The following is a 55,341-nucleotide window of genomic DNA, read 5'->3' as shown; positions in this document are numbered from 1 at the left end:
CCGCGCCCGTGGCGGCGGCCTCGCCGATGTGCAGGGACAGACCGCCCGCTCCTGCGTACGTACGGCTGCTGAGGTGTACGGCCGGCGGCCCGCCGAGAGCCTCGGCGATCTCGTCGGGGGTGCCGTGGGCGTCGGCCGGACGGATACCGGCGGCGTCGGCCGAGGCCGCCGGCGGACAGGTCCACCCGATGAGGACGGCCCGGCCGCGCAGCTCGACGACGCGGGCCAGGACGTCCGCGACCAGGAGCACACGCAGACCGGTCAGGTCGTCCGGGTCTTCAGGCTCGTCGGCCGACGGCGCGTGGGCGCACATCCGCAGCGGTCCGAACCCGGCCAGATCATCAACGATGCTCAGCACACCACAGAGACTAGGCGTACCGACCTTCGATGGCACCCGGCGGGAGCGGACGGAAGGTCAACAACTCGCCTCCCGGCCTCTCCCGCTCACGCCCTCACACGCTCACCCTCACGCCGGTCCGACACCGCCCGTGCAGGCCGCACCGGGTTCCGGCGTCTGCTCGCCCTGGACGTACTTGCCGAGGAACTGCTCGACCCGGGGGTCTGACGCCCTGTCCACGGTGATCTGGCGGCCCCACGCGGTGAGCGTGAGGGCGTCCTTCTGCTCCTTGACCGGGCTCATCAATGTGTAGGGCGTCGTACTGACCTTCTGGCTCAGCGTCTTTATGTCGCCGGCCGCCGCCTTGTCGTTGTACGTGATCCAGACGGCGCCGTGCTCCAGCGAGTGGACGGCGTTCTCCTCGCCCAGCGGCTTGTCGTACACATCGCCTTGGCAGTTGGCCCAGGCCTGACTGTGATCACCGCCCGCTGCCGGGGTCATCGGGTAGTCGACCTTCTTCGTGACGTGGTTGCGCCCCAGCTTCTTCGCGTCCCACGTCTTCTCGCCCTTGACCGGGGCCTGCGCGACGGCCTCTTCCTTGTCCTTCTTCTCCGACGCGTCGAGCAGGACGTACGAGCCGAATCCGGCGAGCCCGGCCAGTACGGCGACGCCCGCGGTGATGGCGATGACGCGGTTGCGCCGCTCACGCGCCTGCTCGGCGCGGCGCAGCTCCTGGATGCGGGCCTTGCGTGCGGCGGTGGTCGCGGCCTTCTTGCCTGTCTTGGAGGTGCTCTTGGAGGTACCCATGTCCGGGGATGTCCTTGTCCCCGCCGTGCCCGGGGCACGGCGGTGGTCACGGTGATGTCGATGGTGCATGAGGTGGTCGGCGACAGGTCCGGCCTAGGTCCTCTGCACCTGAAGGACGTGGAGATCCGGGGCGTACCGGTGAACGGGCTCCGGCGGTACGGGACGTGCGGTGGCCGGGGTCGCGGGCAGTCCCGCCTCCCCCAGCGCCGTCGGCACCGACGGCTCGGGCTCCGGGAGCGCGATCGCCGCCGCGTGCGTGGCAGACGCGCACCGCTCGCCAGGGGGACAGCTGTGGCCGAGCGAGGCTTCCTCGGCGGATGCCGAGGCACCGGCTCCGGTCATGGGCTCGGCGGAGGAGGAGACGGCGGCACGGGCGCTCGGCTCGTCGTGATGTGCCGCGGAGCCGAAGCACACGCACAGGACGGCCAGCAGGGTGGCCAGGCTGATCCCGAACACGGTGCAGCGCGCGGCGGTACGCCGCTCTCCGTGCACCGTGTCCCGCAGAGCTGACGCCATGGCCGCAGATATTAGCCGCTGCCGCTCCGGCGCCGAGCCCCGGCCTTCCCCCTCACACCGCGTGGTGCGCGAGGACCTTGTGCGGGTCCTGGGCGCCGGGCACGGTCGCCGGGTCGGCGTGCACCAGTGCGGCGGTCAGCTTCGGCACCGCGTGCAGCAGGGCGTGCTCCGCGTCGACCGCGACCTCGTGCGCCTCCCGTACGGACAACTCCCCGTCCACGACGACCGCCACCTCGGCGCGCAGCCGGTGCCCGATCCAGCGAAGGCGCAGCTCGCCGACGCCATGTACGCCGGGAACCGTCAGGAGCGCCTCCTCCGCCGCGTCGACCAGGGCGGGATCGACGGCGTCCATCACCCGGCGGAACACCTCCCGAGCCGCGTCGCGCAGGACCAGCAGGATCGCCGCGGTGATCAGCAGGCCCACGATCGGGTCGGCGAGCCGCCAGCCAAGGGCCGCGCCACCCGCGCTCAACAGGACGGCGAGGGAGGTGAATCCGTCCGTGCGGGCATGCAGACCGTCGGCGACCAGGGCGGCCGAGCCGATCTCGCGGCCGACGCGGATGCGGTAGCGGGCGACCCATTCGTTGCCGATGAAACCGATGACGGCGGCGGCCACCACCACCCAGAGGTGCGCCAGGGTGCGGGGGTTGAGCAGCCGGTCGACCGCCGCCCAGGCGGCGAAGGCCGCCGACGCGGCGATCGTCAGGAGGATGACGATGCCCGCGAGATCCTCGGCGCGGCCGTAGCCGTAGGTGAACCGGCGGGTGGCGGCCCGTCGGCCCAGGACGAAGGCGATGCCGAGGGGGATCGCGGTCAGCGCGTCCGCCGCGTTGTGCACGGTGTCACCGAGAAGCGCGACCGAGCCGGTGAGCACCACGACCACCGCCTGGGCCCCGGCAGTGACCCCCAGGACGGCCAGTGAGATCCACAGCGCGCGCATACCGCGCGCGGACGATTCGAGGGCCGGGTCGACCTTGTCCGAGGCCTCGTGCGAGTGCGGCTTCAGCACGTGCCCGGCCTTGTGCCGCCACCGCGCCGAGCGCCCCTCGCCGCCAGCCCCATGACCGTGCTCGTGCTCGTGCTCGTGCTCATGCTCGTGCGAAGGGTGCGGGTGTCCGTGCTGCTGCTCACTCACGAGTACGGCCTTCCGACGCGGGACGGGAGAGTGGACACCGCGAAGCGCCCGCAGCCATTATGTGCGTATGAGCGCACGCATGCACCTATCACCTGCGCACGATGCGCACCCGCAAGATCCGGGCGCCGAGCACTTCACCCATGCGGCCGAGGTCCTCGGCCTCCTCGCCGACCGCACCCGCCTCGCCCTCCTCCACACCCTCGCCAAGGGCGAAGCGGATGTGACCACACTGACGGCCGCGTGCGGCGCCGCCCGCCCCGCGGTCAGTCAGCACCTGGCCAAACTCCGTCTCGCCGGGCTCGTTTCCGTACGGAAGGAAGGGCGCCGCATGATCTACGGCCCGCCCGACGGACACCTGCGCCGTGTGGTCGACGAGGTCCTGAACCTCGCCGACCACCACCTCAGCGGCGCGGCCACCCACGACTGAGCGGGTCTCAGGCGTAGTTGCGCCTGCCCCGCCGGTAGGCGACCTCCCCCAGCGCGATGTCCACGACGAGGAAGGCCGCCAGCGGGATGCCGAGCAGCGGCACGAAGTAGCCGAGCACGGCGATCGCCGCCATCAGCGGGACCAGGACGTACGCCGGTACGTTCTGCCACGCCCCGCGCGGCAGCGGACGCCCGAAGGAACTGCCGCGCCCACGCTGCCACCACATGCGGTATCCCCACACGATCATCAGGATCAGCCCGAGGGTGAGCACGGCGAGGGCGATCTGGTTGACGAGCCCGAACAGCGAGCCGGTGTGCGCGTCGATGCCCCAGCGGGTCAGCTTGGCGAGCACGGGGTAGTCGGCGAACCGCAGCACTTCGGTGACCTCGCCGGTCGCCGGGTCGATGGCGACGGAGTCCTGCTTCTCGGGCCAGCTGCGCTGAATCTGCCGGACGATGTACGCCGATGACGCGTCGGCCGGTGGCACGATCTCCACCGGGTTGGAGAGCCCCTCGCCACGGGCCGCCTTCAGGACCGCGTCGAGCCCGACACCCTCGCCTCCTGCGGCGCCACCCGAGCCCGACCCGCCGTGCCCCGCGTGCTCTCCGCCGCCCGCGACGGTCGCCGTCAGCTCCGGCGTCGTCTGCCCGATGGCCTCGCGCAGGTCGCCGACGCTCTCTCCCGCGTACGTCGACCAGGTAAGGCCCGTCGCGGACAGGAAGATCAGTCCGGCAGCGGCCCACACGCCCACCGAGCCGTGCAACGAGAGCGTGCGACGGCGGCCGGTCGCCCCACTCAGCTTGAGCCCCCGCTGGGAGCGTCGGCGGCCGAACCACAGCACGAGGCCGCCGCCCGCGATCACCCACAGCCAGCTGGCGGCGAGTTCGCTGTAGAGCCTGCCGGTCTCCCCCAGGTGCAGATCGCGGTGGAGCTCGTCGATCCAGGTGCGCAGCGGCAGTGCGCCGGTGGAGCCGTACTGCTCGAGGGCGCCGCGCACTTCGCCGTTGTACGGGTTCACGAACACGGCGAGGGCGTGGTCGGCGTCCACGCCCGGCACTCCGGACAGGAGTACGCGGGTCGTCGCGCCGTCCTCCGGCGATGGCCGCACCGCGCTGACCGCGCCGTCGGGGTGTGCCTTGCGGGCGGCTGCCACCTGCTGCGAGATCGGCAGCTCGGTCTTGTTCTCGCCGACGGGGACACGCAGTTCGTGGGAGTACACGATCTTCTCGGCCTGGTACGAGCAGGCGTAGAGGAGTCCCGTGGTGGCGGCGACGAGCACGAAGGGCGCGATGAGCACCCCGGCGTAGAAGTGCAGGCGCAGTACGAGCGGACGCAGCGACGCCCATCCGGACCGTCCTGCGGAGGGCGGCGCCCCCTGGGTCTCCTGCCCGTCGTCCGGGGCGAGGAGTGTGGGTTCGGCGGACATCAGCTGCTCTCCTGGATGAAGGTGATGCGGATCGATCGGCCGTGGCGACCGGTGCAGGAGTCGGTTGGAGGGGCGCATAAGTTCCCGGCAGGCACCACTGACCGTGTGACGTGCGCCACATGGAGCGGTGTGGCGGTGCCAGATCCGCAGGGAAGAACCGGCGGACGGCCACGCGCTGCGCGATTGGCGTATCGCGGGCCTTAACCGGTGGCAGGGACAGGACTAGCGTCGGGAGACCGGGCACCTCAGAGCCGGAACCCCCCGGAACCGGGGCCCCTCACCACTCCGTTGGAGACGCGATGCTCCAGACACGCGAGTTGTTCGACAGCCTTGCCTCTCGTGCCGATCACCTCGACAACCAGACCCTCGCCGACGCCGCCGACGCCCTCTCCGCGTGCGAACAGGCCACGACCGCCTGTGCGGTCGGCATGCTCTGCGAGAAGGAGGCCGACGAACTGCGGGCCTCCATCAACCGCGATCTGAACTGTGCCGATGTGGCCTCGGCCACGCGGCGCGTCCTGACGCGCGGCACGGACGCCGATCACGCGCTCCTGGCAGCGCAGTTGCAGGCGTGCGTGATGGCCTGCGAGCACAGCCACGAGCTGTGCGCCCAGCACGGGTCGCACCACGAGCACTGCCGCCTTTGCTCCGAGGCCACCAACCGCGCGGCGTCCGCCTGCCGGGAGGTCCTGACGAGCCTGCGGGCCTAGCGCGCCTGGCGCAGTTCGCGCGGCATGGCCCCGATCCGGCAAACTGCCCGGATGGACTATGAGTTCTGGAACGACATCCACCACCGCGGCGGCATCCCCGCGGTCAAGAGCGCGCTGGAGGAGCTTGCGGAGCGCGGTTCTGCCGAGGACGTGGAGGCCGCGATGGATCTGGCCTGCCAGGTCATCGCCGACGACACCGCCCGCCTCCAGGCCCGAGCGGACCAGGCCGAGGCCAGGCTGCGGATGCTGACCGACGAGGCGCGTGAGGTGGGGCGACAGGTCGACGCGCACGCCGGAACCGAGGAGTCCGCCGCACCACCGGCGCGTGCAGAGCGCGAGTGACCGTCACCGGGCGCCGGGCAGCCGAGCCGCCATGCCGCTTGGCTTCTTCGGGGCTCCACCGCGGGCCTGCCCGGTGCTAGCGTCCCAGCGTCCGGCGCGTACCGCGTACTCGCCCGCACCGTCCACGCGTACGCCCTCACGAGCACGTCCCCTTGCGTAGGGACGCACCATGACCGCTCCCACCCCCGAAGAAGTCGGGGCGATGTACGACCAGTTCGGCGACATGCTCGCCCTGACGCTCGGATCGAGCGCCGTCCACGTCGGGATGTACGCGCCGCACGGCGAGCGCCCGCCCGTCACCACGCTGACCGCGCTCGCCGATCTCGCCCAGGACTGGCAGACCGACTTCCTCGTCGACACCATCGGCCTGACGCCCCACGAGCACCTTCTCGACATCGGGTGCGGCACCGGCGGCCCGGCCGTCCGACTGGCCGAGCGCAGCGGTGCCCGCGTCACCGGAATCAACGTCAGCAAGAGCCAGCTCGCCCGGTGCCAGGAGCGTCTCACCTCTCGGAGCCCGGCAGACCCGGGCCTCGTCGAGCGGGTGGACTTCGCGTACGGCGACGCCATGCGCCTTGACTACGCGGACGCGGCGTTCGACGCCGCGTGGTCCATCGACTGCGTCCCCCACCTCTCCGACCGGCCCGCAGGGCTCCGTGAAGCCCTGCGGGTGCTGCGTCCCGGCGGGCGGTTCCTGTTCACGGAGTTCGCCCTGCGCGGCAGTCCCGGCGCCGAGGAAGTGGCGGCCTACACGCGGATGTGGACCTGTCCCCCGCTCACGCCCTTCGCCACACTCGTCGGCGAACTCCAACAGAGCGGCTTCCGTGTCGAGTCCGTGCGGGACATGACATCGAACGCGGCGCTGTGCGGCGAGCTCATGTGCGTGCTCTATGAGGACAGGCGCGGCGAGATCGAGGAGCGGTTCGGCAAGGAGGCCCTGGCCCACACCGATCCGCTCATGGCCCCCTACCGCTCCTTCTGCCGCGACCACATGGACTACTACCTGCTCGTCGTGCGCGCCCCCGACGCCTGAACTTCTCACGCGTCGCGCTCAGGGCGCGCCCGACCGAACAGCCGCGGGTCAGCTCACGGTCACCGTGACGACCGGCGACACGGTGGCGCCGCTGGCGATGCGCAGCTCGTTCTTGCCCTTGAGGCCGAGCTTGACGCGCAGGTTGTAGGCCCCGGACTTGTTGGTGACCGTACTGGCGGGCAGGGCCTTCCACGCCCCGTGCTGCTTCTGCTGCAGGGTCACTTTGCTCCCGGCCTTCAGGCCGGTCGCCTTGCCGGTGATGCGCAGCTCCTGCCACGCGCGGACGTGGGTGACGGACGCCTTCGCCGTGAGCGTGGGCGCCGCGGCGGGCTCGGCCTCGGCCTGCACCGGCTGCGGTTCCGGGCCCGACCCTTCGGCGAGTGCGGCGGTGGCGGGAATCAACAGCACCGATCCGGCGAGGGCGGAGACGGCGGCGGTGCGCAGAAGGCTGCGGCGGGTGTTACGCATAACGGCAGAGATCCCCTTTGATGTCGGTCAGTACGCGGTCCTCATCGTGCGACGAGCCCACAATGAGGAACATAAACGTATGCACCCGACATTGCGATCACCCGGAGAGCGCGTAACGGAATCCGGTAATTTCGGTCACAGCACCGCAACTGCCCCCACTGCTTCCCCGCGTTGCCCGGCCTGATCAGCGGCGGACTCTCATCCTCACGTCCCATCAGATCCCCAGCACGGCCTTCGCCGTCATGAAGTAGATGACCAAACCGGTCGCGTCGACCAGTGTGGTGACCATCGGAGCCGACACCACCGCCGGGTCGATCCGCAGCCGCTTGGCAAGGAGTGGCATCGTGCCGCCGATGGTCGCCGCCCAGCCGCAGATGACCACCAGCGTGATCCCGACCACCAGGGCGATCTTCGCGCTGACGAACACCGCGCCCACGACCACGCCGAGGATCGCGAGCAGCGAGCCGAGGACCAGGCCGACGCGGCACTCGCGCCATATGACCTTCAGGAGGTCCGAGCCTCGCACTTCGCCGACGGCCAGGGCGCGCACGCAAGAGGTCGCGGCCTGGGCCCCGGCGTTGCCGCCCGCGCCGATGAGCATCGGGATGAACATGGCGAGCTGCGCCGCTTTCTCCAGGGTGCCCTCGAAGGACTGCGTCACGCTGACGGTCAGTGTCGCCGCGACGAGCAGCAGGCTCAGCCACAGCGCCCGGTAGCGCGCGAGCTGCCACACCGTCGCGGCCATGTAGTGCCCGGCCCAGGGCGCGGCGCCCGACTGCCGTGCCACGTCCTCGGTGTCCGCGGCCTCGATGACTTCGAGCGCGTCGTCGATGGTGAGCAGCCCGACGAGCCGGTTCTCGCTGTCCACGACCGTCAGGTTCAGGTCGTTGGTCTCGCGCATCAGCCGGGCCGCCCGCTCGGCCGAGTCGGTGGCGTACACGGACGCGGGCTCGGTGGCGACAAGCGCGGAGACCATCGTCTCCGGCGGGCTGAGCACCAGCTCGCGCAGCTCCGCGATGCCGGTGAGGCGCTGCCCGTCGTCCACGACGGGCAGCGTGTAGACCGTCTCGGCCTGGCTTCCCTTCTCCCGTACGACCTCCAAAGCCTGCTTGACGGTGAGGTCCTGATCGAGCGCCACTACTTCGGGGGTCATGTAGCGGCCGACAGAGCCCTCCGGGTAGCCGAGCAGCGCGGAGGTCATCCCCCGTTCGTGCGCGCTCAGTCCGCCGAGCACCCGTTGGGCGACCTTGGCGGGAGCCTCTCGCAGCATCCTCGCCCGGTCGTCGGGGTCCATGCCCTCGACGAGCTCCAGGAAGGTGCGATCGCGCAGTCCTTCCAGGATCTGCTGCTGGTCGACCGGTTCCAGCTCCTCGAAGACGGTCAGCGCCCTGTCCTTGTCGAGGAGCCTGAAGGCCATCCCCGCGTCGGCCGCGTCCATCCGGCCGAGCTCGTCGGCGATCACGTGGGGAGGATTGGTCTCCAACCACTCGAGGGCGGTGTGCAGTTGATGACTTTTGACTATGTCCTGCAACGACTCGGGCAGTTCCGGACGCAGCTCTTCGGGCAGGTTCGTCTGAGGCATGGGCAGGTCCTCGGCGCAGCGGTGAGACACAACACGGGCACCCAGGGACAGAGCGCGCCGCTGAAGGTTACACGGGCACGGTGAACGCGCCGACGTCACGGCCCTCCAGCGACCCGGGACCGGCCGCCGACCTCCTCGCTGCCCCCCCTACTACCCCCTGGCTGCGCGACGGCGCGCTTCCTCGTCGGCCAGGACGGATTCGATGCCATGCCGCCGTACCCCCAGAACCTGCCGGGAGTTGGCGGCCTCCGCGGCAGGGCTGAATGCCGTAAGGGCGCGCCGGGCCGCCACCGCCGCCGCGGTGTCGGCCGCCACGAGGTCGGCATTGATCGCGACCGCGGCAGTCATTCCGGCGGCTGCGGATACGACGACTCCGGCCACCAGGTCGGTGACGTTGCCCGCTGCCCACACCCCGGGAACACCCGTGAACCCGGTCGCGTCCGACTCCACGTGACTGCCCACGCCCATGGGGTGGTCGACGCTCGCCAGGCCGAGTCCGGCCAGCATCGCGCCGCGCGCCTCGAACCGCGGTGCCACGGCGAGCGCCCGCACCGGAATGCTGCTGCCCGAGGCCAGCCGTACGCCGGAGAGCCGATCCGCCTCCACGTCGAGGTCGGCCACCTCCCCGTCGACCACCGCGACACCACGGGCGCTCAGCTGCTCCCACTGCTCATCGGTCAGCTCGCCCGCGGTGTGCAGGAACAGGGTCACGTCCGGCGACCACTGACGGAAAAGGAGCGCCTGGTGCACGGCCATCGGACCGGTCGCAAGAACACCGATCGGTTCGTCACGCACCTCCCAGCCGTGGCAGTAGGGGCAGTGCAGGACGTCACGGCCCCACCGCTCGCGCAGCCCGGGGACATCGGGAAGCTCGTCGACGAGCCCCGTGGTCACAAGGAGGTGTCGCGCGCCGTGGCTCCGGCCGCTCTCGGTGCGTACGACGAGGCGCTCACCGAACCGCCGGACATCCGTGACCCGGTCCGACATGATCCGTCCGCCGTACCCGGTGACCTCCTCGCGGCCGATCCGCAGCAGTTCGCCCGGTGCCAGACCCTCTCGGGACAGGTATCCGTGCACTCCGTCGGCGGGAGCGTTGCGCGGTTCGCCGGAGTCGATCACCAGCACGGAACGCCTGGCCCGGGACAGGGTCAGCGCGGCCGACAGACCGGCCGCCCCTCCCCCGACCACCAGCACGTCCACGTCCACATCTGCGATGTCTTGCTCGTTCGTCTCAGTCATGACGACACCGTGCGCCGGACCTCAACAGATCGGCAAGCTTCTTTGCCGTTTCAGCAAGAGCTTCCTCGACTCGGTCCCGCCGTGCAGGTCAGCCGTCCACCAGGTGCAACGTGTCGATCCGGTCCCAGCCACCGGCTGTGACCCGTTCACGCAGTGCGAGTTCGGCACCGGCACGCAACAGCAGGCGCTGGTGCGGCGCCAGGCGCACGGCGAGGAGCACGAGGGCCTCCAGGACGCTGTTGGCCAGGAAACGGACGCCGATGAGGTCGACGACGATCTCTCTGCTCCGTTGCGCCTCTTCGGTCAGAGCGTCGATCAGGGGCCCGCGGTGTGCGCTGAAAGCCTCGCCGTGCAGACGCACTCCGGGGCGATCGGCCAGGGGCATCATGAGCAGCAGGTCGTCGGTGAAGTAACCGCGCATCATCAGTCCCGATGCTTGGGGCGCACCGGCAGAGGGCTGCGGGGGCCGTGGCGGTTCTCTGCGCGGTGCTTCGTCGCGAGTACAGGATCCCGCTGGATGCAGCCGCTGGCGTTGAGGCCCCGACCCAGGCCCGAGTGATCGCCGGGAGGTCGATTGCCGCGCTGACAGCAACCCATCGTCCACGGACTGATCCGAACCTACTCCCGCACGCCCCCACCCGACAGGTCAATACCGGACGGCCGTTCGCGCCCTGGGCCGAATGTTCCTGCAAGACCTTCCAGGGCAGGCTCCCCGCGGCTCACCACTCACCGCTCACATCGCAGATCCCCCAGGTCGACCGCGTCGGCCATCACCCGCATGCCCTTGTCGTTGGGGTGGAGGTGGTCTCCGCCGTCGAAGACCGGCAGCAGCCGCTCCCTGTCGTACGGGCTGCGGAGCACCTTGTCGAAGTCGGTGACGGCGTCCAGCTCGCCGCTGTTCCTGATGAAGTCGTTGACCTCCTGGCGTACCGCCTCACCGGCGGCGTCGAACTCCGACCAGCCCTTGAAGGGCAGCACCGTCCCGCCCACGACGCACCTGCCCGCCGCGTGCGCCCGGTCGATGATCTGGCGGTATCCGGCGATGAGCTGGTCCGCGGTGACGCCGGTGTGTGCCTTGATGTCGTTGATGCCCTCGAACAAGAACACCGTGCGCACGCCCGGGTGGGAGAGCACGTCTCGTTCAAGACGGGCCAGGGCGCTCTGCCCCGCGCCGTCGGCAAGCACCTTGTTGCCGGAGATGCCTTCGTTGGCGACGCCCTTGATGTCACTGTCCGACACGTTCTGCAGCCGCCGGGACAAGTAGTCCGGCCAGCGGCGGTTCGTGTCGGCGGTGGACTGCCAGCCATCGGTGATGGAGTCGCCGAGCGCGACCACGGCGCCCGTGTCCGCCCCGCTCTCCACGCTCACCGCGTCGAGGTAGAACCATGAGCCGATCCGCTCACCCCAGTTGGCCTCGCCCTCCTCACGGGCGTGGTCACCAGTGGCCGCGTACGACGTCTGCATGGCCATGCCGTGCCCCGTCGCCTGGCCCACGGCCTCGGCCACGTACAGGCTGACGACCAGATCACTCTGTGCCGCGAGCCGTCCGGACAGCGGGTCGCTGGTCACACTGTCACCCGGCGCCACCGTGACGGACCGCGCACCCCCGAAGGTGACCCGTCGGTTGCTCCCCGGGACGAGCCTCGCGCCCTCCTCGCGCGCTCCGGCATGGACGCTTCCGAAGGTCACCGGCCGGTCGCCGAACGCGTTGGACAGCCGGACGCGGGGACGAGCGCCGCCGACACTGGTACGGACGACGAGGCGATAGCTGCGGTCGGCCGCTGCCTGACCAAGGCGGTCGGCGCTCGCACCCCAGGTGATGACCTGATGCCGGGACGACGCACCCGGCGCCGACTCCCCCGCCGCCGACGCCACTCCCGTCGGTAAGCAGAACGCGAGGACGAACCCGCAGACGATGCCGACCACCCCGCGACGCCGCGCGGACCGCAGCCACAGCCGGGGCCTCAACTACCCGCTCCCCGCAGCGTGATGGAGCCACCAGGCTTGAGGGCGATCTTCCGGGTCACTCCCCCGTACGACACCGTGGTGCCGCGCCCGCCGACACTGCGCAGCCGCGCCTCCGTGACCTTTCCTGACCGCCAGCGCAGATCGACGACGAAGCCGCCGCGTACGCCGACGCCCGTGATCGAGCCGGAGCGCGCCCAGGCCTCCGGCAGGGCGGGGAGCAACTCGACATGTCCCGGGCGTGAGTAGACCAGCATCTCGAGCATCGCGGCCGCCGTGCCGAAGTTGGAGTCGATCTGGAAGATACCGCGCCCCTTCTCGACCTCGTAGATGTCGAAGAGGTTCGGCGCGGTGCCGTTGCTCCCGCCGATGGACGGCCGCAGGTTGTTCACGACCAGCTGATACGCCTTGTCCGCGTCCTTCAGCCGCGCCCAGCACAGACTCCGCCAGGCATTCGCCCAGCCGAAGCTCTCCATGCCGCGCGCGGTGAGCAGCGCCGCCGCCCCGTCGACCAGGGCTTTCGGCGTCGAGGCGTCGGGCCGGATCCTGTCGCCGGGGAAGAGCTGGACCAGCGGGGAAAGGTGCCGGTGCGTGGTCTCGCCGAGGTTCTCGGGCGACATCCACTCCTCCAACCAGCCTGTTTTCGAGCTCACTTGAGGGAGGTGGAGGCGGTCCTGGAGTGCGCCGACCCTCTTGCTGTGAGCGGTGTCCTTGCCGAGGACGGAGCAGGCGGTGCGGTAGTTGCCGAAGAGCGCCCAGACAAGTTCCTGTGCGTACGTGATGCCCTTGGCGTCGAGCGGACCGTGCTCGGGAGACCAGTCGCTGTCGGCGATCAGGACCTCCCGGCTCTTCCCGGTCGCCTCGTCGGTGACGGTCGTCGTGAGCAGTCGCGCCTCCCAGAACTCGCAGGCTCCCTTGAGCAGCGGGTGGATCCTGGCGAGGTAGGACGGGTCCTGGGTGAATTCGTAGTGCTCGAAGAGAGAGTTGGAAAGCCAGGCGTTGCCCGCCGGGTGCCACCACCAGCCGTTCCCGCCATGGATGTTGGTGGAGATGGCCACGGTCCAGCCCGCGATCTTCCCGCTGGAGTTGCGGTAGCGGTTGCGCGGGTCGTTGAACAGGGTCCGGGTGAGCTCGGTCCAGGAAGGCAGCTGCGCCAGGCAGTAGTCGGCGTACGCGTCGAAACAGGCGGAGAGTGCCGCCCGGTCGGCCATCCAGTAGTTCATCTGGATGTTGATGTCCGTGTGGTAATCGCCCATCCAGTCCGGGTCGTTGCCGTCGAGCCACAGGCCCTGGAGGTTGAGCGGCAGACTGTCGCGGGATCCGGCGATCATGAGGTAGCGACTGAACTGGAGGTAGGACGCCTCGAGTTCGGGGTCTGCCTCGCCGTCTCGGGCGCGCGCCTGTACGCGTTCCCAGGTGTCGAGGCCGCGTTGCGTCCGGGACGATGTGCCGAGCGAGACGCTCATCCGCTCGAACAAGCTCCGGTGGTCGGCGACATGCGAGTGCAGGAGCGCGGTCGCGGAGTGCCGGGCCGCTGCGAGAACCTTGGTCCTGGCGAGGCGTTGCGGATCGAGGGTGGCGTCGCGGTAGCCGGTGGAGGCATCGGGCGCGTAGTTGGTGCCGCCGCTGACCACGACCGTGAGCTCCTCGCATCCGGCGAAGGAGATCCGTGAGCCGTCGACGGCCACGGTGCCGGTGGTGCTGTACGCCGTCACCGCGGCGCCGTAGCGCAGCCCGCCGTCCGGGAAGGCGGCACCGAACGAGGCGGTACGGGGGCCTTGCCCGGTGGTGGTCTCGTCGTGGGTGCCCGCGAGGGTCACCGTCCCCGTGTAGCGGCCGCCGCCCTGCTGGGAGAAGTGCAGGACGATCGCGTCGTCGGGGTGGCTCGCGAAGATGCGGCGCCGGTACGTCACCCCTGAGCGGACGTACGAGGAGGTGACGAGCCCCTGGCTGATGTCGAGTGCGCGGCGGTAGTCGGAGACCGCTGAGAGATCGTGGTCCGGTATGTCGACGGTCAGGCGGCCCAGGAGGGTGAAGGAGCCGAAGTCGGCGCGCCCGTAAGGAAACTGGCCGTCCGCGTCGAGTTTCTCGTTGAGGCCGCCGGTCCACATGGTGGCGTCGGTGATGAGGAGGAGTTCGCGGGCGGGGTCGTTGCCTGTGAGCGCGCCCAGGCGCCCGTTGCCGACAGGCAGGCCCTGCTCGATCATCGCCCGGTCGGATGCGGGCGCCTGGTACCAGAAGCGGGTCGTCGCGGCTTCGGCGAGGAGGGGCGAGTCCGTCGGTCGAGTGACGGGTGCGGAGGCAGCGAAGGCGGGCAGGCCGCCGAGTGCGGTGAAGGCGCCCGCTGCGGCGGCCACGGAGAGGATGTCGCGGCGGCTCGGTCTGGGTCGGGGTGAGTCGGTGTGCTGGTCGTCGTCCACGAGGCACTCCATTTCGGAGGGACAGTGCGTGCGGGAAGTGCGGGTCGGATCCGACCGGCGTCAGGACCGCTTCGGTACGTCGATCCGGTCGACGTCCGGGGCGTATCCGTCGCCGCTGTCGAAGGTGACCGTGTTGGTGCCGGCCTTGAGGGTCACCGGCACGCCGATCGTCTCGGCGGTCCCCCAGTCCCCGGTGGAGGGGAACTTCAGGGCCGTGGAGCCATTGCCGTTGGCGGAGACCTGGACCGTGCGCGGGTCACCGCTGACGTACGCGACGTCGATGACGTAGCGGCCGGGCTCGCGCACGACGATGTCGTTGAACCGGAGCTTTCCGCCCTGGTAGAGGTTGCCGACCTTGCTGCCGCCCGAGCACGCGGCGCAGTCGCCGACCGCCGCGTTGCCGCTGAGGGTGTTGTCCTTCGACTCGGCCTCGTACGCCGTCGTCCGCTGCTCGGGGCCGCGCGGTGCGACGGTGAACAGGCGTGAGCCGTGCGCGGGCAGTGTCTGCGTCACCTTGTCCTTGTAGGTGCCGAGGTCCTCGTGGTTCCACAGGTCGCGGACCTTGCCCCGGCCCGAGAAGCCCAGGGTCGAGAAGTCGGCGGTGACAGCGGCGGGCGAATCGCCGAGGTTGAACAGGGCGACGGTGTGGCTGCCGTCGGCGTTCTTGGCGCTCCAGACCTGCCGGTCGCCGGAAGCCGTGACGGGCCTCGCGGGCGGGGTGCTGCCCTGGTTGAGGGCGATGACCTCGCGGTTGGTCAGGAGGGATACGCCGTAGTCGTCGAGGCGTGTCAGGTCGTCGCCGGTGTACAGGGGCGACTTGGCGATGGCCCACAGGGTCGCGTAGCTCTGCCGTTCGGCCTTGGTCAGGCCGTCCATCTCGCCGTTGCCCACGTTCAGGGAGTCGAGGTCGTTCCAGCCGCCGGGACCGGCGTGCCGGGTCCAGCCGGGTGCGTCGTCCCAGCGGTCGTCGACGGAGTTCTCCCACGACACCAGGGTGTTGCAGTAGCACTCGACGTCCGTGTCGATGCGCCAGCCGTTGGAGTACTTCTTCCAGTCGGCCACGTGGTTGATGTCGAGCGACCAGGATATTTCGAGGTGGATCGGGCGCCCTGCCTTGGCGATCGCCTTCTTCCAGGCGGCCACGTCGGCGACGTTGTTGTAGTTGTCGCCGCTCTTTGAGGAGCCGGGGCCGACGCCGTCCAGCTTGAGGAAGTCGTAGCCCCAGTCGGCGAAGAGCTGGGCCTGCGAATCGATGTACTTCTGCGCGCAGGGGCGGGAGAAGTCGAGTTTGTAGGCGCTGTCCCAGCCGTTGGTGGTGCGCAGGTCGTCGTGGACGATGTCGGCGGTGGTGCAGCCCTCGGCGTTCCAGATGGGCACCTTGCCCTCGCCGTACGCCTCCTTCTCCAGGCCCACCGGCAGGTAGATGCCCGCCTTGAGCCCCTTGGCGTGGATGTCGTCGGCGACCGGCTTCATGCCGCGCGGGAAGCGGCCCGCGTCCGGTGCCTGGCGAGCGTAGGCGTCGAACTCCGGCTTCCACGCCATGTCGCGCCACCAGCCGGCGTCGATGTTGACGTACTCGTAGCCGTACTTCTTGAGCTTGGACGCCATGGCGCCCGTCTGCTTGAGGACGTTCTTCTCGGTCAGGTAGCTGTAGTCGCCCTCGGGGTTGAGCCCGGGGTACTTCGAGGACTGCATGCTCCAGCTGGTCCAGCCCATGTAGGGCTTCTGGGCCAGGTCCGCGGCGGGCGTCGCCTCGGTCACGGCCACGGGAGTGGCAGCGGCGGGGACGGCCGTCGTCAGACCGGCGGCGAGGGCCAGGACGAGCACGGAGGAGTACAGGGACGACCGCATGGGCCGCACCTCCCAGGGGTGGTCGGGGGCAGCAGATCAGCCCTTGCCGGAACCGATGGTCAGCCCGCTGATGAACTGGCGCTGGAGCGCGAAGTACACGAGGAGCGTGGGGATCGCGGTCAGGAGTGCACCGGCCGCGATGAGGTTGGGGTTGGTGAAGTACTGGCCCTGGAGGTTGGCGAGGGCGGAGGTGATCGGCCGCTTGTCGCCGGTGTCGATCAGGGCGAGCGACCAGAAGAAGTCGTTGTAGATCCAGATCGATTCGAGGGTGGCGAGCGCCGCGAACGCGGGCCTGCACAGCGGAAGCACGATCTGGAAGAACTGCCGCCACACGGGCGCGCCGTCCACCAGGGACGCCTCGGTGATCTCCTTGGGAATCGTCCTCATGTAGTTGCTGAGGACGAAGGTGCAGAAACCGCACTGGTAGGCGATGTGGATCGCGATGATGCCCCAGACGGAGTCGTAGAGCAGGAACGAGTCGCTCATCCAGCCGGGAAGACCGATCTGGAGGTAGAGCCGGTACAGCGGGGTGATGAGTACCTGCGCGGGCAGCAGGTTGCCCGCGGTGAAGAACATCAGGAGCGCGATGTTCCACCGGAAGTCGAAGCGCGAGACGAAGAAGGCGACGGCGGCCGAGAACAGCAGGGTGCCGAGCACCGCGGGGATCGTGATGAGGACGGAGTTCCAGAAGAAGTGCGGCATCCCGGACTGGCTCCAGGCGTGGGAGAAGTTCTCCAGGCTGATGCCGTGCGGCCAGGACAGATAGCCGTGCTTGCTGGTGTCCTCGTACGGCCGCAGTGACGTGTACACCGCCCACAGCAGCGGGACGAGCCACAGGAGGGCGATCCCGCCGAGGAGCAGGTGCCTGCCGGTCTGCCGCTTGGGGCGCGGCGGGCCGTCGCCCGACGGCAGTGCGCGGCGGGTGCGTGAGCCGGCGGCCTGCGGGGTGACGGTCGCGGTCACTTGTCCTCCTTGCGGAAGGTCTGTACGAGGAAGGCGCAGATGGCGAGCAGGGAGACGACGAGGAGCACGACCGCGAGCGCGGAGCCGTAACCGATGTGGCTCGACTCGCCGATGATGTTGTCCGTGATCAGGAGGGAGAGGAGTTCCATGCCGGGTTTGCTGCCGGTGCCGCCGCCGAGGACGTACACGATGTCGAAGGCCCGCAGGGACTCCATGACGGTCACGACGAGGATGATGATGTTGACCGGCTTGAGTGCGGGGAAGACCACCCGCAGGAACGTCTGGCGTCCGTTGGCGCCGTCGAGCGCGGCGGCTTCCTTCAGGGCGGGGTCGAAGCCCTTGAGACCGGCCAGGTAGAGGATCATGATGTAGCCGGTGTGCCGCCAGGCCGACGCGACGAGCACGGCCCAGAGGTTGAGGTCGGGGTCGCCGAGCCAGTCGATGGGCTGACCGGAGCCCGCGCCGCTCAGGATGCCGTTGAGCAGTCCGTTGTCGGGGTTGTAGATGATCTCCCAGATGAAGCCGACGACGGCGAGCGAGAGCACCATCGGAAGGAAGATCGCGGTCTGGTAGATGCGCGTGAAGCGGATCTTCCGGTCGAGCTGGTAGGCGAGGAAGATGCCGAACGGTGTGGGAAGCAGCGCCGTGAAAAGGAGCCAGACGACGTTGTGCTGGACGGCCGGCCAGAACGGCGGGTAGTTGGTGAAGATCTCCCGGTAGTTGTCGAGTCCGGTCCAGCGGATGTCGGAGAGCGCGATGCCGTCCCAGCGGGTGAAGGACAGGCCCACGGAGGCGAGCGCCGGGAGCCAGACGAAGACCAGCAGGGCGAGCAGCGGGATGCCGACGATGACGGTGAGGAAGACACGGTCACCGGGGCCGAGCCGCCGGGGGCGGGCACGCTTGGACGGGGGCGCCTGGGGCGCCGGGGGCGCGGAGCGCACGGAGGACATGGTGAACCTTCCCGGACCTGATCAGGCCGTATCAGGACGTGGCGGGCCGTGGCGGGCCGCGTCAGGCCGTGAAGAAGCGCGAACGCTGGGACTCGATCTTCTTCAGCAGGGCCGCACCGTCGTCCGGGTGGCCGAGCCATTCGGTGAATCCGGGCAGTACGACGGTGGAGATGAAGCCCGGGTCGCTGTCGCGGTCGCCGAACTGGGTGATGTGCTTGGCCGCTGCGATGAGGTCGGCGGACTTCTTCTGCAGGGCGTTGTACTTGCCGGTGTCCGCACCAGAGTTGACGGCTACGTTGCTCGGGTCGACGCCCATGTAGAGGTTCTCGGCATCGGCGCCGCCGAGGTATTCGAGGAGTTTGGTGGCGCCCTTCTGGTTCTTCGGTTTGCGGCTGAGCATGAAGCCGTCGGTGGGGGCCTCGACGGTTTCCTGGCCGTGGGACGGGTCGACCTCCGGGAAGGCGAAGAAGTCGATGTCGGCGCGCAGCTTCTCGTCGGTGATCTGCTGGCCGAGGAAGAGCCCGATGACCGCCATGCCCGACTTCTTGTCGAGCAGTGACTGGGCGGCGTCCTGCCAGGAACGGCCGCCGGCGCCCTGCTGGTAGAAGCCGCTCAACTCGCGCCACAGGTCCAGGGTCTTGGTGGTGCGGCGGTCGGTCCAGGCGACCTCGCCCCGCATCAGATCCATGTGGAAGTCGTAACCGTTGGCGCGCAGGTTCAGATAGTCGAAGGCTCCGAGGATGGACCAGCTGTCGCCGCCGCCGTAACCGGACGCGATCGGCGAGAGCCCGTCCTTCTTCATCTGCTTGGCGAGCGCGATGAACTCGCTCCAGGTGCGCGGGACTTCGTATCCCTTTTCCTTGAACACGCTTTTGCGGTAGAAGACGGCCCACGGGTAGTTGTACAGCGGGACGAAGTAGTACTTGCCGTCCTCACCCTTGGACAGCTGCTTGGCGGCGTCGCTGAATCCGGAGCCTATTTTCTCCCATACGTCGTCGATGGGACGGGCCAGCTTCTTCTTGGCGAAGTACTGCATGCGATAGCCCGCGAACCAGGTGAAGACGTCGTCCGGCGTGCCCTGGAGGTAGGTGGAGATGCTCTTCTGGAACGTGTCGTGGTCGACGGTGTTCGTCTTGACCTTGAGGCCGCTGTCCTCGGTGAAGGCTCCGGTGACGGCGGTGTAGGCCTTCTTGGGTGTGGCGTCGGCTCCGTTGGATCCGAAGGTCACCGTTTTCGGATCGGCGGCCGGTCCGCCGCCGCAGGCGGTCAGGAGCGGCGCGGCAAGGGCGGCGGCACCGACCCCGAGGGATCCGCGGACCACGGTGCGTCGGCTCGGCTCGCGGCCGGGGAAAGGGCTGCGGCTCGGCTCACTGGAGGGGAAGGGTCTGCGGCTCTGCTGCGTCATCGCGGCTGCTCCTAGTACGTGTCTATGCCGATGAAGGACTGGATCGCGGTGGCCGCGGCCCCGCGCGCCCACTCCTCGAAGGGCAGGGGACGTGTCATCACGTCGCACTGCGCGGCGGTACCGAAGGCGGACGCGGTGAACGCGTCGCGGATCTGCTCGGCGAAGAGGTCGTACGCCGCGAGGCCTTCGCCGGAGATGATCACTCGCTGTGGCCCGAGGACGTTGACGACGGCCCCGATGGCACGGCCGATCGCCTCCCCGGCCCGCGCGTAGGCCTCGCGCGCGCCGGGATCACCCCGATACGCGAGGTCCAGGGCTGCGGCGGAGTCGGTGACCGGGGCGCCGGTCACCTCGCGCACACGGCGGATGATGGCGGCGTCACCGGCGATCGCCTCGACGCAGCCGGTGTTGCCGCAGTGGCACGGCGGGCCCAGCGGGTCGATCGGCAGATGGCCGATCTCACCGGCCACGCCGTGCGCGCCGGAGACCACCTTGCCGTGCACCACGAGCCCGCAGCCGATGCCCGCGCCGACGGTCACCAGGGCGAAGTCGGAGATTCCCGCTCCGGCGCCGAACCACTGCTCGGCGACGGTCAGCGCGCGGACGTCGTTGTCGACGGTGACGGGCAACCCGGTGACGGTGGAGGCCAGTTCGGCGAGCGGCACGTCCCGCCAGTCGAGGAAGGGCGAGTAGCGCACGACCCCGGCGGCGCGGTCCACATCACCGGAGACGGCGATCCCGAGCCCGCGCACCTCCACGCCGAACCCCTCGGCCTCCGTGAGGAGTTCCTGAACGAGACCGGAGATCGAGGCGAGCACGGCGCCGGGGTCGCGGTCGGCGAGCGGGAGATGGCGGGCGACGCGGATGCGGCAGCACAGGTCGGTCAGGACCGCGATGATCTCGTCGCCGGTCACCTTGACCCCGATGAACAGGGCCCGGCCGCCGTCGACCCGCACGAGGGTGGCGGGCCGCCCGAGTGAGGGCCGCGCCTCCTCGTCCGCTCCCTCGACGAGATAGCCGGCCGCCATCAACGGCCGCACCGCTTTGGTGACCGCCGCCGAGGAGAGCGCGGTCCGCCGGGAGATCTCGATCCGCGTGAGCGGGCCGTGGGACAGAACAGTGGTGAAGACCAGGGAAGCGGCCGGCGTGGGTGCCGGAACCACGTCGATCCGAGGGGTCGTCGATCGCATGGCCGAAACGTAGGGGTGTTCTTTTCCTCTGTCAATGAAAGAAGCAAGCACCTTTCAAGAGTCCACTGCAGAGGCCCTGCATCTTTCAAATAGGTGCAAGCATCAGGGTGTTGACAGGAGATCGAAGGGAGTATTGGCTACCGCATGTTCTCGAGGCGCTACCTGAACGTGAGGATCCATGCCTGTGATCTCCTTCGCCCCTGAGACCGGGGTCTGGCTGCTCTGCACTCCACGTACCTCGTACGCACTCCGGATCGACGAGACCGGAGCGCCCTGTCATCTCGCGTGGGGACCACGGCTGACCCTGGCTCAGGCGCAGGAGCTCGCCACTCCCCCGGCCCCGCAGCCCAGCAGTTTCGAGGGGCGGCCGCCGGTCGGCGAGGAACTGCCCGTCGACGGCGGGGCGCGGTATGGAACCCCTTCCCTCCAGGTGCGCTTCGCCGACGGCACCCGCGGCTTCGCATGGGAGGCGTCAGGCCACCGCGTCCATGAGCCGACGCCGGGGGGCTCCCCGGGGATCACCTCCCCGGGGTCCGCCTCACCGAGGTCCACCGAACTGGCCCTGGAGTTCCGCGACCGCCACTACCCCCTGGAGATCACCCTCCACTACCGCGTCCACGACGACAGCGACGTCATCGAACGCTGGTCCGTGCTGCGCAACATGGGCGATGAGCCCGTGACGCTCCTTCGCGCCGACTCCGCCGCGTGGACCCTCCCGGCCAGGGACGACTACCGGCTCAGCCATGTCACCGGCCAGTGGTCCGCCGAGACCCAACTGCACCGGGACCGTGTGCCGATCGGCGAGACGGTCTTCACCAGCCGCAGGGGCAACACCAGCCACCACGCGAACCCCTGGGTGATGCTCGACGCGGGTGACGCGACCGAGGAGCACGGCCAGGTGTGGAGCGCGGCCCTGGCCTGGAGCGGCGACTGGCGCGTCACCGTGCAGCGCACCCCCGACGGCCGGGCGGGATTCACCGGCGGCGCCGGCCGCGACGGCATGACCCAACCCCTGGACCCCGGCGCGGAGTTCACCACTCCACGACATGCCGGTCTCTACGCGGACGGCGGATTCGGCGCGACGAGCCGCGCCTGGCACGCGTACGTCCTCGCCCATGTACTGCCCCACCCCGACGAGATACGACCGGTGCTCTACAACTCGTGGGAGGCCACCGGATTCGACGTCGACGAGGCCGGTCAGATGGCACTGGCGGCCCGGGCGGCGGCGCTCGGCGCCGAGCTCTACGTCATGGACGACGGCTGGTTCGGCGCGCGCCGCAGCGAGAACGCCGGGCTGGGTGACTGGACGCCGTCCCCGGACCGCTTCCCCAAGGGGCTCACTCCACTGGTGAGCGAGGTGCACCGGCTCGGAATGCGCTTCGGCCTGTGGGTGGAACCCGAGATGGTCAACCCGGACAGCGATCTCTACCGCCGGCACCCGGACTGGGTCCTGCACTTCCCGCACCGCGACCGCACCGAGCTGCGCAACCAGCTGGTGCTCAACTTCGCCCGCCGTGACGTCGCGGACTGGGCGTACGAATGGCTGACCCGCCTGGTGGGCGACCACGGCATCGACTTCCTCAAGTGGGACATGAACCGCGCGCTCAGCGAGGCGGGCTGGCCGGATCAGGCGGACGGCGCCGACCGCGTGGCGACGGCGTACGTGCACCACCTCTACGACGTCATCGACCGGCTCCGCGCCGACCATCCAGGACTGCGGATCGAGGCGTGCAGCGGGGGCGGCGGCCGGGTCGACCTGGGCATGCTGTCGCGCACCGACCAGGCATGGGCGTCGGACAACACCGACGCGGCTGACCGCGTCCTCATCCAGCACGGCTACGGCCAGCTCTATCCGTCCCGGACCATGGCGGCATGGGTGACCGACGTCCCCAACCAGCTCACGGCCAGATCGGTGCCACTGCGCTTCCGCTTCCATGTCGCGATGGCCGGGGTGCTCGGGCTCGGCGGCGATCTCGTCCGCTGGACCGACGAGGAACTGGCCGAAGGGGCCGCCCTGGTGGCCGAGTACAAGCGCGTGCGCCATCTCGTGCAGCACGGGACGATGCACCGGCCGCGCTGCCCGGTCGACGACGGTCCCGCCGCGGTGCAGTACGCGGCGTCGGACGGCAGCGAGACCCTGCTCCTCACCTGGCAGCGCACCCCGCGCCATGGCGCCGCGCACCCGCCGCTGCGCCTGGGCGGCCTCGATCCCTCCGCCCGCTACCGCGACGCCCGCACGGGTGCGGTGCATTCGGCGACGGTACTCGCCGCGTACGGCCTCCGGCCCGAACTGCCGCCGGGGGACTGGGCCAGCGCTGCGGTGCATCTGGTCCGCGTCCCCTGACGGGGGCTCAGCACACCTCGTACGCGCCTAGTCGCTCGCCATGGCGCGCCGGACGCTCTCGTGGAGCAGGGCGCGGCGCTGCTCGTGCAGCTCCGCGGGCTCTTCCGCGGTAGCGGCGTAGACATTGCTGACCGGGGACCACGCCATCGACATGGCGATCACCATGGCCATCACGTCGAACGGGTCCCCCTGGCGCACCAGGCCCGCGGCTTGCGCCTCGGCGATGGCGCGCAGCTTGCGGTCGTCGAGGCGGTCGGGGTCGTCGACCAGGTGGCCCGTCGGGCGTCGCTCCAGGCGCGCCCAGGTGGCGAGGCGGATGAGGTCGGGACGGCGGAGGTACTCGTCGTAGAGACGCACCGCCCAGTCCGCGAGGTCCGTGGCGTCGATCGGCACGACGTTCACGATCCGCTCAAGCGAACCGAAGAAGATGGCGTCGAAGAGCCCTTCCTTGTTCCCGAAATAGGCGTAGAGCTGCGCCTTGTTGGTGCGCGCGGCGGCGACGATCCGCTCGACGCGCGCTCCGGCGATCCCGTGCTCGGCGAACTCCTGGGTCGCCACATCGAGGATGCGCTGATAGGTCGCGGCACCGCGCGCGGTCAAGGGCTGATCGGCCATGCCCGTCAGGCTACCAAACAGAACAGTTGGTTTGCCTGACGGGCCGCAGCCCCCTACTCTCTCCAAACAGACCGAACAGTCTGTCTAAGAATCTGTCTGGGAATTGAGGAGAGAGCCCATGAGGACCACTGTGAGCTGGCAGGCCGACGGCTCGTCGGCGACGCTGCGGCGGACACCGCTGAAGCGACGCGACCTGCGCCCCGACGACGTAGCGGTCCGTGTGGACTACTGCGGCGTCTGCCATACGGATCTACACACCGTCCAGGCCCATGACGGCGGTCAGCCTCTCGTGCCGGGACACGAGTTCACGGGTGTGGTGACCGAGACGGGGCCCGAGGTCACGGGCTTCGCCGTCGGCGATGCGGTGGCGGTGGGCAACATCGTCGATTCGTGCGGGACGTGCGCCATGTGCCGGGCCGGGCAGGAGAACTTCTGCCATACGTTCCCGACGCTGACCTACGGCGGTGTCGACCGCCACGACGGGTCGACCACGCAGGGCGGCTACTCCCGCGAGTACGTCGTCCGATCACAGTTCGCCTACGCCCTTCCCCCCGGCCTGGATCCGGCAGCCGCCGCTCCCCTGCTCTGCGCCGGGATCACCGTCTGGGAACCGCTGCACGCCCTCGGCGTGGGTCCGGGCACCCGCGTCGCCGTGGCGGGCCTCGGCGGTCTCGGCCACCTCGCCGTCAAGATCGCCGTGGCGCTCGGCGCCGACACCTCGGTCATCAGCCGGTCGCCGGACAAGGCCGACGACGCGCGGCGCCTCGGCGCCCACGACCTGGTCGTCTCCACCGATCCGGAGCAGATGGCCGCCGTCCGGGACCGGTTCGACGTCGTCATCGACACCATCGCCGCTCCGCACGATCTCGGCCCTTATCTGCGTCTGGTCGCGATGGACGGGACGCTCAGCCACCTCGGGCACCTCGGACCCATCACCCTGGAGACCACCGACCTGCTCATCGGGCGGAAGAGGCTGAGCTCCGCGGGGAGCGGCGGCAGGCCCGCGACCGCCGCGATGCTGGCCTTCTGCGCCGAGCACGACATCACCGCCGACATCGAGCTGCTCCCCTCGGCCCGCGTGAACGAGGCACTCGACCGGCTCCGGCGCAACGACGTCCGCTACCGCTTCGTCCTGGACATGTCCGACCTGGACTGAGCTGGAGCAGCGGTGACATCGAGCAGGTCGAGCAACAGCATCGCGTCGTGGTCGGGTGTGCCGGGCTCGGCGAGGTACACGCCCAGGCGTTGTCCTGGGGTGCCTTCGAGCTGCATGGCCTGGATGCCGAGAGTGAGGTCGCCGACCGTGGGGTGGTGGAAGGTCTTGGTGGTGTATTTGCGGCCCGTGACGTCGTAGCGCTCCCACAGTCCGGCGAAGTCGGGGCTCTTGAGGAGGAGTTCACCGACCAGGGAGGCCAGGTCGGGGGCGTCGGGGTCGGTACCGGCCAGGGCGCGCAGGCGGGCGACGCAGCCGCGGATCTGGTTGTCCCAGTCGCCGAAGACGTCGCGGGCGGCGGGGTGGAGGAAGAGGTAGCGGGCGAGGTTGCGCTGTTTGGCGGGCCAGTCGTCGATACCGGCGTACAGGGCCAGGCCGCCGGGGTTCCAGGCGAGCAGGTCCATGCTGCGGCTGACGACGTAGGCGGGGTTCGGGCGCAGGGTTTCAAGCAGCAGTTTGATGTGCGGGCGCACGGTCCGGCTGGGGGCCGGAGGCGGCTCGGGAGCGGTGCGGGCTGCTCGGGCCGCGAGCTCGCGCAGGTGCTGGTGTTCGTCGTCGCCCAGGCGCAGGGCGCGGGCCAGGGCGTCGACGACCTCGGGGCTCGGCCTGGTCTCCTTGCCGCGCTCAAGGCGGGCGTAGTAGTCGATGCTGACCCCGGACAGTGTGGCCAGTTCCTCGCGGCGCAGGCCCGGGGTGCGGCGGACGCCTGGTCCGGTGGTGAGTCCCAGGGAATCGGGGCTCGTCTGGGTGCGGCGGGCGCGCAGGAAGCGTCCCAGCTCGGTTCCGCCGTGCTGCTCGGGTGCCATGAAACCAGTCTCACACCGCCGTGACCTGGAAGGCAGCCGCGAGGGTGGCCCTGTCACACCACGGCTGGCCACTCAGCGGCACGACTCGGCCTTCCTGGAGATCACTCGCGGCGGCAGGCTGGATGCCGTGTTCGCCCCGCCACGCCTGGGTCGGCTGGGTCCGGTCCCGGGATTCCAGGTTGCGGGGGCGGCGGCCAGGGCCGGGAATGGACAGGGAGGCGAATCCGGTCCCACCTGCACGTTCGCGGCCCGCACGGCCCGCGCCACCCGCAGAGCCCGCACAGCCCGCAGAACCCGAAAGGACAGGTCATGACCGCCTGGAACGGTTCCGATCTGAAACAGATCGGCACAGCCGAAGAGCTGGACCTGCAGTCCGAGCGCGCGAACGGCACCTTGCGCGCCCCTGTGACGATGTGGGTGGTCCGCGCCGGCGACCACCTCTACGTCCGCTCGGTCAAGGGCGCTGACGGCCCCTGGTACCGAGGGGCACAGACCCGTCAGCAGGGCTGTGTCGAGGCCGGCGGTGTGCGAAGGGACGTGGCCTTCCACGAGGCGGATCCCAGCGAGTACGCGAGCGTGGACGCCGCGTACCGCGACAAGTACGGGCGCTACACCGGCATCGTCGATCACGTCCTGACCGACAAGGCCCGCGCCTCCACCCTCCGCCTGGAACCCGGCTGACACCCCATACGGATCACGGATGGGGACGCACTCACTCCGCCCGACGGCACCACCCGCACAACCACCCCACGTATCAAGGGAGTTCCTTTCTCATGCGCGCCACCCTGCTGTACGCGGCCGACGACGTACGCGTCGAGGACGTCGCCGACCCCAAGATCCAGAACCCCACCGACGCGGTTGTACGGATCGTCCTGTCGTGCATCTGCGGCAGCGATCTGTGGCCCTACAAATCGCTGCCGCCGTCCGACCAGCCTCGCCACATGGGGCACGAGTTCCTCGGCGTGGTCGAGGAGACGGGCTCCGAGGTACGCGGCCTCAAGCCCGGTGACGTGGTCGTGGCTCCGTTCGTCTGGGCCGACAACACCTGCGTCTTCTGCCGCGAAGGGCTGCAGACCTCCTGCCTGAACGGCGGCGGGTGGGGCGCGGACGGGGTCGACGGCGGCCAGGGCCAGGCCGCCCGGGTCCCGTACGCCGACGGAACGCTGGTCAAGCTGCCCGTCGGCGAGGACTCCGAGCTGCTGCCCGACCTGCTGACCCTCTCCGACATCCTGTGCACCGGCTACCACGCCGCTCGCACCGCGGGCGTCGAACGCGGCGACAACGTCACGGTGATCGGCGACGGCGCCGTGGGCCTTGCCGCCGTCATGTCCGCGAAGCTGCTCGGCGCCGAGCGGATCGTCCTCATGGGCCGCCACACCCAACGCACCGATCTGGGCCGGGACTTCGGCGCCACCGACGTGGTCGCCGAGCGCGGCGACGGCGGCATCGCCAAGGTCCGCGAGCTCACCGGCGGCGAGGGCACCCACAAGGTCCTGGAGTGCGTCGGCCTCAAGGACGCGCTCGTGCAGAGCTTCGGCGTGGTGCGGGACGGCGGCACGATCAGCCGGGTCGGCGTACCGCAATCCGCCGACGTGCCCTTCGGCGTAGGCGACTTCATGCGCAACATCACTCTCACCGGCGGCGTCGCGCCCGCCCGCGCCTACATCGAGGAACTGATGCCGCACATCCTCAGCGGCGATCTGCGCCCCGGCCGCGTCTTCGACCGGACCGTCGCTCTGGACGACATCGCCGACGGCTACCGGGCCATGAACGACCGAGAGGCTCTCAAGGTCCTCGTCCGTCCTTGAAGGACCCTGAAGGACCGCCGCTCAGTCCGCTCAGTTCGAAGGAGCGGCTGAGAGCTGCTGGTCGGGATCGGTGCTGGCGGTCAGTGTGTCCCCGTCGAGAGACAGCTCTCCGACGGCAGGGTGGCTGAGCGTCTTGGAGCCCGCATTGAGTGTGGTGACGTGGTGGGCCGCCCACCACCGGCGGAGGACGACGCCGCCTGACACCCGCCGCATCACCGAACGGGCAAGGAAACAAGGAAACAAGGAGCACCATGGAATTCGTCAAGCCGAAGCCCACCGGCAAGGGCCCGCAGGACTGGTTCAACGGAGATGTCTGGTTCGACGTCATCCACGCCGGCCAGGAGCCCTCCCGCATCCGGGCCAACATGGTCCGCTTCGCCCCGGGCGCCCGCACCGCCTGGCACCGCCACGCCGTCGGCCAGACCCTGCACGTCGTCGCCGGTATCGCCCTGGTCGGCACGCGTGACGGCACCGTCTTCGAGGCCCATCCCGGTGAGACCGTCACCTGCCCGCCCGGCGAAGAGCACTGGCACGGCGCCACCGAGGACCGCTTCATGCAGCACCTGGCGTTGTGGGACGGCACAGCGCCCGACGACGAGCGGCCCGAGACCACGTGGCTCGAGCACGTCACCGACGAGCAGTACGGCGCACCCCGCACCCCCGGCCACTGACCGAACAGCCTCTTCCCCACTGGTCTCCGTCTGGAACCCGCGCTCCAACAAGCCCTCGCCATCGCCGGTATGAGGGACGCAAGCGGCGCCGGAGGTTGCCGACGCGCAGGACTGCCTTCTTGCCCGCGTGAGCCCCGGCGCCACCGAGGTGTGGGTGCCGCCCCGGATCCAGCGGATGCCAGGAGAGGGCGGCTGCACCGTCGGCAACGCCCTGGACCCGCAACCGTCGCCGCATTGAGCCCGGTTGAATTTTAAGTTCCCATTAACTTAGGCTTACCTAAGTGTCGTCATGGTGGAGTCCCGCGCTGCGCCGATCCGAAATGTCGGCGTGCACGAGCCGCGGAAGCGGCTGCACCTCCGGAGCCAAAGGAACTTGATGCCCTCCCAGTCCTCGTCCTCTCGCGCGCGTCGCGGAACACTCGTCGTACCGACCGCCGTTGCAGCGCTCACGCTCGTCATCAGCGGTTGCTCCTCCAGTGACGAAGAGAGCTCGAAAGCGTCGGGGAAGGCCGGTGAGGGGTTCCCCGTAAAGATCAAGAGTGCGCTCGGAACGGCTGAGATACCCGAGCGGCCCGACCGTGTCGTCACCCTGGGCCAGGGGTCGACCGAGACTTCCATCGCCCTCGGCAAGACGCCGGTGGGGATGGAGAGTTACAAGTGGGGCAGCGACAAGACCGGTTATCTGCCGTGGGTCCACGAGGCGGTGACCAAGTCCGGTGACAAGCTGCCCAAGCAGTTCAGCGGAGGGGAGGACATCGACTTCGAGGCGATCACCGAGCTCGAGCCGGACGTCATCCTCGCGCCGTGGTCCGGCATCACGAAGGACCAGTACGCGATCCTGTCGGACATCGCACCGACGGTGGCCTACCCGGATCAGGCCTGGAGCACGAACTGGGACCAGCAGATCGACATCATCGCCAAGGCGCTCGGCCGGCCGGAGAAGGCCGAGCCGCTGGAGGAGAAGATCAAGAAGCAGCTCGCCGCTGCCGCCGCCTCGCGACCGAAGTACAAGAACGTCAGCTTCTCCTACCTCTACAACTCCGGCCCCGGCACGCTCGGCGTGTTCAAGCCGGAGGAGCAGCGGGTGCAGATGCTGCGGTCGCTCGGCCTCACCGTCGACCCGGTGGTGAAGACGTTCAAGGAGACCAAGGGCACCGACTCCGCCCTGATCGGCCTGGAGAACGCCGAGAAGCTCAAGGACAGCGATCTGGTGTTCACCTTCTACTCCGACGCGAAGAACCGCAGGGACGTCGAGAAGCAGCCGCTCTACGCGGCGATCCCCGCCGTCAAGAGCGGCGCGGTCGTGGCCGGTGACGACCCCTCGTTCGTGACCGCGTCATCGATGATCAACCCGCTGACCGTCCCCTGGAGCATCGACCGGTACCTGCCGATGATCGACAAGGCCCTCACCAAGACCGACCGCTGAGCCCGCGCACCATGACGACCACCGCACGGGCCGTATCGGGTGGTGCGGGTACTCCTGCCCGCACCACCCGCCCCGGCCCCCGCCCCACCCGATGGGCCCTGTCCCTGTTCATCGGAATCCTCGTACTTACCTTCGCCCTGTTCGCGAGCGTCATGTTCGGCAGCCGCGTCACCTCCTTCAGCGATGTCGTCGACGTTCTTACGGGCACCGCGGATCCGAACATCACCACCATCATCGAGAGCCGCTATCCCCGCACGGCGCTCGGCGTCCTCGCGGGCCTGTGCCTGGCGGTCGCGGGCACCCTGATGCAGGGAGTCACCCGCAACCCGCTGGCCGATCCGGGGCTGCTCGGCATCAACGCCGGCGCGTCCGCGAGCATCGTCGCGGCCACCGCCTACCTGGGCGCCTCCGGCACCGCGGCCGCCGTCTGGTGGGCGCTGCCCGGCGCACTGCTCGCGGGCCTGCTCGTCCACGTCATCAGCTCGGCCGGATCCAGCAAGAGCCTGGTGCGTCTGGTGCTGGCAGGCGCCGTCATGTCCGCGGTCCTCACCGCCTTCATCCAGGCCGTGACCCTCAGCAAACCGCAGGTGTTCGACAGCTACCGCTACTGGGTGGTCGGCGCACTCGGAGGCCGTGATTTCAGCGTGCTCCTCGCGGTGCTGCCCTTCGCCGTGGCAGGTCTTGTCCTCACGCTCGTACTGTCCCCGAGCCTCAACACGCTGGCCCTGGGCGACGACAAGGCGACTTCTCTGGGCTCCCGCCCGGCTCTGGTCCGCGGCGGCGGCCTGATGGCCGCGACCCTGCTGAGCGCCGCGGCGACCGCGGCCGTCGGCCCCGTGGCCTTCGTCGGCCTTGCCGTGCCGCACGTCGTGCGCGCCCTGGTCGGCATCGACTTCCGCCTGCAAGTCGTCTTCTCCTGCATCGCAGGCCCTTCGCTGCTGCTCCTGGCCGATGTCGTGGGGCGTGTGGTGCTGCGCCCGCAGGAGTTGATGGTCGGTGTCGTGACCGCGTTCGTGGGGGCGCCCGCCCTGTTGGTGGCGGTACGCAAGATGAGGGGAAACACATGACGACCAAGCAGCTCCGGGCCGCCCGCCCGGCACGGCCGCGCCGTGTCCTGCGTGTCGGCCGGGCCGTGGCGGTTCCCGTACGGCCGGGTTCCCTTCTCGTCGCCGCGGTACTGCTCGTTCTGATCGCGGCGGCGGCAGCCGCGACGCTCTCCCTGGGCCGGATCGGCATCCCCCTGGCCGACCTCGTGCCCGCCATCACCGGCGACGGCAAGGGCACGGACACCTTCGTGATGAACCGGCTGCGCGGCCCACGGCTCGTGGTCGCCGTCGGCACCGGCGCGGCCCTCGGCCTGTCGGGGGCCCTGTTCCAGTCGGTCACCCGAAACCCCCTCGGCAGCCCCGACGTGATCGGCCTCGCCTCCGGCGCCGGTGCGGGCGCGGCGGCGGTGGCACTGTTCCTGCCCGACACCGTTCCGGTCTCCCTCGGCGCGCTCATCGGCGCGATACTCGCCATGACGCTGGTGTACGTCTCCACCGGCACCGGATTCCGCAATGCGGGCCGTCTCGTCGTCGCGGGCATCGGCACCGCCGCCATGGCCACCGCTGTCACCCAGTACGTCGTCTACGCCGTGGAACGCGACAAGGCCACCGCGCTGACCGCGTACGTCAACGGCAGCCTGGCGGCGCGTGATTGGGGGCACGCCACCACCATCTGGGTCGTCCTCCTCGTCGTGGTGCCCCTCACGCTGCTCATCGCGCGGCGCCTGAACATGGCAGAGATGGGTGACGAACTCGCCGAGGGACTCGGATCGGCGCCGAGGACTACGAGGACCATCGCGGTCCTCCTCTCGATCGTGCTCTCGGCGGGCGCCGTCAGCGTGGCGGGACCCATCGCCTTCATCTCCCTGACCGCGCCACAGATCGCCAAGCGCGTCACCCGGGGAACCGGCCCGCATCTGATGCTGTCCGCCCTCGTCGGCGCACTGCTCCTGGTCCTCGCGGACCTGTGCTCCCAACAGCTGCCGCTCTTCGAGGACTTGCCGGTCGGCATCTACACCATGGCCATCGGAGGCATCTACCTCGGCTACCTCCTGGTCCACGAATGGCGACACGGGATCCTCTGAGACACTCGCCGTCTCTGAACGACGCGGCAACCCTTTGGGGTCCGGCGGCGACTACGAGGAGAGCCGCTCATCGGAAACTCCCCGAAGGAGACGTTCCCATGACCCTTCCTCGAGCCCGTCGCTCCCCCGGACTCGTCCGCGTCAGATCCCTCTTACGCCCCTCGATGCGGGCCAGGCGACTGGCCTCCCTCGTCGGTGCCACGGGCATCGCAGCCGCGGCCGTGCTGGCCGTACCTGGCACAGCCGCCGCACACGGCGTGGCCATGATGCCCGGGTCGCGCACCTACCTGTGCTACAAGGACCTGCTCGCCAACTCCTCCACCCAGATGCCCACCAACCCCGCCTGCAAGGCGGCGGTGCAGGACGCGGGCACCACGCCGCTGTACAACTGGTTCGCGGTACTCGACTCCAATGCGGGCGGCCGCGGCGAAGGTTACGTCGAGGACGGCACGCTGTGCAGCGCGGGCGACCGCAGCCCCTACGACTTCTCCCCGTACAACGCCGCCCGCACCGACTGGCCCGTCACCCATCTCACCGCCGGCGCCGACATCGAGGTGAACTACAGCAACTGGGCGCACCATTCGGGCACGTTCAAGGTGTACGTCACGAAGGAGGGCTACGACCCGGAGCAACCGCTGGGCTGGTCGGACCTGGAGAACGTACAGACCGTCCAGAACCCGCCGCAGCAGGGCGGCCCCGGCAGCGAGGCGGGCCACTACTACTGGGACCTGCGGCTGCCGGAACGTACCGGTCGGCACCTTCTGTTCGTCCAGTGGATCCGCTCCGACAGCCAGGAGAACTTCTTCTCCTGCTCGGACGTGGTCTTCGACGGAGGCAACGGCGAGGTCACCGGATTGACGGGCGGCGAACGGTCCGGTGCGGCGGTGTCCGCGCTCGGCGCGGGCGAGAAGAACGCCGAGGCGGACGCGGTGCACGAGGGGCACGAAGGCCACGAGGGGCACAGCGGCGGCTCTTCAGCAGCGTCCCGCCCCGCCGCGGATACCACCCCGGCCATCGAGAAGACCGCCTCCGACTCGCCCACGGACTCCCCCGGCCCCGGCCTGGTCGGCACGCTCGCGGGTGCCGGAGCCGTGGTCCTGGCCGGTGGGACCGTCCTGCACCTGCGCCACCGCAGGTCGGCTCCTGATTCTGATCGGTGAGCAGGCAGCGGAAGAGGTGACGTAGCTGCCCTTCCCCCACACCCCACACCCCGCCCGCCGACCGCGGGCCTTCGCGGCGGCGGGCGGGAGCACAACGCCCTACGTGAAGAATCCGTACGGCCATACCCGCGAGGGAATTTCGACCATTCCGCCTCATGAATTTCCGCCGAACCGCGCCTTACGTGGAATTGTCGCGCCGCGGATGAGCGGCCAAACTCCGCTGGCCAGCACGTACTTATGCCGCCCATACCGCGAATCCCCGCTCACATCCCGCCGCGAGGCGTATTACAACCAACCGCAAACCCCGGCAGTCACACGTAATTGCAAGCACCACGTACGTCTCATGGAGGTTATGCAATGCCCTCTCAACTCATCAGCCGCCGGGGATTTCGTACTGCGTCGGCGATGACGCTCGCTCTCGGTACGGCGCTGGCCGCTCCGCTCTTCCTGGCGGGCACCGCCGGTGCCGCGGCGCCGGAGGCCACCGCCGCGTTCAGCCCGAGCGATCACGGCATTCTCTACACCGCCGCCTCCGGCCAGATCAACAAAGTGACCGTCACCGCGTCGATATCCGAAGGCTCCGAAGAGATCACCTACGTGATCGACGACGCCGTTCCGGTCAGCGCGGGAGACGGCTGCTCCTACCCCGACGGCGCGGACCGCACCAAGGTCTCCTGCAAGGTCGCCACTCTGGAGACCCAGGACCCGTACGCCACTTTGAAGTTGGCCCTCGGCGACCGCGACGACACCGTCGCCTACGACAACGCCACCGACCAGACGTACTACTTCGCCTCGGCGGACCTGGGTGACGGCAAGGACACCTGGACCCGGACCGGCTCCGTCGACGGCAACTCCGTCAAGGGCGGGGCGGGCGACGACAACCTCACGGTGGGCGTGGCCGGTGTGGTGAGCGGCGGTGACGGCAAGGACACCATCCGCGCCGGTGCCGGCAGCATCGCGCAGGGCGGCAACGACAACGACACGATCTACTCGGACGGCGACGACAGTGCCGTCGACGGCGGCGCGGGCGACGACGTCATCCAAGGCGGCGCCGGGAGGCAGAACCTGTCCGGCGGCGACGGCAACGACACGATCCGCGGCGCGGCCGGCGGCGACTACATCTACGGCGGCAAGGGCAACGACGTCCTGTACGGCGACAGCGGTAACGACACGATCTACGGAAACAGCGGCGACGACGAGCTGTACGGCGGCACCGGCACGGACACCCTCTCCGGCGGTCCCGGCAGGAACGTGGTCCACCAGGACTGACGCTCCACACCGCCCGGGGCACCGCGCGATCAGCCGCGCGGTGCCCCGGGTGCCGACAGCGATCCCCGACTCAGCGAGCTTCGGCTCAGCGACCTTGGGCTCAGCGGACTCGGTCGTAGACGAGAGCCAACGTGCCGTGCTCGCCCGCGGTCTGGCTGACGAGCTCCCACTTCCCGGCGGGCAGGCCGTCGTCGAAGAGGCGCGGACCGCCGCCGAGGAAGAGCGGAAAGACCGTCAGCGCCAGCCGGTCGACCTTGTCGGCCGCGAGCAGTGCCTTGATGACGCTCGCGCTGGAGAGCACGAGAATGTCGCCGCCTTCGGTCGCCTTCAGGTCATCGACCGCCTCGGCCGTCGGCTTGTCGACGATCGTCGTCCGCTCCCACAGCGCCTTGCCGAGGGTGGAGGAGAGAACGACCTTGTCGGTTTCCACGAGCCACTTCGCGAAGGCCTCGTCGCGCGGGTCCGCTCCCTCCATACCGATGACGGTGGGCCAGAAACCGAGGAATCCTTCGGCGTTGACCCTCCCGAGCAGGGCCGTCGTCGCCGGCTCCCAGAGGCTGGCGAGGAGGTCACGGGCGGCATCGGTGTGGGCGTACGGCATCACCCAGCTCATGTTCTGCGGATTGTCCGGCGCCGCGTAGTGGCCGTCCAGGGAGAGGCTCATGTTGGTGACGACACGGCGGCCCGCGGTCTGCTTCTGCTCCGTCATTTCATGCTCCTAGTGTCGGTGTCACTGTCGGTTTCGGTGGCGGTGCATGTGTCGTGCGTGTCCGTGGCGAGTGCCGCCGCGAGCTTGTCGAGGCTCTGACCGAAGCCGATCTCGATGCCTGCGATGAAGTCGGCGGAGTCGACCGTGCTGTCCGTGATCAGCCAGTGGACGTCGAGGTCCGTGCCTGTGTCGGTGGGGTTCAGGCCGAGATCGACGTGGGCGGTGAAGGCGGGCGAGCCGTCGGGAAGCAGCGGGGAGAGCCGGTAGGCGAGGCGCTCAGCGGGGCGAACGTCGTCGACGACTCCCTGCGCACGCCCGACCACCAGGTCGGAGCCGCCGGTGTCCTCGGCATCGCGGTACTCATGGACGATCCGTCCGCCCGGTCGCGCCTCGAAGACGAGCTCGGATACGCGGAGGCCGTCGGGCGTCCACCACCGGGCGAGAAGGGTGGCCTCGGTCAAGTGGCGCCAGACCAGCTCGGGGCGGGCAGCCAGCGACCGGCGGAACCTGAACGAACGGCCGTCGGCCCACCCCGGATCCCCCGCGGCGAGCCGCTCCGCCTGGAGTCTTGCCCCGTAGCTGTCGAAGGTCGCACGCGGGCCACCGTCCTGGTCGGCGGTGTCCGCGGTGTCGGCGAACCGGTTGAGCGCGGCGGCCAGGTCCCGCAGGGCGGCGGACCGGAGCGCGTAGACGCGGCGCTGGCCGGTGCGCTGGGAGGTGACGACGCCGGCGCGCTCCAGGACCTGCAGGTGCTTGGTCGTCTGCGGCTGGCGCGCCTCGGCGAGCTGGGCGAGAACCCCGACCGAGCGGGGCCGCTCGGCCAGCAGGCTCACGAGCCGCCAGCGTGCCGGGTCCGCCAGTGCGGAGAGGAGTGCGTCCATGAGGTAAGTATTCACGACAGAGAATATTCGTGTCAAGGAATATGCGCGGGCGATCTCACGCCTGTGGGCGTGCGGTGTCAGGTCCGCGCGCCCACAGGCTGTTCGGTGGCCGCTGCTGCGCGGTGGCGGTCACGCGGTGGTGGTGATGCGCTCGACCGCCCGACTCGTCAGTTCACGGCCGTGCGGTGCGCCGTCCAGTGCGCGATGCAGGGTGAGCCCCTCGATGAGCGCGTCGAGTTGGCGTGCGGTGTCGGGCTCGAAGTGCCGTTCCAGCAGGTGCCGGCTGCGGCGCATCCACGCCTGGGTCAGCTCCCGGTACTCCGGGCGGCGAGCGGCGAGGGTGTAGAGCTCCTGGGTGAGGATCAGGTCGCGCTGCGGCCCTTCGGAGAGCCCGTGAATGAGATCGGTGACGGCCTCACGCGCCTGTTCGGGACTGTCGGCGCGGTCCAGGTGCCGCTCGAAGACAGCCACGATGTGGTCGGCGAAGAGAGTGAAGGCTTCGCGGAGCAGGTCGTCGATGCCGGTGAAGTGGTACGTCATCGAGCCGAGCGGCACGGCGGCGCGCGCCGCGATCTTGCGGTGGGAGACACCGGCGACGCCTTCGTCGGCGATGTGGTCGAGGGTGGCGGCGAGGATGCGCTCGCGCCGCTGGGGATCCGCGTGTCCGGTGGCCATCGCGGCGGCTCTAGATTCCGCGGATCGGGCGGGCGGGGTTCCCGACGGCGACGACGTCGGCGGGTACGTCCCTGGTGACCACCGCGCCGGCGCCGATGACGCTGTTGTCCCCGATGCTCACGCCGGGGCAGACGATGACACCGCCGCCGAGCCAGACGTTGTCCCCGATGGTGATGGGGAGCGCGGCCTCCAGCTTGTCGCGCCGGGGCTGCGGCTCCACGGGGTGCGTGGGGGTGAGGAGTTGGACGTTGGGGCCGATCTGACAGTCCTCGCCGATGGTGATCCGGGCGACGTCAAGCGCGGTGAGGTGGTAGTTGACGAAGGTGCGGGCCCCGATGGAGATGTTGCTGCCGTAGTCGACGTACAGCGGCGGCCGCACCTCGACGCCCTCACCCACCGAGGCGAGCAGTTCGGCGAGGACCGACCGAGCCTTGTCCTGGTCTTCGAGGTGGACTGCCTGGTAGCGGGCAGCGAGCTGCATGGCGCGCTGCTGCCTGCGGGCGATCTCCGGGTCGTCGGCGATGTAGAGATCGCCCGCGAGCATGCGTTCCAGGTTGGTGCGCGGGTCGTCAGCGAAGTAGTCCGTCGGCATGCGTACGATCGTACACTCTTGAACGTACGAACGTACGCTCCTGGGTCCGGGGCCGGGCTAGACCTCGGTGCGGGCCTCGGCGCAGACCTCGGCCAGTACCGCACCCGTCTCCGGGACGAGCCCGGCGACGGGTCGCCTCGGCACGGTTGACCTCAGTTCGTTCGCTGCAGTTCGTTCGCTCCAGTGCGATCTCTCAGGCGACGGGGTCGCCGACGACTCCGCCGGTCGCTGTGCGGATCGCATGCACGTAACGCCGGGAGACGGCCGCCAAGCCGTTGAACTCCGTGAGATCGGCGCCGGCGAGGATGGCGGCGCCGATGTGCTCGTCAAGGAGCCGCACGACCGCGGCGGCGGCCGCGGCGTGCACCCGCACATCCAGGTCATCGGCAGGCAGCCCCAGACGGCCGCCGACGATCACACACATTTCCTGTTCCGTCTGGTCACAGGCCATCAGCCATGCCGTGCGGAGCGCCGGCTCGGTGTCGGCGAGCCGAATCATCTTCATCGCCAGCATCTCGTCGGCAAGGTCGACGGGCGGCCCCTCCTCGCGGAGCCTGCTCAGCGCCGTTCCCAGGTGGTCCTCGAGGGAGCTCTGCGGTGGCCAGCTGCGCAGCACGCTGAGCAGGGTGACGACCCCCTGCATGACGATCGGCTCGGCGCAGCTCTCCTTGCTGCGGAAGTGCCGCCAGATGGTGCGCGTGGACAGGCCGACGGCCTCCGCGATCTGATCGCCGCTCGTGGCGGCCACTCCCTGCTCCCAGAACAGGCGCGCCGCCTCCCGGGAAATCTCGAGCCGCAGCCGCGCACGCCGCTGCTCGCTCATCCCTCCCCCGCTGCCGCGCTTCTCCGTCGCCATGACGCTTTGTCGCCCTTCTCTTCCGATGTCCTCTAACGCCATTGTGTCACTAAGTGACGGTAGATGCGAGTGTGCGGCCCTGGCGATTTCGATTCCGGGACAATCTCCTCATGACGCACTCTTCACAAGAGCCCCGGGATGACGGCGACGGCTATCTCCTCGACAACGCACGGTCCGAGGCCGGCATCCGTTTCGATGCGCTCAGCGAGCTCTTCGACCCCACCACCTTCCGGCACATCGAGACCCTGGGGATCGCCTCGGGGTGGCAGTGCTGGGAGGTCGGGGCGGGCGGCCCCTCGGTGGTGACCTGGCTTGCCGACCGGGTCGGGCCTACCGGCCGGGTACTGGCGACCGACATCGACACTTCCTGGGCCTCCCGGGCGGCGGGCGGGGTCATCGAGGTGCTGCACCACGACGTGGGCCGGGACGAACCCCCGGTGAGCGGCTTCGACTTCGTTCACGCCCGGTTGGTCCTCGTACATGTGGCCGACAGGGAGCGGGCCCTGCGCGCGATGGCCGGCGCGCTGCGGCCCGGCGGGTGGCTGCTGGTGGAGGACGCCGATCCGGCGTCGCAGCCGCTCATCTGCCTGGACGAGTACGGGCCCGAGCAGGCGCTGGCCAACAAGTTGCGCGCCGGATTCCGCTCGCTCCTCGCGGCTCGCGGTGCAGACCTGGCCTACGGGCGCAAAGTCCCCAGGCTGCTGCGGGAGGCGGGGCTGACCGATGTCACCGCGGACGCCTACTTCCCGATCACGTCCGCGGCCTGCGACGTCCTGGAGGCGGCGACGGTACGGCACGTGCGGGACAGACTGATCGCGGCAGGGCTCGCGACCGACGAGGAGATCGACCGGCATCTCGCGAGCGTCACCTCGGGCCGTCTCGACCTCGCCACCTCCCCGATGATCTCCGCGTGGGGCCGCCGTCCGTGACGGGAACTCCGTCGACGTCACCTCGGCGGAAAATCACGTGCCCCAAAGATCCGCGCACGCTACCGTCGCCCCTATGAACGTCAACGGCCCAGTCACCACCGCGACCGCGCGAGCGACCAGCTCGCCGGTTGCCGCCGCCTGACGTACTTCCCCCATTCCCATCGGCGACCGGACACGGTCCGCCGGTGGTTCCCGTGGTGCTCACACCCCGGTTCCGGTGTGCGGATCCTCTGTCCGGTGCCTCCCTGCCGCGTATGCGAAGGAGCCACCCCATGAACACCGAAAAGCCCGTCGAGATGAGCACCGAAGGCGTCGTCCGCAGGTTCGTCGAGTACTTCGAGGAGCGCGGCCACCGCCGTATCACCGGCTCGACGCTGCTGCCGCCACCCGGTGACCAGGTCCTCTTCACCACCTCGGGCATGCACCCGCTCACCCCGTACCTGGAGGGGCAGCCTCATCCGCTCGGCCAACGTCTCGTCAATGTGCAGCGCTGTCTGCGCACCACGGACCTGGAGGAGGTCGGCGACTCCACCCATCTGACCGTCTTCGAGATGCTCGGTACGTGGTCGCTCGGCGACTACGAGGGGCGCCAGAGCCTCGACTGGGGCTACGGGCTGCTCACCGACGGGTTCGGCATCGACCCGGGCCTGCTGCACGCCACCGTCTTCGGTGGCGACGACCAGGTCGGGCCCGACACCGCTTCCCTGGAGCTGTGGCAGGAGCGCGGGGTGCCGGTGGAGCTCACCGTCGAGGACAACTGGTGGCCCAACGGGACGACGACCGGACCCTGCGGACCCGACTCGGAGATCTTTCTGTGGACCGGCGACACCCCGCCCGAGTCGACGCCGACCGGTGACGACCGCTGGGTGGAGGTGTGGAACCACGTGATGATGCGTCACCGCAGGCTCGACGACGGCTCCCTCGTGTCCCTGCCCCAGCGCAACGTCGACACCGGGCTCGGCCTGGAGCGCCTCGCCTCGCTCCTCCAGGGGCGGACGTCGGTCTTCGAGTGCGATCTCTTCGATCCCTGGCGGCGCCTCGTGCCGGGCCTGTGGCAGCTGGACGAGCCGTCGCTGCGCCTTGTCTGCGACCATCTCCGCTCGGCCATGGTGGTGATCGGCGACGGGGTGCGCCCGGCCAGCACAGGCCGCGGCTACGTGCTGCGCCGACTCGTACGACGGATGCTCACCGCCCTGTGGCGGGAGGACCCTTCGCGCGAACTGGCCGACCTTCCGGGCGAGTTGGTCCGGCACACCTTGGACCACTTCCGTCAGGACGTGGATCCGGACGGTGTGCGCCAGGTGCTGCTCGATGAGGAGCGGCGGTTCAGGCGGCTCCTGGAGCGGGGTCGGCAGGTACTGGCCAGGCCCCGGTTCCGGGGCCCGCTGGACGAGGATGACCTGCGCCATCTCCATGACACCCACGGTCTGCCGCGCGATCTGGTCCTGGCCCTGCGTCAGGGGTGACACCGGGGGCACGACAGCCCCGTACACCGCCGTCGCACACGTCCGCCAGGTCAGGACCGCGCTGGTCGGCCACCGTCCGCAGTACGTCGACCAGCGCGGCCACCGCCGGACGCCGTTCGGCGGAGGCGCGGCACACCACCACGACGTGCCGCTCGATCCGCTCGCGCAACCGCACCACGTCGAAGCGCGAGGCGCGGAGCCCGAGCATCAGCTCGGTCACCGTGCTGACGCCGATGCCCGCCTCGACCAGGGCCAGTGTCGCCGCCGTGTCGGTGACTTCGTGCCGGACATGCGGTTCGAGGCCCGCGCGGCGGCACGCGGTGCGCACGGCGTGGCCGTAGTAGCTGTCGGCCGACGGCAGGATCCACGCCAGGTCCCGGGTGTCGGCCAGAGCGGCGCTGTCGCGGCCCTCCATCCAGCCGGTGGGCACAGCGAGGGCGAAGCGCTCGCGGTAGAGCCGGGTCACCCGCAAGGCGGCGTCGCGCGGGATGGGCACGTCCGGGTAGTCAAGGCCGAGCGCCAGGTCCACGCCTCCCGAAGCGACGGCGTCGTACACCTCGTCCACGTCCATGTCCCGGCTGTGCACGGCCAGTTCGGGGTGGGCCGCGTGCACCCGCCGCAGGACGGGCGGCAGGATCTCGGCGGCGGCCGTGGCGAACAGGCCCACGCGCAGGGTGCCGGAGATCGCCCCGCTGCCGCGCTCCAGCTCCTCGACGGCTTCGGCCTCCGCGGCAAGGATCCGCTCGGCGTGCCGGGCCAGCGTGGTCCCGGCGTCGGTGAGCTCCACCCGGCGGCCCGCACGGCGCAGGAGTGGGGTGCCCGCGGCCTTCTCCAGTGCGGCGATCTGCTGGGAGACGCCGCCCGGGGTGTAGCCGAGAGCGTGCGCGACGGCGGTGATGGTGCCGCGCCGGGTCAGCTCGACCAGGGACCGCAGCTGCGAACTCGTCCAATCCATGGGGCGAACATATAGAGATCGTCAAAGATCAGGAGCAGTAACCGTTCATGGACGTCAACGGTCGGGTTGCGTCACGATGACGGACAGCTCACTGATCGGCGTCCCACACGTTACTGAGCCCCACACACTACTGAGTCCCGCACGTAACTGAGTCCCGCACGTTACTGACGGCCCATGCCACGCCCGCGAACTGACGCCTCCTCAGGCCCGTCGGTCCCGGCTCCGGCCTCTGGAAGGGATCGGTCTCTTGTCCTTCTCATCGCGTCCGTCCACCGCCCCCGCCTTCCGTACCCTCCCACCCGTAGCCGATGTGGTGATCGTCGGCGGGGGCGTGATGGGCGTCTCCATCGCCTTCCACCTCGCCGAGGCCGGAGTGCGTGACATCGTCGTCGTCGAAAGCGGCGAGTTGGCCTGCGGCAGCTCCGGCAAACCCATCGGCGGTGTGCGCGCCCACTTCTCCGATCCGCTCAACATCGAGCTCGGCAACCGGAGCCTGCGCGCCTACCGGGACTTCCCGCGGCGGCCCGGCGCTGACATCCGTCTCGACACCGTGGGCTACCTCTTCCTGCTCACCAGCGAGCGGCAGGCCGTGGAGTTCGCCGGGAGCGTCCGGCTCCAGAACAGCCTGGGCGTGCCGAGCCGCATGATCGACGCCGATGAGGCCCGGCGCCTCTGTCCGTATCTGAGCACCGACGGCCTCGTCGCCGCCGTCCACTCCCCCGCCGACGGGCACGCCCGCCCTGGCCTCGCCGTGCACGGATACGCCGACGCGGCGGCGCGGGCGGGCGTACGCCTCGCCACCCACACCCGCGTGACCGGCATGGATGTCGCAGGCGGCCGGGTCGGCGCCGTGCACACCGACCGCGGCTCCGTCACCTGCTCCACCGTGATCTGCGCGGCGGGCGCCTGGTCAGGACAGATCGGCGCCATGGTCGGCGTCGACCTGCCCGTCCGGCCGGTACGCCGCCAACTGGCGTTCACCGACCGTCTTTCACCGCCTGCCCCGCGGATCCCCTTCACCATCGACTTCACGTCGTCGGCGTACTTCCACAACAGCGACGACGGGCTACTTTTCGGCCTCGCCGACCCCCGCGAGGCCGAAGGCTTCGACACCACGTGGACCCCGGAGTGGCTCGACCTCTTCCGGGACGTCGTACGCCGTCGTGCCCCCGCCCTAGCCGAGATGCCGACCGCCGACGGCTGGGCGGGCCTGTACGAGGTCACGCCCGATCACAACGCACTGATCGGCCGCTCCGTCGACCTGCCCAACTTCCTTTACGCCACCGGGTTCTCGGGCCACGGATTCCTCCAAGCCCCCGCCGTCGGCGAGATCGTGCGCGACCTGCACATGGAACGCGAGCCGTGCGTCGACATCGCGCCGATGAGCGCCGACCGCTTCCGGACCGATGCCGCGTTCCGCCCGGAGACCCATGTCGTATGACCCCGGCCCGTGGTCGTATGCCTCTTGTCCCGTGTCCGACAGTTCGACAGTTTGAAGGGTGGACTTTCCATGATCAGCCAGTGGCAACTGCGGGCCGCGTTCGCCGCACGCCTCTCGGAGATGTACGGGCGGGAAGTCCCCGCCTACACCACGCTCGTGGACGTCTCGCACGAGGTCAACAAGGACACCCTGGGTGCGCGGGGCGCCGACGCCGAACGGCTCGGGTCCATCAGCCGGGTCACCGCCGAGCGGCACGGCGCCATCCGCGTGGGCACCCCGGCCGAGCTGCGCCACGTCGCGCGGATCTTCGGCGCGCTCGGTATGCGTCCGGTCGGCTTCTACGACCTGCGGGAGGCGGCGGCGAGCGCGGTGCCGGTCGTGTCGACGGCCTTCCGGCCGGTGGACGCCGAGGAGTTGGCGCGCAATCCCTTCCGTGTCTTCACCTCGCTGCTCACGCCCGCGGACCCGCGCTTCTTCGACGCCGATCTGCGCTCGCGCCTGGAGACGTTCCTGGCAGGGCGCGAGCTGTTCCCGCCGGAGCTGCTCGCCCTGGCCGACCGGGCCGAGGCCGAGCGCGAGCTCCCCGAGGCGTACGCCGAACGCTTCCTCCATCTCGCCGTCCAGGCCTTCGAGTTGTCGGCCGAGCCGATCGACCAGGCCTGGTACGAGGAGCTGGAAAAGGTCTCCGCGGTCGCCGCGGACATCGGCGGCGTCCGCTCCACCCACATCAACCACCTCACCCCGCGCGTCCTGGACATCGACGAGCTGTATCGGCGGATGACCGACCGCGGCATCGAGATGATCGACACCATCCAGGGCCCGCCCGGTTGGAATGGCCCCGACCTGCTGCTGCGCCAGACGTCCTTCCGCGCCCTGGCCGAGCCGCGCGCCCTGCGCCGCCCGGACGGCAGCGTCACCCGCGGTGCCCTGCGGGTACGGTTCGGCGAGGTCGAGGCCCGCGGCATCGCCCTCACCGCCGAGGGCCGCGCGCTCTACGACCGCCTGCTCACCCTCGTCGACGACCAGGCCGCCCTGCACCCCGCGGCCGACCGCGCCGAACTGGCCCGCACCCTGTGGACCGCACACGTTCCCGCCACCGAGCGCGAACTGGGCGCGCGGGAGCTGGCCTACTTCACCTACCGTGCCGCACCCGACCGTCCGCGCGACGGCACCGAACCTCCCCGCACCATCACCGAGCTGGCGAGCCGAGGCTGGGTGCGGGCCGAACCCGTCGTCTACGAGGACTTCCTGCCGCGCTCCGCCGCCGGCATCTTCCAGTCCAACCTCAGCGGCGAGGGTTCCCGGAACACCGAGCAGGAAGGCGCCGCGTACGACAGCGACTGGCTGTCCGGCGCCATCGAGCGCGAGGTCCTCGATCCGTACGCCCTGTACGAGCACCAGCAGAGTCTCTCGATCACTCAGGTAGGCCACGAACTCGGCCTGGAAGTCGACGGCAGCCACCACTGACGCATTTCTCTCCGCCCACCCGCACACCTCACCCAGGGAGCACCATGACCGGCACCACCGCCCTGCCCACCACCGGTGACCTGCGCAGCCGTGCCCGCACGAGCCTGCGGCGTGTCGGCGTGAGCGTTCCGGAGGGCAACGACTTCCAGGCGCGTACGCCCATCACCGGCGAGGATCTGTTCGGCCTGACCGGGGCGACGCCCGCCGACGCCGAGGAAGCCGTCGCCGCCGCCCACCAGGCGTTCCTCACCTGGCGCACCACACCGGCCCCGCGCCGGGGCGAACTCGTGCGCCGTCTGGGCGAGTTGCTGCGGGAACACAAGAGCGACCTGGCCGACCTGATCACCATAGAGGCGGGCAAGATCCGCTCGGAGGCGCTCGGCGAGGTCCAGGAGATGATCGACATCTGTGACTTCGCGGTCGGCCTGTCGCGCCAGCTCTACGGCCGCTCCATCGCCTCCGAACGCCCCGGGCACCGTCTCGCCGAGACCTGGCATCCGCTGGGCGTGGTCGGGGTGATCTCCGCGTTCAACTTCCCCGCAGCGGTGTGGTCGTGGAACACCGCGGTGGCGCTGGTCTGCGGCGACACCGTGGTCTGGAAGCCGTCCGAGCTGACCCTGCTGATCTCGCTGGCCTGCGACCGGCTCCTTGCCCGGGCCGCGGATGAGGTCGGCGCCCCCGGCGACGTACACCGTCTCCTGCTCGGCGACCGCTCGGTGGGCGAGCGGCTCGTGGACGACCCGCGCGTCGCGCTCCTCAGCGCCACCGGATCGACCCGGATGGGTCGCGAGGTCGGCCCGCGCGTGGCGGCCCGGTTCGGGCGCAGCCTGCTCGAACTCGGCGGCAACAACGCCGCGATCGTGGCGCCCTCCGCGGACCTGGACCTCTCGGTACAGGGCATCGTCTTCGCCGCCGCGGGGACGGCGGGCCAGCGCTGCACCACGCTGCGCCGCCTGATCGTCCACCGCGACGTCGCCGACACCCTTCTGGCGCGCCTGACAGCCGCGTACACCAAGCTCCCCATCGGGGACCCGTTCGACGAGAACACCCTCGTCGGACCGCTCATCTCCCCGGCGGCCCTCGACGCCATGCAGGACGCGCTGGCCCGCGTACAGGCACAGGGCGGCAAGATCCTCGCAGGCGGCAACCGGCGCCTGGCGGACTTGGCGCCGCGTGCCGCGTACGCCGAACCGGTCGTCGTCCGTGTCGACGAACAGACCGACGTCGTACGCCAGGAGACCTTCGCGCCCATCCTGTACGTCCTCACGTACGACACCCTTCAGGAGGCCATCACGCTGCACAACGGCGTCCCGCAGGGCCTTTCCTCCAGCATCTTCACCCGCGACCAGCAGGAGGCCGAGCTCTTCCTGTCGTCCGAGGGCTCCGACTGCGGCATCGCCAACGTCAACATCGGCACGTCCGGCGCCGAGATCGGGGGCGCGTTCGGCGGCGAGAAGGAGACCGGCGGCGGCCGCGAGTCCGGCTCCGACGCCTGGCGCGCGTACATGCGCCCGGCCACCAACACCATCAACTACTCGGGCCGCCTCGCTCTGGCCCAGAACGTGAGCTTCCTCTAGGACCGCTGAGGGGCTTGGCATTTCACCCCTTCCGTGTGCGCGGTCGGTAATTCCGGTCGCGCGGTGGCGTCGATGAGATAGCCTGTCCGGGATTTCGCGCGGCAGGGTCTCTGCCGCCCCGCTCGGCGCGCTCGGCGTCGACACGCACCGCGTGCCCTGCCCGGAAGGAGGCGAGAGACATGGACCATGCCGAATGCGTTGCGGCCATAGTTGCCTCCGGCCGTGTGCCCTCCCTCCTCTGCGGCGCGCGGTAACTCTTCCCCCTTCCTGTTTCTTGTCTTCGGCATCTTCCTGAGATGCCGCGTCACGAGATGTCCTGGCCTGCGTGGTTCGTCGCCGCGCGGGCCGCGGGGGCGCGCGCCCGAAGACGGGCCCTTCTTTTGCTGGTCACCGTGATCTCGGCGCTCTCCGCCTCACGACCGGCAAGAGCGCCGGCGTGAGTGACACGCGGCTGGTGAGGCAGGCCCCGGGTGCTGTCCGCGGTTCCCGCTGCCCCACCGCCATGCCGTGTCCCCGTGCTGCGTACACCGGCCCGTCGTCACCACTGCGACCGTCCCCGGCCGGCTGTCTCGACAGCACTTCGACACGAAACGTGCGTGATCGCCATGAGCAAGAAACGTCCCGAACGTCCCGGAAGGGAATCCCTCCCGTCCGCCCCTTCCACGGCCACCGACCGTTCCCCGGACCGCGAGGTTCCCGCCGCGACTGCGGAACCGGCACCGGATCCGAAGCGCTGGTGGGCGCTGGCCGTCATCGCCCTCGCCCAGCTGATGGTGATCCTTGACGGCACCGTCGTGAACATCGCGCTGCCCTCCGCCCAGCGCGCTCTCGGCATGTCGGACGCCGACCGGCAGTGGGTGATCACTGCCTACACGCTGGCCTTCGGCGGGCTGCTGCTGCTCGGCGGCCGGATCGCCGATCTGGTGGGCCGCAAGCGCACCTTCGTCATCGGCCTGGCCGGGTTCGCCGCGGCCTCCGCGCTGGGCGGCGCGGCGGCCGGTCCCTGGATGCTGTTCGCGGCGCGGGCCCTGCAAGGTGCGTTCGCGGCGCTCCTGGCGCCCTCGGCCCTGTCGCTGCTGACGACGACGTTCACCGACCCCAAGGAGCGGGCCAGGGCGTTCGGGGTCTACGGTGCGCTGGCCGGAGGCGGCAGCGCGGTCGGGCTGATCGTGGGCGGTCTGCTGACCGAGTACCTGAACTGGCGCTGGTCCCTGTACGTCAACGTGCCCATCGCGCTGGCCGCCCTGCTCGGCGCACCGGCCTTCCTGCGCGACCGCTCCGGCCGCCGGGGCGGGCACCTGGACGTGCCGGGCGCGCTGCTGGGCTGCGGCGGGCTCGTCGCCCTCGTGTACGGCTTCAGCGAGGCCGAACCTCGCGGCTGGACCAGCCCGTCGGTGCTCACGCTGCTCGTGGCCGGTGTGATCCTGCTCGCCGCCTTCGTGTGGTGGCAGAGCCGCGCGGCGAGCCCGCTGCTGCCGCTGCGCATCGTCAAGGACCGTGTCCGGGCCGGATCGCTCGCGACGATGGGCTTGGCCACCATCGGCATGTTCGGCGTCTTCCTGTTCCTGACGTACTACCTTCAGGTCGTCCTCGGCTACCCGCCGGTGCGGACGGGCCTGGCCTTCGTGCCGATCTCGGCCGGTATCGTCATCGGCGCGACCCAGATCGCGGCCCGCCTGCTGCCACGCACGGCGCCGCGCACCTTGATGTCGTCCGGCATGGTCCTTGCCGCCGCCGGCATGGTGCTGCTCAGCAGCCTGACCGTGCATGCGCAGTACGTCCCGCACGTGCTGCCCGCCCTGCTGCTGCTCGGTCTGGGCATGGGCCTGACCTTCATGCCGGTCTACGCGACGGCCACCGCCGGCGTGCCCGCGCAGGACGCCGGTGTGGCCTCGGCTGTCCTCAACACCGTTCAGCAGATGGGCGCTTCGCTGGGCACCGTACTGCTCAACACCATCGCCACCGGCGTCACCAGCCGTTACGTCCACTCGCACGTGCACGATCCGGCCCACGGCGGCGCGACCCTCGACGAAGGCATGGTGCACGGCTTCTCCGTCGCCTACTGGTGCTCGGCGGGCGTCCTGCTGCTCGCCGCCCTCGTAGCGGGCCTCACCGTACGGCTCAAGACGCCGAAGCACGCCGGAAACGACGCACCGGCCTAGCGAGCCGGGGTCGCGTCCCGCCACCGTCCACCTCATCCCTCGAAGGATCCTCCATGAAACCCCTGACCGAGCACGACATCCGTACCTCGTTCGTCAACTGCTCGAAGGGCGAGGCGAAACGCCTTCCCGTGCCCAAGAACCTGACGGACCTCGACCACTGGGACGGCCTGGACTTCCTGGGCTGGTTCGATCTGTCCGCGCCCGATCGCAAGTATCTCGTCGTCGAACGCGCCGATGAACTCGTCGGCCTGTCCCTGCGCTCCGCTTCCGGCAACCGAGGCTTCCTGCGCCGCAGCCTGTGCTCGCTGTGCCTGACCACGCATCCCGGCAGCGGCGTCTCCCTCATGACCGCCCCCAAGGCAGGCCCGGCCGGCCGCGGAGGCAACTCGGTGGGCCTCTACATCTGCGCCGACCTGGACTGCTCGCTGTACGTACGGGGCAGGAAGAAGGCGGCACCGGGCGGGCGCATGGAGGAGTCCCTCACCGTCGAGCAGCAGATAGACCGCCTGCGCGGCAACCTCGACGCGTTCGTGGAGCGGGTCTTCCACTGAGGCCGACAGGGGCTCGACGGCCATCGTCGCCGAGCCCCTGTCCACTCCTTGAACCGCCGTCTCCTCGCGGCTCCTCCGGTCTTACGCGCCGGACCTCAGAGGGCGTTTGCACCGGTGGAGTGCGGCCGCTCCCGGCCGACGGTGAAACGCTCGGAGATGGCCGGCTGGGCCGGATACGGGTACTGCGCCTCCCCCACCCGTTTCTTCTGGGGCTGCGCCCGTACCTGGTGTGCACGCCGACCGGCATGCGAGTCCGTGAACGACACCCTCAAGGGGCATTTGGACCTGGAGCAGCACGGCGGACGGACCTTCGAGGGCGTCGCCGTCCGTGTCGCCCGGCGCATCCTCGCCATGGCCGCCGCTATCTGGCGCAACCACAAGACCGGCGCCCCGAGCACGCGGTCGCTGGTCGCTGGTCGCTGGTCGCTGGTCGCTGGTCGCTGGTCGCATTCGATCACGCCTTCAGGTACTCCGCAGCGACTTTTGTCAGATGCGTTGACGAACCAACTACCTGCTCCTAGCTTCGTGTTCGCCGCGCTTCGTATGTCATATACGAGACGCGGTATGTCATACGCGGTGTACGCACGCCTCGCGTCGGCGTGTCGAGCCATAGTTCAGAGGAGAGAGAACCCATGAGTTCCCGCATCCGCAGGGGTCCCCGTCGAGCGGCCCCCGCAGCCATAGCCCTGTCCCTCCTCCTCGGCGTCACCGCCACGGCGTGCGGGGACGACGGATCCGGTATCGCGGGCGACGCGGGGAGCGAGGGCTCCGGTAAGGGGACCATCACCTTCTGGGACAACAACACGGCCGTCCGCCGCGACATCTGGATGGAGATCATCAAGGACTTCGAGAAGAAGTACCCCGACATCAAGGTCGATTACGTCGGAGTCCCCGCCGAGAACGCCCAGTCGAAGTACGACAACTCCATCCAGGGCGGCGGTCTGCCGGACGTCGGCGGCGTGGGTGCCGCCATGCTCGCCGCGATCGCGGCCCAGGGCGCCCTCGAGCCGCTGCAGGACCGGTTGGCCGACAGTCAGCTGGACGGCGAGCTCAGCAAGAACATGCTCGATTCGACGACTTCGGCGGGCGGGACGTCGCAGTTGCTCATGGTCCCGACGTCCGCGAACAACGGCGTCCTGTACTACCGCACCGACCTCTTCAAGGCCGCAGGTCTGGGCGCGCCGACCACGTGGAGCAAGTTCTACGAGGCGGCGGACCACCTCACCGCCAAGGACAGCAACCAGTTCGGCTACACGATCCGCGGCGGTGTGGGGTCGATCGCCCAGGCCCTGGACGCGGTGTACGGGCAGAGCGGCATCAAGTCCTTCTGGAACGCCGACGAGACCAAGACCACGGTCAACGATCCCAAGAACGTCGCCGCCCTGGAGAGGTACACGGCCCTCTACAAGAAGACGACCCCGGCCGCCGACCTCAACAACAACTTCACCCAGATGGTGGCCCAGTGGGACGGCGGCCGGATCGGCATGCTGAACCACAACCTGGGCTCCTACCAGGACCACGTGAAGGCCCTCGGCCCCGGAAAGTTCCGCGGCCTGCCCAACCCGAGGACGACCGGCGGCAAGCGCGTCCAGGTGTCCAACCCGATCGACGGGCTCTCGATCTTCAAGACCAGCACCAAGAAGAAGGCCGCCTGGAAGTTCATCGAGTTCGCCTCGTCCCACGAAGCAAGCTCCAAGTTCAATGAGTCCGCCGGTCTGATCCCGGCCAACAAGAAGGCGGTCAAGGACGCCTGGGTCGAGAAGTCGGAGCCGACGCGCCTGGCCGCCGAAGCGCTCAACTCCCCCGCCACCACGATCGTTCAGCTGCCGTACTACCTGCCCGACTGGAACACGATCTCGAAGGCCGACAACGAACCCGCCTTCCAGAAGGTCATGCTCGGCAAGACCAGCGCCAAGGACTTCCTCGACGACCTAGCCGACCAGCTGAACACCGCTCAGGCCGACTGGAAGCAGCTCAACTCCTGATCAGCGGGGATCAGGGGGGCGTCAGGGGTCCAGTCTGATGCCGGCGGCGACCGGTAGGTGGTCGCTGCCGGTGGCGGGCAGTGTCCGTACGTGCGTGACGGTCGCCCCGCGGGTCATGATGTGGTCGATCCGGGACACGGGGAACCCAGCGGGCCAGCTGAAGGCGAAGTTCTCTCCGGCCGAGTCGAGGTGTCTGGTGACCGGGGTGAGGCCGCGGTCGTCCACCGTGGTGTTGAGGTCGCCGAGCAGGATCACCCGGTCCAGTTCCTCGGCGGCGAGCGCCGCGCCCAAGAGGCCCGCGCTCTCGTCCCGCCGCCCGGAACTGAAGCCGTGCCACTGCACGCGGACCGAGGGCAAGTGGGCGACGTACACGGCGACATCGCCCCATGGAGTACTGGCCTTCGCCCGCATTCCGCGGTTCCAGCCCTCCCCGACGCCCTCCGGCCTGATGTCCACGGCCCTGACGTCCGTCAGCGGATACTTCGACCAGAGTCCGACCGTGCCCCGCACCGCCCGGTGCGGATACGCCGGCGCCAGGGATCGTTCGTAGACCGGCAGCGCGGAGGGCGTCAGCTCCTCCAGGGCGATGAGATCCGGGCCGGAGTCGATCAGGGCGCGGGCGGTCCCTGAAGGGTCGGCGTTCACGTCGCTGACGTTGTGCTGGACCGCCATGACGTCGTGGGCGCCATGGTCACCGGCAGCCACCCGTCCGCCGAAGAGACCGCCCCAGACAGCGGCAGGCAGGAGCAGTGCCACCAGCGCGATGGCCGAGCGGCGCAGCAGGGCCAGGACGAGCAGCAGGGGAACGGTCAGGCCGAGCCACGGCAGGAATGTCTCGAGGAGACTGCCGAAGCGGCCCACAGTGTTGGGCACGGCGGAGTGGAACGCCAGCAGGGCGGCGGTCACGACAGCGAGCGACGCGAGAATCCGGCCGCGCGCCCAGGGTGACCGGCCTGTCGAGTCCGCACCCCATCGCAGCCATCGCCGTATCCGCGCGGTCCGCGCTCCCAGTGCCGCGCCGCTGTCCACGACCTGCTCCACCCAGTTCCCCCGTATTCCCCCGCTCCCCCGGTCGTGAGCGCTTCGCGCCTGGTAGGACGCCGCCATCGGGTGATCAGGTTCCGGCTGACGGATGCGGCCCGCGCGGGCGGCGGGAAGACTGGGGGACGCGGGCCCGTACGGACGCGCCCACTCTTCGTCGAAGGGACATACCGTGGCCGATCTCTACGCCCTTGTCGCAGAGCATCTCGAGAAGGCCCGCACCGCCGCACACGGGCGCAGCGCCGAGCTGCTCCTGCACGACGGTCCGCTGCGGCAGAGCCTCATCGTGCTCACCACCGGAACCGAGCTCGGTGAGCACGAGACGCCGACGGCCGCGACCCTTTTCGTCCTGCGCGGCCGGGTCGGGCTCACCACGGCGAGCGGACCGCTCGAACTGGGCGAGGGTGAGTTCGCGCCCGTCCCGCACGAACGCCACAGCCTCACCGCCCTGGACGACTCGGCCGTCGTACTGACCGCCGTCACCGGCATCTGAACCGGGGCGCCGACGCGGTGCGACGGCTTTAACTCTGTGCGGCGGCCTTGAGCCACTCCTCGACCGTGACGACCTCCGCCCACTGCGGGAACAGCTTCCCGATCAGGAGTTCGTGCACCTCGGGGTCCAGGTCGATGCAGGCGTCCGACAGGACGGTGAGTCCGAGGTCCCGGTCGTTGGCGTGGCACGCGGTGTGCAGCACTACGCCGCTGGTGGCGATGCCGGTCAGGACCAGGTTGTTGATGTCGCGCGCCCTGAGCACCAGGTCGAGGTCGCTGCCCGAGAACGCGCTCCCGCGTCGCTTGGTGACCACGGTGTCGCCCGGCCTCGGCGCGATGTCCGGGTGGATCTCGGTGCCGGGCTCGCCCTCGATGTGCAGGCCTGCCCGTGTCACGGCGGTGAGCGCCTTGTTGCGGGTGCTGACGTCCGGATAGCCCGGCCGTAACGCGATGACCACGTAGATCACGGGAATGTCGGCCGCGCGGGCACCGTCGATGGCCCGGCGCAAACGCGGGAGATATCCCGAGCCGTCGTCGGCGAGGTCCACGATGTCCCGCTGCACGTCCATCACGAGGAGGGCGGTGTTCGCCATGTCTGTCGTCTCTCTTCTGTCTTTTTGCGATCATGGCGCGTGATGAACGCCGATGAGGAGTGTGCCGCGAGCGGGCCCGCGACGGAAGGGTGGCCGGACGTACCGGGTGACACCGCGCTCACCATCAAGGTCCCCGAAGCCGACCCGCTGGTCCGGGCGGGGTTCCCGGCCCATGTGACGGTGCTCTACCCCTTCGTGCACGAGAGCCGCCTGGATGCTGCGGCCCGGCGCACACTGTCCGCTCTCTTCGCCGGGCACGATGCCTTCACCCTCACCTTCGCGGACTTCGCCCGCTATCCCGGCGTCCTCTACCTCGACCCGTGGCCGCACACCCCGGTCACGGCCCTTGCCAAGGACCTCACTCGGCGCTGGCCCGATGCGGTGCCCTACCGGGGGATCTTCGACCCTCCGCTCGCCCCGCATCTGACGGTGGCGAACAGTGAGGGTCCCGCGACCCAGGACGCCGCGTACGACGCGTTGCAGGCCGAACTGGAGCCCCTGTTGCCGCTGAGCTGTCGTGTCCGGGCGGTACACCTCATCGTCTGGGACGGCGCACGCTGGCAGGATCGCGCCGCGTACCGCCTCGCGGCGCGGGCTTGACCGGTTACGGCCGCGGGGTGGCCAGGCGCACGGGAAGCTTCTGCACGCTGTTCCCCACGAAGGAGGCGTGGCGGGGCAGTTCGGGCTCCGGCATGGTGAGGTCGAGGTCGGGGAAGCGCGTGAACAGCTGCTCCAGGGCGATGGTGGCCTCCATGCGGGCCAGCGGGGCGCCCATGCAGAAGTGCGCGCCGTGGCCCAGGGACAGGTGCCGGGTCGTGGTGTTGTCGCGTGTGATGTCGAACCGGTCGGCGTCGGGGCCGTGCGCCTGTTTGTCGCGGCCCGCCGCGGAGTAGCCGGCCAGTACGGGGGTCCCCTGGGGGATGACGGTGCCGTCGAGCGTGAGGTCGCGGGTCGGGTACCGGAAGGGGAAGTAGCTGACGGGGCTGTCCCAGCGCAGGGTCTCCTCCACCACGTCGGCCCACGTCACCTTGCCGGACAGGGCGAGGGCGAGCTGATCGCGGTGGGTGCACAGGGCGCGTACGGCGTTGGTGATCAGGTTGAGGGTGGTCTCGTGCCCGGCGATGATCGTGAGCATCAGGGTGCCGATCAGCTCCTGCGGGCTGAGCCGGTCGCCGTTCTCCTCCCTGGCCGCGATCAGGGCGCTGGTGAGGTCGTCCCCCGGGTTCGCGGTACGGCCCGCGGCGACCGCGCTGAGGACCTCGATCATCTCCCGGTTGGCCGCCATGGCCTCTGCGGGGCCGATGTCGGTGGCGACGATCTGGTTCGACAGGTGGTGCAGGCGGTCCTGGTATTCGGCGTCCACGCCCAGGAGTTCGCAGATGACCCCCATCGGCAGCGGCATCGCGAAGTGCCTGCGCAGGTCCGCGACGCCGTCGCCCGTGGCTGCTGCCCGGTCGAGGTCGTCGAGCAGTCTGGTCGTCAGGTCCGTGATCCGCGGCTCCAGTTCGGCCACCCGGCGCGGGGTGAACGCCTTGCCCATCAGGGAGCGCAGCCTGCGGTGGTCCGTGCCGTCGGCGGTGGTCATGCCCTGCACCGTCGCGAACGTCTTCAGCGGCCAGCCGTCCGGTATCTCGCCCGCCTGCAGGGCGGCGAAGTGCTGTGCGTTCTTCGCGACGTCGGGGTGCGAGAGGAACTCCTTGAGCGCGTCATGGCCGAGGACCGCCATGCCCTCCACGTCACCGGGCAGGACCACCGGCGTGACGGCGCCCTGGGCGAGGAGCCGGGCGTTGTCGGCGTGCGGACAGCCGCCCGCCGGGTCGAAGCGGTGCGGCTGGCTGGCTTCGGTGTTCACCTGGGGCGTGTTCAACGGGCTCTCCTCGTCGAGGGCGGGGCGGCTGCGATCTGGGGCTGCGGGGGCTGACGATGCGTACGGTCAGAGCACCGGCTGGGGCTCCGGCGAGTGGGCGGGGTGCTGGGGCAGGACGGGAGCGGTGAAGCGGACCGGCAGCGAGGCGAGGCCCTTGCTCCAGGGCGACTTCATCCACTGCAGTTCGCTCTGCGGGATGGCCAGCTCCAGGTCGGGCAGCCGGTGGCGGATCGTGTCCACGGCGGTGCGGGTGATGAGCCTGGCCGGGTCCTGGGCCGGGCAGATGTGCGGGCCCGCGCCGAAGGCCAGGTGGGAGCGGTTGCCCACGACCGGTGCGCCGTCGTCGGGGAGGATCTCCGGGTCCGCGTTGGCGCCGGCCAGACCGAGGATGAGCATGTCGCCGGTGCGGATGTGCTGTCCGCCGAAGGTCATGTCGCGGGTGGCGTAGCGGGCCGGGAAGTTCTGCGTGGGCGGGAAGCGCCACAGGACCAGGTCGAGCGCGTCGTCCACGCTGAGGTGGCCGCCGGTCAGCGAGGAGCGGAACTGCGGGTCGCAGAGCAGGATGCGCAGGGTGGTGGCGATCCAGTTGACGGAGGTCTGGTTGCCCGCGACGAACATGACCACGAGGTTGTGCAGGACCTCTTCGTCGGTGAGTTGGGCGGGGTGGTGCAGCAGGGCGGAGGTGACATCGTTGCCGCGGTGGCGTCGCTTCTCCTCGATCAGCTGGAGCAGGATCGCGCCCATCCGCTTGCTGGCGTCCGCGGAGCCGCCGGTGGCTGCGGCCGTTCCGGCGAGGGCCTCCACCAGGTGGCGGCCGGTCTCGTCGTCGAGGCCGAGCAGCGTGGTGATGACGCGCATCGGCAGCTTGCGCGCGTAGTCGGCCACCAGGTCGG

General features: G+C 69.9%; 51 protein-coding genes and 3 pseudogenes (2 of these 54 running past the window's edge). 25 read left to right on the top strand and 29 right to left on the bottom strand.

All coding sequences use genetic code 11. The features are described 5' to 3' along the window. The 4 genes from ACWFRJ_RS05095 to ACWFRJ_RS05080 form a co-directional block, all read right to left on the bottom strand. Positions 1-358, bottom strand: the beginning of a protein-coding gene (locus ACWFRJ_RS05095) for a hypothetical protein (protein WP_453524799.1). The gene continues 386 nt to the left of window position 1, outside the view; 358 of the gene's 744 nt are visible here — the first part of the coding sequence; the start codon lies at positions 356-358; the stop codon falls past the left edge of the window. A gap of 108 nt (positions 359-466) precedes the next feature. Beyond that, positions 467-1,144: a DUF3105 domain-containing protein gene (locus tag ACWFRJ_RS05090; RefSeq protein WP_453524798.1), complete on the bottom strand. Its 678-nt coding sequence runs from the start codon at positions 1,142-1,144 to the stop codon at positions 467-469. A gap of 93 nt (positions 1,145-1,237) precedes the next feature. Next, on the bottom strand, positions 1,238-1,660 hold the full coding sequence (locus ACWFRJ_RS05085) for a hypothetical protein (protein ID WP_453524797.1): 423 nt from the start codon (positions 1,658-1,660) through the stop codon (positions 1,238-1,240). Between the two features lie 52 nt (positions 1,661-1,712). After that, complete coding sequence (locus ACWFRJ_RS05080; RefSeq protein ID WP_453524796.1) at positions 1,713-2,795, bottom strand: cation diffusion facilitator family transporter; 1,083 nt, start codon at positions 2,793-2,795, stop codon at positions 1,713-1,715. Between the two features lie 79 nt (positions 2,796-2,874). Here ACWFRJ_RS05080 and ACWFRJ_RS05075 point away from each other — a divergent pair, with 79 nt between their 5' ends. Beyond that, the gene (locus ACWFRJ_RS05075; protein WP_453524795.1) at positions 2,875-3,222 is read left to right on the top strand and encodes an ArsR/SmtB family transcription factor; all 348 of its coding nucleotides are present in this window, start codon (positions 2,875-2,877) and stop codon (positions 3,220-3,222) included. A gap of 7 nt (positions 3,223-3,229) precedes the next feature. Here the strand turns inward: ACWFRJ_RS05075 and ACWFRJ_RS05070 are convergent, their stop codons facing one another. Then, complete coding sequence (locus ACWFRJ_RS05070) at positions 3,230-4,648, bottom strand: PepSY-associated TM helix domain-containing protein (protein WP_453524794.1); 1,419 nt, start codon at positions 4,646-4,648, stop codon at positions 3,230-3,232. Between the two features lie 299 nt (positions 4,649-4,947). Between ACWFRJ_RS05070 and ACWFRJ_RS05065 the strand changes: the two genes are divergently transcribed. The 3 genes from ACWFRJ_RS05065 to ACWFRJ_RS05055 all read left to right on the top strand — a co-directional run bounded on the left by ACWFRJ_RS05065 (position 4,948) and on the right by ACWFRJ_RS05055 (position 6,733). Next, entirely contained in the window at positions 4,948-5,358 is a 411-nt protein-coding gene (locus ACWFRJ_RS05065; protein WP_453524793.1) for a hypothetical protein, read from the top strand. A 51-nt stretch (positions 5,359-5,409) separates the two neighbouring features. Further along, entirely contained in the window at positions 5,410-5,700 is a 291-nt protein-coding gene (locus ACWFRJ_RS05060) for a hypothetical protein (protein ID WP_453524792.1), read from the top strand. A 169-nt stretch (positions 5,701-5,869) separates the two neighbouring features. After that, positions 5,870-6,733 (top strand): SAM-dependent methyltransferase, encoded by an 864-nt coding sequence (locus tag ACWFRJ_RS05055; protein WP_453524791.1) that lies wholly within the window; start codon positions 5,870-5,872, stop codon positions 6,731-6,733. A 48-nt stretch (positions 6,734-6,781) separates the two neighbouring features. Here the strand turns inward: ACWFRJ_RS05055 and ACWFRJ_RS05050 are convergent, their stop codons facing one another. From ACWFRJ_RS05050 to ACWFRJ_RS05000, 11 genes are all read right to left on the bottom strand, one after another. Then, entirely contained in the window at positions 6,782-7,201 is a 420-nt protein-coding gene (locus ACWFRJ_RS05050; protein ID WP_453524790.1) for a hypothetical protein, read from the bottom strand. A 214-nt stretch (positions 7,202-7,415) separates the two neighbouring features. Further along, positions 7,416-8,783, bottom strand: a complete 1,368-nt coding sequence (gene mgtE / locus ACWFRJ_RS05045; RefSeq protein ID WP_453524789.1) for a magnesium transporter — start codon at positions 8,781-8,783, stop codon at positions 7,416-7,418. Between the two features lie 150 nt (positions 8,784-8,933). Continuing rightward, a complete protein-coding gene (locus tag ACWFRJ_RS05040) occupies positions 8,934-10,022 on the bottom strand; it encodes an NAD(P)/FAD-dependent oxidoreductase (protein ID WP_453524788.1) in 1,089 nt (362 codons plus the stop codon). 88 nt (positions 10,023-10,110) lie between these two features. Further along, the gene (locus tag ACWFRJ_RS05035) at positions 10,111-10,446 is read right to left on the bottom strand and encodes a hypothetical protein (RefSeq protein WP_453524787.1); all 336 of its coding nucleotides are present in this window, start codon (positions 10,444-10,446) and stop codon (positions 10,111-10,113) included. Between the two features lie 302 nt (positions 10,447-10,748). After that, on the bottom strand, positions 10,749-11,990 hold the full coding sequence (locus tag ACWFRJ_RS05030) for an SGNH/GDSL hydrolase family protein (RefSeq protein WP_453524786.1): 1,242 nt from the start codon (positions 11,988-11,990) through the stop codon (positions 10,749-10,751). Continuing rightward, positions 11,987-14,407, bottom strand: coding sequence for a glycosyl hydrolase family 95 catalytic domain-containing protein (locus ACWFRJ_RS05025; RefSeq protein WP_453524785.1), 2,421 nt, complete (start codon positions 14,405-14,407; stop codon positions 11,987-11,989). Before ACWFRJ_RS05025 ends, ACWFRJ_RS05030 begins: the two co-directional genes overlap by 4 nt. A 60-nt stretch (positions 14,408-14,467) precedes the next feature. Beyond that, positions 14,468-16,258 carry an alpha-galactosidase D gene (locus ACWFRJ_RS05020; RefSeq protein ID WP_453524784.1) on the bottom strand — a complete coding sequence of 597 codons (1,791 nt, stop codon included), beginning with the start codon at positions 16,256-16,258 and terminating at the stop codon, positions 14,468-14,470. Positions 16,259-16,294: 36 nt separating this feature from the next. Beyond that, the gene (locus ACWFRJ_RS05015; protein ID WP_453524783.1) at positions 16,295-17,221 is read right to left on the bottom strand and encodes a carbohydrate ABC transporter permease; all 927 of its coding nucleotides are present in this window, start codon (positions 17,219-17,221) and stop codon (positions 16,295-16,297) included. Beyond that, on the bottom strand, positions 17,218-18,171 hold the full coding sequence (locus ACWFRJ_RS05010) for a carbohydrate ABC transporter permease (protein WP_453524782.1): 954 nt from the start codon (positions 18,169-18,171) through the stop codon (positions 17,218-17,220). The genes ACWFRJ_RS05015 and ACWFRJ_RS05010 overlap by 4 nt, the downstream gene beginning before the upstream one ends. Positions 18,172-18,232: 61 nt before the next feature. Further along, positions 18,233-19,576, bottom strand: a complete 1,344-nt coding sequence (locus tag ACWFRJ_RS05005; protein WP_453524781.1) for an ABC transporter substrate-binding protein — start codon at positions 19,574-19,576, stop codon at positions 18,233-18,235. Between the two features lie 11 nt (positions 19,577-19,587). Next, the gene (locus ACWFRJ_RS05000) at positions 19,588-20,766 is read right to left on the bottom strand and encodes an ROK family protein (protein WP_453524780.1); all 1,179 of its coding nucleotides are present in this window, start codon (positions 20,764-20,766) and stop codon (positions 19,588-19,590) included. A gap of 178 nt (positions 20,767-20,944) precedes the next feature. On the opposite strand from ACWFRJ_RS05000, the gene ACWFRJ_RS04995 reads away from it, so the two are divergent. Then, positions 20,945-23,110 (top strand): alpha-galactosidase, encoded by a 2,166-nt coding sequence (locus tag ACWFRJ_RS04995; protein ID WP_453524779.1) that lies wholly within the window; start codon positions 20,945-20,947, stop codon positions 23,108-23,110. Between the two features lie 27 nt (positions 23,111-23,137). On the opposite strand, the gene ACWFRJ_RS04990 is transcribed toward ACWFRJ_RS04995, so the two are convergent. Further along, a complete protein-coding gene (locus ACWFRJ_RS04990; RefSeq protein ID WP_453524778.1) occupies positions 23,138-23,725 on the bottom strand; it encodes a TetR family transcriptional regulator in 588 nt (195 codons plus the stop codon). A 118-nt stretch (positions 23,726-23,843) separates the two neighbouring features. On the opposite strand from ACWFRJ_RS04990, the gene ACWFRJ_RS04985 reads away from it, so the two are divergent. After that, complete coding sequence (locus ACWFRJ_RS04985; protein ID WP_453524777.1) at positions 23,844-24,881, top strand: NAD(P)-dependent alcohol dehydrogenase; 1,038 nt, start codon at positions 23,844-23,846, stop codon at positions 24,879-24,881. Here ACWFRJ_RS04985 and ACWFRJ_RS04980 read toward each other — a convergent pair. Further along, positions 24,845-25,744, bottom strand: coding sequence for a helix-turn-helix transcriptional regulator (locus ACWFRJ_RS04980; protein ID WP_453524776.1), 900 nt, complete (start codon positions 25,742-25,744; stop codon positions 24,845-24,847). The two genes, ACWFRJ_RS04985 and ACWFRJ_RS04980, sit on opposite strands and share 37 nt — an antisense overlap. 309 nt (positions 25,745-26,053) lie before the next feature. Between ACWFRJ_RS04980 and ACWFRJ_RS04975 the strand changes: the two genes are divergently transcribed. Continuing rightward, the gene (locus ACWFRJ_RS04975; RefSeq protein ID WP_453524775.1) at positions 26,054-26,425 is read left to right on the top strand and encodes a DUF2255 family protein; all 372 of its coding nucleotides are present in this window, start codon (positions 26,054-26,056) and stop codon (positions 26,423-26,425) included. A 92-nt stretch (positions 26,426-26,517) separates the two neighbouring features. Beyond that, on the top strand, positions 26,518-27,552 hold the full coding sequence (locus tag ACWFRJ_RS04970) for a zinc-dependent alcohol dehydrogenase family protein (protein ID WP_453524774.1): 1,035 nt from the start codon (positions 26,518-26,520) through the stop codon (positions 27,550-27,552). Between the two features lie 51 nt (positions 27,553-27,603). Here ACWFRJ_RS04970 and ACWFRJ_RS04965 read toward each other — a convergent pair. Continuing rightward, positions 27,604-27,735 (bottom strand): annotated as a pseudogene (locus tag ACWFRJ_RS04965) (MmyB family transcriptional regulator); the annotation flags it as partial. Between the two features lie 68 nt (positions 27,736-27,803). Here ACWFRJ_RS04965 and ACWFRJ_RS04960 point away from each other — a divergent pair. The 6 genes from ACWFRJ_RS04960 to ACWFRJ_RS04935 all read left to right on the top strand — a co-directional run bounded on the left by ACWFRJ_RS04960 (position 27,804) and on the right by ACWFRJ_RS04935 (position 34,209). Beyond that, positions 27,804-28,223 (top strand): (R)-mandelonitrile lyase, encoded by a 420-nt coding sequence (locus ACWFRJ_RS04960; RefSeq protein ID WP_453524773.1) that lies wholly within the window; start codon positions 27,804-27,806, stop codon positions 28,221-28,223. 376 nt (positions 28,224-28,599) lie between these two features. Next, on the top strand, positions 28,600-29,649 hold the full coding sequence (locus tag ACWFRJ_RS04955) for an iron-siderophore ABC transporter substrate-binding protein (protein WP_453524772.1): 1,050 nt from the start codon (positions 28,600-28,602) through the stop codon (positions 29,647-29,649). Between the two features lie 11 nt (positions 29,650-29,660). After that, positions 29,661-30,716, top strand: coding sequence for a FecCD family ABC transporter permease (locus tag ACWFRJ_RS04950; protein WP_453524771.1), 1,056 nt, complete (start codon positions 29,661-29,663; stop codon positions 30,714-30,716). Continuing rightward, complete coding sequence (locus ACWFRJ_RS04945) at positions 30,713-31,780, top strand: FecCD family ABC transporter permease (RefSeq protein ID WP_453524770.1); 1,068 nt, start codon at positions 30,713-30,715, stop codon at positions 31,778-31,780. The genes ACWFRJ_RS04950 and ACWFRJ_RS04945 overlap by 4 nt, the downstream gene beginning before the upstream one ends. A 164-nt stretch (positions 31,781-31,944) precedes the next feature. Next, entirely contained in the window at positions 31,945-32,940 is a 996-nt protein-coding gene (locus ACWFRJ_RS04940) for a lytic polysaccharide monooxygenase auxiliary activity family 9 protein (protein WP_453525070.1), read from the top strand. Positions 32,941-33,345: 405 nt separating this feature from the next. After that, positions 33,346-34,209 carry a calcium-binding protein gene (locus ACWFRJ_RS04935; protein ID WP_453524769.1) on the top strand — a complete coding sequence of 288 codons (864 nt, stop codon included), beginning with the start codon at positions 33,346-33,348 and terminating at the stop codon, positions 34,207-34,209. Positions 34,210-34,309: 100 nt separating this feature from the next. Here ACWFRJ_RS04935 and ACWFRJ_RS04930 read toward each other — a convergent pair whose 3' ends face one another. The 5 genes from ACWFRJ_RS04930 to ACWFRJ_RS04910 form a co-directional block, all read right to left on the bottom strand. Then, positions 34,310-34,918: a dihydrofolate reductase family protein gene (locus ACWFRJ_RS04930; RefSeq protein WP_453524768.1), complete on the bottom strand. Its 609-nt coding sequence runs from the start codon at positions 34,916-34,918 to the stop codon at positions 34,310-34,312. Next, a complete protein-coding gene (locus tag ACWFRJ_RS04925) occupies positions 34,915-35,799 on the bottom strand; it encodes a metalloregulator ArsR/SmtB family transcription factor (protein ID WP_453525069.1) in 885 nt (294 codons plus the stop codon). Before ACWFRJ_RS04925 ends, ACWFRJ_RS04930 begins: the two co-directional genes overlap by 4 nt. 129 nt (positions 35,800-35,928) lie before the next feature. Then, positions 35,929-36,474 carry a TetR/AcrR family transcriptional regulator gene (locus tag ACWFRJ_RS04920; protein WP_453524767.1) on the bottom strand — a complete coding sequence of 182 codons (546 nt, stop codon included), beginning with the start codon at positions 36,472-36,474 and terminating at the stop codon, positions 35,929-35,931. A gap of 10 nt (positions 36,475-36,484) precedes the next feature. After that, a complete protein-coding gene (locus tag ACWFRJ_RS04915) occupies positions 36,485-37,066 on the bottom strand; it encodes a sugar O-acetyltransferase (RefSeq protein ID WP_453524766.1) in 582 nt (193 codons plus the stop codon). Between the two features lie 193 nt (positions 37,067-37,259). Continuing rightward, positions 37,260-37,922 (bottom strand): TetR/AcrR family transcriptional regulator, encoded by a 663-nt coding sequence (locus ACWFRJ_RS04910; RefSeq protein ID WP_453524765.1) that lies wholly within the window; start codon positions 37,920-37,922, stop codon positions 37,260-37,262. Between the two features lie 110 nt (positions 37,923-38,032). On the opposite strand from ACWFRJ_RS04910, the gene ACWFRJ_RS04905 reads away from it, so the two are divergent. Continuing rightward, positions 38,033-38,851 carry a methyltransferase domain-containing protein gene (locus ACWFRJ_RS04905; protein WP_453524764.1) on the top strand — a complete coding sequence of 273 codons (819 nt, stop codon included), beginning with the start codon at positions 38,033-38,035 and terminating at the stop codon, positions 38,849-38,851. Positions 38,852-39,147: 296 nt separating this feature from the next. Next, on the top strand, positions 39,148-40,317 hold the full coding sequence (locus ACWFRJ_RS04900; protein ID WP_453525068.1) for an alanine--tRNA ligase-related protein: 1,170 nt from the start codon (positions 39,148-39,150) through the stop codon (positions 40,315-40,317). An 82-nt stretch (positions 40,318-40,399) separates the two neighbouring features. Here the strand turns inward: ACWFRJ_RS04900 and ACWFRJ_RS04895 are convergent. Beyond that, positions 40,400-41,272 (bottom strand): annotated as a pseudogene (locus ACWFRJ_RS04895) (LysR family transcriptional regulator); the annotation flags it as partial. A gap of 247 nt (positions 41,273-41,519) precedes the next feature. On the opposite strand from ACWFRJ_RS04895, the gene ACWFRJ_RS04890 reads away from it, so the two are divergent. The 7 genes and pseudogenes from ACWFRJ_RS04890 to ACWFRJ_RS04860 all read left to right on the top strand — a co-directional run bounded on the left by ACWFRJ_RS04890 (position 41,520) and on the right by ACWFRJ_RS04860 (position 50,455). After that, the gene (locus ACWFRJ_RS04890; RefSeq protein WP_453524763.1) at positions 41,520-42,713 is read left to right on the top strand and encodes an NAD(P)/FAD-dependent oxidoreductase; all 1,194 of its coding nucleotides are present in this window, start codon (positions 41,520-41,522) and stop codon (positions 42,711-42,713) included. 69 nt (positions 42,714-42,782) lie between these two features. Beyond that, positions 42,783-44,180, top strand: coding sequence for a 2-oxoadipate dioxygenase/decarboxylase (gene hglS / locus ACWFRJ_RS04885; RefSeq protein WP_453524762.1), 1,398 nt, complete (start codon positions 42,783-42,785; stop codon positions 44,178-44,180). A 44-nt stretch (positions 44,181-44,224) separates the two neighbouring features. After that, complete coding sequence (amaB, locus tag ACWFRJ_RS04880) at positions 44,225-45,757, top strand: L-piperidine-6-carboxylate dehydrogenase (protein ID WP_453524761.1); 1,533 nt, start codon at positions 44,225-44,227, stop codon at positions 45,755-45,757. Between the two features lie 605 nt (positions 45,758-46,362). Further along, the gene (locus ACWFRJ_RS04875; protein WP_453524760.1) at positions 46,363-47,919 is read left to right on the top strand and encodes an MFS transporter; all 1,557 of its coding nucleotides are present in this window, start codon (positions 46,363-46,365) and stop codon (positions 47,917-47,919) included. Positions 47,920-47,972: 53 nt separating this feature from the next. Then, a complete protein-coding gene (locus ACWFRJ_RS04870) occupies positions 47,973-48,470 on the top strand; it encodes an FBP domain-containing protein (protein WP_453524759.1) in 498 nt (165 codons plus the stop codon). A 111-nt stretch (positions 48,471-48,581) separates the two neighbouring features. Next, positions 48,582-48,884 (top strand): annotated as a pseudogene (locus tag ACWFRJ_RS04865) (IS982 family transposase); the annotation flags it as partial. Positions 48,885-49,102: 218 nt separating this feature from the next. Continuing rightward, positions 49,103-50,455, top strand: coding sequence for an ABC transporter substrate-binding protein (locus tag ACWFRJ_RS04860; protein ID WP_453524758.1), 1,353 nt, complete (start codon positions 49,103-49,105; stop codon positions 50,453-50,455). Between the two features lie 21 nt (positions 50,456-50,476). Here ACWFRJ_RS04860 and ACWFRJ_RS04855 read toward each other — a convergent pair whose 3' ends face one another. After that, a complete protein-coding gene (locus ACWFRJ_RS04855; RefSeq protein WP_453525067.1) occupies positions 50,477-51,433 on the bottom strand; it encodes an endonuclease/exonuclease/phosphatase family protein in 957 nt (318 codons plus the stop codon). Positions 51,434-51,668: 235 nt separating this feature from the next. Between ACWFRJ_RS04855 and ACWFRJ_RS04850 the strand changes: the two genes are divergently transcribed. Further along, the gene (locus ACWFRJ_RS04850) at positions 51,669-51,989 is read left to right on the top strand and encodes a cupin (protein ID WP_453524757.1); all 321 of its coding nucleotides are present in this window, start codon (positions 51,669-51,671) and stop codon (positions 51,987-51,989) included. 28 nt (positions 51,990-52,017) lie between these two features. On the opposite strand, the gene ACWFRJ_RS04845 is transcribed toward ACWFRJ_RS04850, so the two are convergent. Next, positions 52,018-52,581 (bottom strand): cysteine hydrolase family protein, encoded by a 564-nt coding sequence (locus ACWFRJ_RS04845; RefSeq protein ID WP_453524756.1) that lies wholly within the window; start codon positions 52,579-52,581, stop codon positions 52,018-52,020. Positions 52,582-52,623: 42 nt separating this feature from the next. On the opposite strand from ACWFRJ_RS04845, the gene ACWFRJ_RS04840 reads away from it, so the two are divergent. Continuing rightward, on the top strand, positions 52,624-53,181 hold the full coding sequence (locus ACWFRJ_RS04840; RefSeq protein ID WP_453524755.1) for a 2'-5' RNA ligase family protein: 558 nt from the start codon (positions 52,624-52,626) through the stop codon (positions 53,179-53,181). Positions 53,182-53,185: 4 nt separating this feature from the next. On the opposite strand, the gene ACWFRJ_RS04835 is transcribed toward ACWFRJ_RS04840, so the two are convergent. Both ACWFRJ_RS04835 and ACWFRJ_RS04830 read right to left on the bottom strand, forming a co-directional pair. Continuing rightward, positions 53,186-54,448, bottom strand: a complete 1,263-nt coding sequence (locus tag ACWFRJ_RS04835) for a cytochrome P450 family protein (protein ID WP_453524754.1) — start codon at positions 54,446-54,448, stop codon at positions 53,186-53,188. Between the two features lie 66 nt (positions 54,449-54,514). Then, positions 54,515-55,341, bottom strand: the 3' portion of a protein-coding gene (locus ACWFRJ_RS04830; RefSeq protein ID WP_453524753.1) for a cytochrome P450. The gene runs 475 nt beyond the window's last position; only the last 827 of its 1,302 coding nucleotides appear in the window; the start codon falls outside the window, past its right edge; the stop codon is at positions 54,515-54,517.

This window comes from Streptomyces sp. NPDC055239 (genome assembly GCF_053606205.1).
The sequence above is the reverse complement of the archived record's forward strand: the minus strand, read 5'-3'. Positions and strand labels throughout refer to the sequence as shown.

Coding starts and splice junctions, on each gene's coding strand:
- ACWFRJ_RS05085 (WP_453524797.1), bottom strand. CDS start 1,660: ATGGCGTCAGCTCTGCGGGACACGGTGCACGGAGAGCGGCGTACCGCC.
- ACWFRJ_RS04875 (WP_453524760.1), top strand. CDS start 46,363: ATGAGCAAGAAACGTCCCGAACGTCCCGGAAGGGAATCCCTCCCGTCC.
- ACWFRJ_RS04970 (WP_453524774.1), top strand. CDS start 26,518: ATGCGCGCCACCCTGCTGTACGCGGCCGACGACGTACGCGTCGAGGAC.
- ACWFRJ_RS05000 (WP_453524780.1), bottom strand. CDS start 20,766: ATGCGATCGACGACCCCTCGGATCGACGTGGTTCCGGCACCCACGCCG.
- ACWFRJ_RS04935 (WP_453524769.1), top strand. CDS start 33,346: ATGACGCTCGCTCTCGGTACGGCGCTGGCCGCTCCGCTCTTCCTGGCG.
- ACWFRJ_RS04995 (WP_453524779.1), top strand. CDS start 20,945: ATGCCTGTGATCTCCTTCGCCCCTGAGACCGGGGTCTGGCTGCTCTGC.
- ACWFRJ_RS05010 (WP_453524782.1), bottom strand. CDS start 18,171: ATGTCCTCCGTGCGCTCCGCGCCCCCGGCGCCCCAGGCGCCCCCGTCC.
- ACWFRJ_RS05090 (WP_453524798.1), bottom strand. CDS start 1,144: ATGGGTACCTCCAAGAGCACCTCCAAGACAGGCAAGAAGGCCGCGACC.
- ACWFRJ_RS04990 (WP_453524778.1), bottom strand. CDS start 23,725: ATGGCCGATCAGCCCTTGACCGCGCGCGGTGCCGCGACCTATCAGCGC.
- hglS (WP_453524762.1), top strand. CDS start 42,783: ATGATCAGCCAGTGGCAACTGCGGGCCGCGTTCGCCGCACGCCTCTCG.
- ACWFRJ_RS05050 (WP_453524790.1), bottom strand. CDS start 7,201: ATGCGTAACACCCGCCGCAGCCTTCTGCGCACCGCCGCCGTCTCCGCC.
- ACWFRJ_RS04870 (WP_453524759.1), top strand. CDS start 47,973: ATGAAACCCCTGACCGAGCACGACATCCGTACCTCGTTCGTCAACTGC.
- ACWFRJ_RS04840 (WP_453524755.1), top strand. CDS start 52,624: ATGAACGCCGATGAGGAGTGTGCCGCGAGCGGGCCCGCGACGGAAGGG.
- ACWFRJ_RS05005 (WP_453524781.1), bottom strand. CDS start 19,576: ATGACGCAGCAGAGCCGCAGACCCTTCCCCTCCAGTGAGCCGAGCCGC.
- ACWFRJ_RS04945 (WP_453524770.1), top strand. CDS start 30,713: ATGACGACCAAGCAGCTCCGGGCCGCCCGCCCGGCACGGCCGCGCCGT.
- ACWFRJ_RS05070 (WP_453524794.1), bottom strand. CDS start 4,648: ATGTCCGCCGAACCCACACTCCTCGCCCCGGACGACGGGCAGGAGACC.
- ACWFRJ_RS04960 (WP_453524773.1), top strand. CDS start 27,804: ATGGAATTCGTCAAGCCGAAGCCCACCGGCAAGGGCCCGCAGGACTGG.
- ACWFRJ_RS05055 (WP_453524791.1), top strand. CDS start 5,870: ATGACCGCTCCCACCCCCGAAGAAGTCGGGGCGATGTACGACCAGTTC.
- ACWFRJ_RS05060 (WP_453524792.1), top strand. CDS start 5,410: ATGGACTATGAGTTCTGGAACGACATCCACCACCGCGGCGGCATCCCC.
- ACWFRJ_RS04860 (WP_453524758.1), top strand. CDS start 49,103: ATGAGTTCCCGCATCCGCAGGGGTCCCCGTCGAGCGGCCCCCGCAGCC.
- ACWFRJ_RS04910 (WP_453524765.1), bottom strand. CDS start 37,922: ATGGCGACGGAGAAGCGCGGCAGCGGGGGAGGGATGAGCGAGCAGCGG.
- ACWFRJ_RS05075 (WP_453524795.1), top strand. CDS start 2,875: ATGCACCTATCACCTGCGCACGATGCGCACCCGCAAGATCCGGGCGCC.
- ACWFRJ_RS05040 (WP_453524788.1), bottom strand. CDS start 10,022: ATGACTGAGACGAACGAGCAAGACATCGCAGATGTGGACGTGGACGTG.
- ACWFRJ_RS04925 (WP_453525069.1), bottom strand. CDS start 35,799: ATGGACGCACTCCTCTCCGCACTGGCGGACCCGGCACGCTGGCGGCTC.
- ACWFRJ_RS05035 (WP_453524787.1), bottom strand. CDS start 10,446: ATGATGCGCGGTTACTTCACCGACGACCTGCTGCTCATGATGCCCCTG.
- ACWFRJ_RS05020 (WP_453524784.1), bottom strand. CDS start 16,258: ATGCGGTCGTCCCTGTACTCCTCCGTGCTCGTCCTGGCCCTCGCCGCC.
- ACWFRJ_RS04845 (WP_453524756.1), bottom strand. CDS start 52,581: ATGGCGAACACCGCCCTCCTCGTGATGGACGTGCAGCGGGACATCGTG.
- ACWFRJ_RS04955 (WP_453524772.1), top strand. CDS start 28,600: ATGCCCTCCCAGTCCTCGTCCTCTCGCGCGCGTCGCGGAACACTCGTC.
- ACWFRJ_RS05065 (WP_453524793.1), top strand. CDS start 4,948: ATGCTCCAGACACGCGAGTTGTTCGACAGCCTTGCCTCTCGTGCCGAT.
- amaB (WP_453524761.1), top strand. CDS start 44,225: ATGACCGGCACCACCGCCCTGCCCACCACCGGTGACCTGCGCAGCCGT.
- ACWFRJ_RS04900 (WP_453525068.1), top strand. CDS start 39,148: ATGAGCACCGAAGGCGTCGTCCGCAGGTTCGTCGAGTACTTCGAGGAG.
- mgtE (WP_453524789.1), bottom strand. CDS start 8,783: ATGCCTCAGACGAACCTGCCCGAAGAGCTGCGTCCGGAACTGCCCGAG.
- ACWFRJ_RS04980 (WP_453524776.1), bottom strand. CDS start 25,744: ATGGCACCCGAGCAGCACGGCGGAACCGAGCTGGGACGCTTCCTGCGC.
- ACWFRJ_RS04920 (WP_453524767.1), bottom strand. CDS start 36,474: ATGGCCACCGGACACGCGGATCCCCAGCGGCGCGAGCGCATCCTCGCC.
- ACWFRJ_RS04905 (WP_453524764.1), top strand. CDS start 38,033: ATGACGCACTCTTCACAAGAGCCCCGGGATGACGGCGACGGCTATCTC.
- ACWFRJ_RS04975 (WP_453524775.1), top strand. CDS start 26,054: ATGACCGCCTGGAACGGTTCCGATCTGAAACAGATCGGCACAGCCGAA.
- ACWFRJ_RS04950 (WP_453524771.1), top strand. CDS start 29,661: ATGACGACCACCGCACGGGCCGTATCGGGTGGTGCGGGTACTCCTGCC.
- ACWFRJ_RS04985 (WP_453524777.1), top strand. CDS start 23,844: ATGAGGACCACTGTGAGCTGGCAGGCCGACGGCTCGTCGGCGACGCTG.
- ACWFRJ_RS04930 (WP_453524768.1), bottom strand. CDS start 34,918: ATGACGGAGCAGAAGCAGACCGCGGGCCGCCGTGTCGTCACCAACATG.
- ACWFRJ_RS04915 (WP_453524766.1), bottom strand. CDS start 37,066: ATGCCGACGGACTACTTCGCTGACGACCCGCGCACCAACCTGGAACGC.
- ACWFRJ_RS04940 (WP_453525070.1), top strand. CDS start 31,945: ATGCGGGCCAGGCGACTGGCCTCCCTCGTCGGTGCCACGGGCATCGCA.